Annotated in this window: 59 protein-coding genes (2 of these 59 running past the window's edge); 33 read left to right on the top strand and 26 right to left on the bottom strand. The window is 61.1% G+C overall.

The features are described from left to right. Positions 1-121, top strand: partial view of a vWA domain-containing protein gene (locus tag FKG95_RS20685; protein ID WP_142898295.1) — the 3' portion only. It extends 833 nt beyond the left edge of the window; the window shows 121 of its 954 coding nt (coding positions 834-954); its start codon lies off the left edge, out of view; it ends in the stop codon at positions 119-121. Here the strand turns inward: FKG95_RS20685 and FKG95_RS29750 are convergent. Together FKG95_RS29750 and FKG95_RS20680 are read right to left on the bottom strand one after the other, a co-directional pair. Beyond that, the gene (locus FKG95_RS29750; RefSeq protein ID WP_179954197.1) at positions 118-294 is read right to left on the bottom strand and encodes a hypothetical protein; all 177 of its coding nucleotides are present in this window, start codon (positions 292-294) and stop codon (positions 118-120) included. The two genes, FKG95_RS20685 and FKG95_RS29750, sit on opposite strands and share 4 nt — an antisense overlap. A gap of 108 nt (positions 295-402) precedes the next feature. Continuing rightward, on the bottom strand, positions 403-1041 hold the full coding sequence (locus FKG95_RS20680; RefSeq protein WP_142898294.1) for a LysE/ArgO family amino acid transporter: 639 nt from the start codon (positions 1039-1041) through the stop codon (positions 403-405). 93 nt (positions 1042-1134) lie between these two features. Between FKG95_RS20680 and FKG95_RS20675 the strand changes: the two genes are divergently transcribed. Then, positions 1135-2022, top strand: a complete 888-nt coding sequence (locus tag FKG95_RS20675; protein ID WP_142898293.1) for a LysR family transcriptional regulator ArgP — start codon at positions 1135-1137, stop codon at positions 2020-2022. Between the two features lie 59 nt (positions 2023-2081). Here the strand turns inward: FKG95_RS20675 and FKG95_RS20670 are convergent, their stop codons facing one another. Beyond that, positions 2082-2867, bottom strand: a complete 786-nt coding sequence (locus tag FKG95_RS20670; RefSeq protein ID WP_142898292.1) for a MerR family transcriptional regulator — start codon at positions 2865-2867, stop codon at positions 2082-2084. A 169-nt stretch (positions 2868-3036) separates the two neighbouring features. Between FKG95_RS20670 and FKG95_RS20665 the strand changes: the two genes are divergently transcribed. Both FKG95_RS20665 and FKG95_RS20660 read left to right on the top strand, forming a co-directional pair. After that, entirely contained in the window at positions 3037-4212 is a 1176-nt protein-coding gene (locus FKG95_RS20665) for a sensor histidine kinase (protein ID WP_142898291.1), read from the top strand. 198 nt (positions 4213-4410) lie between these two features. After that, on the top strand, positions 4411-5742 hold the full coding sequence (locus FKG95_RS20660) for an adenylate/guanylate cyclase domain-containing protein (RefSeq protein ID WP_142898290.1): 1332 nt from the start codon (positions 4411-4413) through the stop codon (positions 5740-5742). Between the two features lie 12 nt (positions 5743-5754). Here FKG95_RS20660 and FKG95_RS20655 read toward each other — a convergent pair whose 3' ends face one another. Beyond that, positions 5755-6741 (bottom strand): aldo/keto reductase, encoded by a 987-nt coding sequence (locus FKG95_RS20655; RefSeq protein WP_246116840.1) that lies wholly within the window; start codon positions 6739-6741, stop codon positions 5755-5757. 97 nt (positions 6742-6838) lie between these two features. On the opposite strand from FKG95_RS20655, the gene FKG95_RS20650 reads away from it, so the two are divergent. From FKG95_RS20650 to arsB, 3 genes are all read left to right on the top strand, one after another. Then, positions 6839-7744 (top strand): LysR family transcriptional regulator, encoded by a 906-nt coding sequence (locus FKG95_RS20650; protein ID WP_179954196.1) that lies wholly within the window; start codon positions 6839-6841, stop codon positions 7742-7744. 173 nt (positions 7745-7917) lie between these two features. Then, positions 7918-8256 (top strand): ArsR/SmtB family transcription factor, encoded by a 339-nt coding sequence (locus FKG95_RS20645; protein ID WP_142898289.1) that lies wholly within the window; start codon positions 7918-7920, stop codon positions 8254-8256. A gap of 43 nt (positions 8257-8299) precedes the next feature. Then, positions 8300-9397: an ACR3 family arsenite efflux transporter gene (arsB, locus tag FKG95_RS20640; protein ID WP_142898288.1), complete on the top strand. Its 1098-nt coding sequence runs from the start codon at positions 8300-8302 to the stop codon at positions 9395-9397. A 4-nt stretch (positions 9398-9401) separates the two neighbouring features. Here the strand turns inward: arsB and FKG95_RS20635 are convergent, their stop codons facing one another. Beyond that, positions 9402-9881 carry a GNAT family N-acetyltransferase gene (locus FKG95_RS20635; RefSeq protein ID WP_142898287.1) on the bottom strand — a complete coding sequence of 160 codons (480 nt, stop codon included), beginning with the start codon at positions 9879-9881 and terminating at the stop codon, positions 9402-9404. Between the two features lie 141 nt (positions 9882-10022). Here FKG95_RS20635 and FKG95_RS20630 point away from each other — a divergent pair, with 141 nt between their 5' ends. The 3 genes from FKG95_RS20630 (at position 10023) to FKG95_RS20620 (ending at position 11560) form a co-directional block, all read left to right on the top strand. Further along, complete coding sequence (locus FKG95_RS20630; protein WP_142898286.1) at positions 10023-10388, top strand: GFA family protein; 366 nt, start codon at positions 10023-10025, stop codon at positions 10386-10388. Beyond that, a complete protein-coding gene (locus tag FKG95_RS20625) occupies positions 10381-10668 on the top strand; it encodes a hypothetical protein (protein WP_142898285.1) in 288 nt (95 codons plus the stop codon). The genes FKG95_RS20630 and FKG95_RS20625 overlap by 8 nt, the downstream gene beginning before the upstream one ends. A gap of 580 nt (positions 10669-11248) precedes the next feature. Next, positions 11249-11560 carry a hypothetical protein gene (locus tag FKG95_RS20620; protein WP_142898284.1) on the top strand — a complete coding sequence of 104 codons (312 nt, stop codon included), beginning with the start codon at positions 11249-11251 and terminating at the stop codon, positions 11558-11560. A gap of 82 nt (positions 11561-11642) precedes the next feature. On the opposite strand, the gene mgtE is transcribed toward FKG95_RS20620, so the two are convergent. After that, positions 11643-13043, bottom strand: coding sequence for a magnesium transporter (gene mgtE / locus FKG95_RS20615; RefSeq protein WP_142898283.1), 1401 nt, complete (start codon positions 13041-13043; stop codon positions 11643-11645). A gap of 64 nt (positions 13044-13107) precedes the next feature. Continuing rightward, positions 13108-15393, bottom strand: a complete 2286-nt coding sequence (locus FKG95_RS20610) for an NADP-dependent malic enzyme (protein ID WP_142898282.1) — start codon at positions 15391-15393, stop codon at positions 13108-13110. A 379-nt stretch (positions 15394-15772) separates the two neighbouring features. On the opposite strand from FKG95_RS20610, the gene lipB reads away from it, so the two are divergent. Together lipB and pabB are read left to right on the top strand one after the other, a co-directional pair. Continuing rightward, on the top strand, positions 15773-16501 hold the full coding sequence (gene lipB / locus FKG95_RS20605) for a lipoyl(octanoyl) transferase LipB (protein WP_142898281.1): 729 nt from the start codon (positions 15773-15775) through the stop codon (positions 16499-16501). Next, positions 16464-18446 (top strand): aminodeoxychorismate synthase component I, encoded by a 1983-nt coding sequence (pabB, locus tag FKG95_RS20600; RefSeq protein WP_218940292.1) that lies wholly within the window; start codon positions 16464-16466, stop codon positions 18444-18446. The genes lipB and pabB overlap by 38 nt, the downstream gene beginning before the upstream one ends. A 39-nt stretch (positions 18447-18485) precedes the next feature. Here pabB and FKG95_RS20595 read toward each other — a convergent pair whose 3' ends face one another. Next, positions 18486-18860 (bottom strand): nuclear transport factor 2 family protein, encoded by a 375-nt coding sequence (locus FKG95_RS20595; RefSeq protein WP_142898280.1) that lies wholly within the window; start codon positions 18858-18860, stop codon positions 18486-18488. A gap of 120 nt (positions 18861-18980) precedes the next feature. Between FKG95_RS20595 and FKG95_RS20590 the strand changes: the two genes are divergently transcribed. After that, positions 18981-19871 (top strand): LysR family transcriptional regulator, encoded by an 891-nt coding sequence (locus tag FKG95_RS20590; protein ID WP_142898279.1) that lies wholly within the window; start codon positions 18981-18983, stop codon positions 19869-19871. A gap of 20 nt (positions 19872-19891) precedes the next feature. On the opposite strand, the gene gcvA is transcribed toward FKG95_RS20590, so the two are convergent. After that, entirely contained in the window at positions 19892-20824 is a 933-nt protein-coding gene (gene gcvA / locus FKG95_RS20585) for a transcriptional regulator GcvA (protein ID WP_142898278.1), read from the bottom strand. 105 nt (positions 20825-20929) lie between these two features. Between gcvA and FKG95_RS20580 the strand changes: the two genes are divergently transcribed. From FKG95_RS20580 to FKG95_RS20570, 3 genes are all read left to right on the top strand, one after another. Further along, entirely contained in the window at positions 20930-21634 is a 705-nt protein-coding gene (locus FKG95_RS20580) for an SDR family oxidoreductase (protein WP_142898277.1), read from the top strand. 141 nt (positions 21635-21775) lie between these two features. Then, a complete protein-coding gene (locus FKG95_RS20575; RefSeq protein WP_142898276.1) occupies positions 21776-22642 on the top strand; it encodes an ornithine carbamoyltransferase in 867 nt (288 codons plus the stop codon). Positions 22643-22695: 53 nt separating this feature from the next. After that, positions 22696-23271, top strand: a complete 576-nt coding sequence (locus tag FKG95_RS20570) for a glutathione S-transferase family protein (protein ID WP_218940291.1) — start codon at positions 22696-22698, stop codon at positions 23269-23271. Between the two features lie 7 nt (positions 23272-23278). Here the strand turns inward: FKG95_RS20570 and FKG95_RS20565 are convergent, their stop codons facing one another. The 4 genes from FKG95_RS20565 to FKG95_RS20550 all read right to left on the bottom strand — a co-directional run bounded on the left by FKG95_RS20565 (position 23279) and on the right by FKG95_RS20550 (position 26188). After that, positions 23279-23950 carry a PEP-CTERM sorting domain-containing protein gene (locus tag FKG95_RS20565; RefSeq protein WP_142898275.1) on the bottom strand — a complete coding sequence of 224 codons (672 nt, stop codon included), beginning with the start codon at positions 23948-23950 and terminating at the stop codon, positions 23279-23281. Positions 23951-24260: 310 nt separating this feature from the next. Next, the gene (locus FKG95_RS20560; protein ID WP_142898274.1) at positions 24261-24911 is read right to left on the bottom strand and encodes a cysteine hydrolase family protein; all 651 of its coding nucleotides are present in this window, start codon (positions 24909-24911) and stop codon (positions 24261-24263) included. A 32-nt stretch (positions 24912-24943) separates the two neighbouring features. Continuing rightward, a complete protein-coding gene (locus FKG95_RS20555; RefSeq protein ID WP_142898273.1) occupies positions 24944-25870 on the bottom strand; it encodes a DMT family transporter in 927 nt (308 codons plus the stop codon). Between the two features lie 30 nt (positions 25871-25900). After that, on the bottom strand, positions 25901-26188 hold the full coding sequence (locus tag FKG95_RS20550) for a putative quinol monooxygenase (RefSeq protein ID WP_142898272.1): 288 nt from the start codon (positions 26186-26188) through the stop codon (positions 25901-25903). A 317-nt stretch (positions 26189-26505) separates the two neighbouring features. On the opposite strand from FKG95_RS20550, the gene FKG95_RS30010 reads away from it, so the two are divergent. After that, positions 26506-27162 carry a PEP-CTERM sorting domain-containing protein gene (locus FKG95_RS30010; protein WP_218940290.1) on the top strand — a complete coding sequence of 219 codons (657 nt, stop codon included), beginning with the start codon at positions 26506-26508 and terminating at the stop codon, positions 27160-27162. A gap of 83 nt (positions 27163-27245) precedes the next feature. Here the strand turns inward: FKG95_RS30010 and FKG95_RS20540 are convergent, their stop codons facing one another. Then, on the bottom strand, positions 27246-27815 hold the full coding sequence (locus FKG95_RS20540; RefSeq protein ID WP_142898271.1) for a CGNR zinc finger domain-containing protein: 570 nt from the start codon (positions 27813-27815) through the stop codon (positions 27246-27248). Between the two features lie 144 nt (positions 27816-27959). Between FKG95_RS20540 and FKG95_RS20535 the strand changes: the two genes are divergently transcribed. Together FKG95_RS20535 and FKG95_RS20530 are read left to right on the top strand one after the other, a co-directional pair. Beyond that, the gene (locus FKG95_RS20535; protein WP_142898270.1) at positions 27960-28919 is read left to right on the top strand and encodes an alpha/beta fold hydrolase; all 960 of its coding nucleotides are present in this window, start codon (positions 27960-27962) and stop codon (positions 28917-28919) included. A gap of 90 nt (positions 28920-29009) precedes the next feature. After that, entirely contained in the window at positions 29010-29438 is a 429-nt protein-coding gene (locus FKG95_RS20530) for a CPCC family cysteine-rich protein (protein WP_142898269.1), read from the top strand. 91 nt (positions 29439-29529) lie between these two features. On the opposite strand, the gene FKG95_RS20525 is transcribed toward FKG95_RS20530, so the two are convergent. Together FKG95_RS20525 and FKG95_RS20520 are read right to left on the bottom strand one after the other, a co-directional pair. Continuing rightward, on the bottom strand, positions 29530-29985 hold the full coding sequence (locus FKG95_RS20525) for an AAC(3)-I family aminoglycoside N-acetyltransferase (protein ID WP_142898268.1): 456 nt from the start codon (positions 29983-29985) through the stop codon (positions 29530-29532). A 32-nt stretch (positions 29986-30017) separates the two neighbouring features. After that, on the bottom strand, positions 30018-31187 hold the full coding sequence (locus FKG95_RS20520; protein WP_142898267.1) for an ROK family protein: 1170 nt from the start codon (positions 31185-31187) through the stop codon (positions 30018-30020). A 281-nt stretch (positions 31188-31468) separates the two neighbouring features. Between FKG95_RS20520 and xylF the strand changes: the two genes are divergently transcribed. The 3 genes from xylF (at position 31469) to FKG95_RS20505 (ending at position 34676) form a co-directional block, all read left to right on the top strand. Then, complete coding sequence (gene xylF / locus FKG95_RS20515; protein WP_142898266.1) at positions 31469-32503, top strand: D-xylose ABC transporter substrate-binding protein; 1035 nt, start codon at positions 31469-31471, stop codon at positions 32501-32503. Positions 32504-32621: 118 nt separating this feature from the next. Then, complete coding sequence (locus FKG95_RS20510) at positions 32622-33887, top strand: sugar ABC transporter permease (RefSeq protein WP_142898265.1); 1266 nt, start codon at positions 32622-32624, stop codon at positions 33885-33887. A 3-nt stretch (positions 33888-33890) separates the two neighbouring features. After that, a complete protein-coding gene (locus tag FKG95_RS20505) occupies positions 33891-34676 on the top strand; it encodes an ATP-binding cassette domain-containing protein (protein WP_142898264.1) in 786 nt (261 codons plus the stop codon). A gap of 42 nt (positions 34677-34718) precedes the next feature. On the opposite strand, the gene FKG95_RS20500 is transcribed toward FKG95_RS20505, so the two are convergent. From FKG95_RS20500 to FKG95_RS20485, 4 genes are all read right to left on the bottom strand, one after another. Then, positions 34719-36005: an FAD-dependent oxidoreductase gene (locus FKG95_RS20500; RefSeq protein ID WP_179954195.1), complete on the bottom strand. Its 1287-nt coding sequence runs from the start codon at positions 36003-36005 to the stop codon at positions 34719-34721. Between the two features lie 244 nt (positions 36006-36249). Beyond that, positions 36250-36768, bottom strand: coding sequence for a hypothetical protein (locus FKG95_RS20495; protein WP_218940289.1), 519 nt, complete (start codon positions 36766-36768; stop codon positions 36250-36252). Positions 36769-36851: 83 nt separating this feature from the next. Beyond that, a complete protein-coding gene (locus FKG95_RS20490; protein WP_142898262.1) occupies positions 36852-37709 on the bottom strand; it encodes a metal-dependent phosphohydrolase in 858 nt (285 codons plus the stop codon). A gap of 273 nt (positions 37710-37982) precedes the next feature. After that, positions 37983-38384, bottom strand: a complete 402-nt coding sequence (locus tag FKG95_RS20485) for a DUF2177 family protein (protein WP_218940288.1) — start codon at positions 38382-38384, stop codon at positions 37983-37985. 285 nt (positions 38385-38669) lie between these two features. On the opposite strand from FKG95_RS20485, the gene FKG95_RS20480 reads away from it, so the two are divergent. Both FKG95_RS20480 and FKG95_RS20475 read left to right on the top strand, forming a co-directional pair. Further along, positions 38670-39227 carry a PRC-barrel domain-containing protein gene (locus FKG95_RS20480; RefSeq protein ID WP_179954194.1) on the top strand — a complete coding sequence of 186 codons (558 nt, stop codon included), beginning with the start codon at positions 38670-38672 and terminating at the stop codon, positions 39225-39227. Positions 39228-39400: 173 nt separating this feature from the next. Further along, positions 39401-39991: a LysE family translocator gene (locus FKG95_RS20475; RefSeq protein WP_142898259.1), complete on the top strand. Its 591-nt coding sequence runs from the start codon at positions 39401-39403 to the stop codon at positions 39989-39991. 178 nt (positions 39992-40169) lie between these two features. On the opposite strand, the gene FKG95_RS20470 is transcribed toward FKG95_RS20475, so the two are convergent. Then, the gene (locus FKG95_RS20470; RefSeq protein ID WP_142898258.1) at positions 40170-41681 is read right to left on the bottom strand and encodes an ABC-F family ATP-binding cassette domain-containing protein; all 1512 of its coding nucleotides are present in this window, start codon (positions 41679-41681) and stop codon (positions 40170-40172) included. A 545-nt stretch (positions 41682-42226) separates the two neighbouring features. Here FKG95_RS20470 and FKG95_RS20465 point away from each other — a divergent pair. From FKG95_RS20465 to FKG95_RS20455, 3 genes are all read left to right on the top strand, one after another. Further along, positions 42227-43183 carry an ABC transporter substrate-binding protein gene (locus FKG95_RS20465; protein ID WP_142898257.1) on the top strand — a complete coding sequence of 319 codons (957 nt, stop codon included), beginning with the start codon at positions 42227-42229 and terminating at the stop codon, positions 43181-43183. Between the two features lie 113 nt (positions 43184-43296). Beyond that, positions 43297-43905, top strand: a complete 609-nt coding sequence (locus FKG95_RS20460) for an HD domain-containing protein (protein ID WP_218940287.1) — start codon at positions 43297-43299, stop codon at positions 43903-43905. 237 nt (positions 43906-44142) lie between these two features. After that, a complete protein-coding gene (locus FKG95_RS20455) occupies positions 44143-44745 on the top strand; it encodes a LysE family translocator (protein ID WP_142898256.1) in 603 nt (200 codons plus the stop codon). Positions 44746-44785: 40 nt separating this feature from the next. Here FKG95_RS20455 and FKG95_RS20450 read toward each other — a convergent pair whose 3' ends face one another. Together FKG95_RS20450 and FKG95_RS20445 are read right to left on the bottom strand one after the other, a co-directional pair. Then, a complete protein-coding gene (locus FKG95_RS20450) occupies positions 44786-45691 on the bottom strand; it encodes an alpha/beta fold hydrolase (protein WP_142898255.1) in 906 nt (301 codons plus the stop codon). Next, positions 45678-46001, bottom strand: coding sequence for an ArsR/SmtB family transcription factor (locus tag FKG95_RS20445; protein ID WP_142898254.1), 324 nt, complete (start codon positions 45999-46001; stop codon positions 45678-45680). Before FKG95_RS20445 ends, FKG95_RS20450 begins: the two co-directional genes overlap by 14 nt. Before the next feature lie 400 nt (positions 46002-46401). Here FKG95_RS20445 and FKG95_RS20440 point away from each other — a divergent pair, with 400 nt between their 5' ends. The 3 genes from FKG95_RS20440 to FKG95_RS20430 all read left to right on the top strand — a co-directional run bounded on the left by FKG95_RS20440 (position 46402) and on the right by FKG95_RS20430 (position 49649). After that, positions 46402-46776, top strand: coding sequence for a hypothetical protein (locus FKG95_RS20440; protein ID WP_142898253.1), 375 nt, complete (start codon positions 46402-46404; stop codon positions 46774-46776). Between the two features lie 26 nt (positions 46777-46802). After that, complete coding sequence (locus FKG95_RS20435) at positions 46803-47753, top strand: TAXI family TRAP transporter solute-binding subunit (protein ID WP_142898252.1); 951 nt, start codon at positions 46803-46805, stop codon at positions 47751-47753. Between the two features lie 138 nt (positions 47754-47891). Then, positions 47892-49649 (top strand): TRAP transporter permease, encoded by a 1758-nt coding sequence (locus tag FKG95_RS20430; protein WP_218940286.1) that lies wholly within the window; start codon positions 47892-47894, stop codon positions 49647-49649. A gap of 75 nt (positions 49650-49724) precedes the next feature. On the opposite strand, the gene FKG95_RS20425 is transcribed toward FKG95_RS20430, so the two are convergent. Then, entirely contained in the window at positions 49725-50522 is a 798-nt protein-coding gene (locus FKG95_RS20425; protein WP_179954193.1) for a nuclear transport factor 2 family protein, read from the bottom strand. A 92-nt stretch (positions 50523-50614) separates the two neighbouring features. On the opposite strand from FKG95_RS20425, the gene FKG95_RS20420 reads away from it, so the two are divergent. Beyond that, positions 50615-51100 carry a winged helix-turn-helix transcriptional regulator gene (locus FKG95_RS20420; RefSeq protein WP_218940285.1) on the top strand — a complete coding sequence of 162 codons (486 nt, stop codon included), beginning with the start codon at positions 50615-50617 and terminating at the stop codon, positions 51098-51100. Between the two features lie 153 nt (positions 51101-51253). Here the strand turns inward: FKG95_RS20420 and tmpT are convergent, their stop codons facing one another. After that, a complete protein-coding gene (tmpT, locus tag FKG95_RS20415; RefSeq protein ID WP_142898249.1) occupies positions 51254-51889 on the bottom strand; it encodes a thiopurine S-methyltransferase in 636 nt (211 codons plus the stop codon). An 81-nt stretch (positions 51890-51970) separates the two neighbouring features. On the opposite strand from tmpT, the gene FKG95_RS20410 reads away from it, so the two are divergent. Next, positions 51971-52417, top strand: coding sequence for a helix-turn-helix domain-containing protein (locus FKG95_RS20410; protein WP_246116838.1), 447 nt, complete (start codon positions 51971-51973; stop codon positions 52415-52417). A gap of 54 nt (positions 52418-52471) precedes the next feature. Here FKG95_RS20410 and FKG95_RS20405 read toward each other — a convergent pair whose 3' ends face one another. Next, entirely contained in the window at positions 52472-53287 is an 816-nt protein-coding gene (locus tag FKG95_RS20405; protein WP_218940284.1) for a helix-turn-helix domain-containing protein, read from the bottom strand. Positions 53288-53622: 335 nt separating this feature from the next. On the opposite strand from FKG95_RS20405, the gene FKG95_RS20400 reads away from it, so the two are divergent. Beyond that, on the top strand, positions 53623-55131 hold the 5' portion of the coding sequence (locus FKG95_RS20400; protein WP_246116837.1) for a flavin-containing monooxygenase. 144 nt of this gene lie beyond the right edge of the window; only the first 1509 of its 1653 coding nucleotides appear in the window; the start codon lies at positions 53623-53625; its stop codon lies off the right edge, out of view.

The following is a 55131-nucleotide window of genomic DNA, read 5'->3' as shown; positions in this document are numbered from 1 at the left end:
CCGCCTGGCACGGGTCCACGCGGTCGGTTTCCTGTCCAATTACTCCAAAGGCCGTTTCGCCACGCTGATGCGCGAGGTCACCCGGCGCAACGATGGCACCTTCATCGCCTTGCCACGCTAGATCGGGACAAAAGGCACGAAGGGTACCCGTTCCCGCCTGGCCGCGAGCGCGAGCAGGTCAGGCAGCGCTGCTTTAAAATGCGCGGTCTGCTGATGCGCCTCCGCCTTGCCGTCCTTCGCTTCGATTATGATCGCGACGACGAATCCCTCGTTCAGTGCCCCGGCCGATATCATGGCCTTCTCCTGTCTCTCGTTCAGAAAGAGACAAAGGTAATCGAGATGGGGCGCAAGATGCTTCGGCCCGCATCGAAGTAAGCATGCCAATCACGGCGGCAAAGGCAGTCATGCCCACAGGAGACTGGCCGCGATCGTCCACATGACGACCCCCACTCCGGCTTCCAGAACCCGCCAGGCCGAAGGCCGGGCGAACAGCGGGCGCAGCAGGCGTGCGCCATAGCCCAGAGAAAAGAAGAAGACAAAGGAGGCGGTGACGGCGCCGAACCCGAAGATGGCCTGACTTTCACCGTAACCGGTCGAGATCGAACCCAGAAATACCACCGTATCCAGATAAACATGGGGGTTCAGCCAGGTCAGGGCGAGACAGGTGGCCAGGGCCTTGCCCACCGGCCCCGCCGTTTCCTGCGAGGGCATCAATGCGGCGTCACTGCGCAGCGCGACCGCGAAGCTGCGCAAACCGTAGAGGAAGAGAAAAGCGGCGCCGCCATAGCGCAACAGCGGTTCCACCCAGGGCAGCATCTTCGAGACCACCGCAAATCCGGCCACCCCGAGCGTAATCAGAAGCGCATCGGACAGCGCACAGGTGAGCGAGATCAGGAACACATGCTCGCGGCGCAGACCCTGGCGCAGAACAAAGGCATTCTGTGCTCCGATTGCGACAATGAGGCTAAGCCCCAACAGGAATCCCGGAACATAGGCCGTCGTCAGACCCGGCGGGGAATGTGAGAACAAAGCAGCGATCATCGGGAACCCTCACTTGAATGCGTGCCTTGACTACTGCGTTTTGTTAGCTTAGGCGAATTAAGTTTTCTTCACTCAAATTAGTAAAATTAATTCATGCTTGATTATCCCCTTCTGGCGGCCCTGGCCGCAGTCATCCGAACCGGCAGCTTTGAGCACGCCGCTCTGGAGTTGCATGTCACGCCATCGGCGGTCTCTCAGCGCATCAAGCAATTGGAGGACCGCCTGGGCACGGTCCTGATCATCCGCGCCCAACCCTGCACGCCCACCGCGGCAGGTGCGCGGCTCCTCCGTCATGTCGAGGACGTGGGTCTCCTGGAACACAAGCTTCGGGCCGACCTGGCCGGGATCGTGCCCGCGGACAAGGCACCGACGCTCCGGCTCGCGATCAACGCCGACAGCCTCGCCACCTGGTTCATCGAGGTGATCGCCGCCTGCGACGGCCTGCTGTTCGATCTGGTTCTGGACGATGAGGATTACAGCGCCGACTGGCTGCGCCGCGGCGAGGTGATCGCCGCCGTGACCGCGCAGCCCGGACCGGTGCAGGGTTGCAACTCCACAGCCCTGGGCAGCCAGCGCTATATTGCCACGGCCAGTCCGGCTTATATGGAGCGATGGTTCCCAGATGGCGTGACGGCGGATGCGATGGCGCTTGCCCCGGCCCTCACCTTTAACATGAAAGACGGGCTGCAATCACGCTGGGCACAGGCCGCGTTTGGCAAAAGACTCACCCTCCCCGCGCACAGCCTGCCCTCTCCGCAGGCCTTCCTGGCAGCTGCACTGGCCGGGATCGGCTGGGGTATGAACCCGAAAGCGCTCGTGGCCGATCACATCGCCAAGGGCCGGCTCGTCCCGCTGCTCCCCGACCGCCCCTGGGACGTCGCGCTTTACTGGCAATCCAGCCGCATCGTCGCCAGCGCCGTCGGCCAACTCAACCAGGCGGTTCTGAAGGCCTCGAAGCGCTGGCTGATCACGGGACCCTAAGAACAGCTATTGCTCCTCAACCCAGAAGCCTCTTTGTCGTGTGAACAAAACTCTCACCTTCAACCGCCGCGCTCCAAGCGCGCCGCATGCGCTTTCATCGCTGCGGGCAGCCAGCCGGAAAATCTGGGGCTCAGCTTTTCGTAGCGTGCGACAAAATCGGGATGAGACCAGTACATATCCGCCAGGCCGGCAAAGGCTTCGGCGTCGCATGCCCGTCCCCACATCTGCTCCACCCAATCCCGGTGCCGCTCCAGTTGGTCATGCAATCGATCGGCGTCCGGCGCACCACCCGCCTCATACGACGCAACCAGGTCGCTTTCAATCTCTCTCAGTTGCGCCATGGCACCGGCCATACCCTCCGGCAGCTTTTCGACCGACGCCTTTGATGCCGCGATGCCCGCCGCCATCTCAGCTCCGTATTCCGAGGTCAGCCAGGCCTCATACTCGGCCTGTCTGCTGGCCGAAAAAGGCTTGTAGAGTTCGTTGATTTCCATGTCCCTCTTTCCTTCAAGGTGATCGATCGTCGCAGTCAGTGTGTCGATGATCTGGGCGGTCCGGCGGTTCTGCTCCTGCAGGTGGTTTCGATGCCGCAGCAGCCGCTCAATGGCCGTCACCGGCTCATCCAGCAGCCGAGCCGCCTCCGCGAGCGGTAAACCCGCATCGCGGTAAAACAAAATCTCCTGCAGCCGGAGCCACTCGGCCCGGCGGTAAAACCTGTAGCCGTTGTCGGCGACATAAGCCGGCTTCAGCAGACCTATCTCGTCGTAGTGGTGCAGCGTGCGCACGGATACGCCGGAAAGCCTCGCCAGTTGTCCCACTGAATATTCTTCGATCTGAGTTTTCATGGAGCCTTCATCAGGCCTCACGTTGCGTGAGGGTCAAGCCTTTTATCGAAAGACCCGCAGGGTACAACCATGACCCTTTTATGAAGATTTAAATCCGTTAACCATCATTTCACGAATTCTCACGTAACTCGATACGACCGGGAGTGGTGAGACATCGGGAAAAAGGTTTATGACACATCAGTTGGACCGGCTTGTGCTGCAGGTCCCATCCCTGTCGGAGGATTGCCCCTGCGCCGAGGCCTATGACCGCTTTGCCGCGGACGAAGATCTGCTGACCCTTGCCGTCACCAGAGACGCTCTGCCCGTGGGCATCATCGACCGGAACGAACTGCTGTTTCAACTAGCCCAGAACTTCGGGCGCGCGCTCTACGGCCGCAAAGCGATCAGCCAACTGATGGATTCCGCGCCCCTCATTGTGGATGTGGGCATCAGCATCACCACCCTGAACCGGATCATCGTGCAGGAACGCCCCAGCGCTCTGCTCAAGGGTTTTATCATCACCGAGAACGACCGTTACCTGGGGGTCGGTACGGCGCTTTCGCTCTTGAACCTCACGGTCGAAGACATGACCCTGCGGGCCGAGGAACTGGCGGCGGCCCAGCAACGCGCGCAAACGGCAAACCTCGCCAAGTCGAACTTCCTGGCGTCCATGAGTCACGAGCTGCGCACCCCCCTGAACGCCATCATCGGCTTTTCGGAACTGATCGCACACCAGAGCGCCGGCCCGGACTGCAGCCCGGACGATACCCCGAGATTCCGCGAGTACGCCGAGGATATCCGCGCCAGCGGCGCACACCTCTTGGGCGTGATCAACGATGTCCTGGACGTCGCCAAGATAGAAGCCGGCCATGCGGAGCTGAACGAAACTCTGCTCGCGCCCCACCGGCTGATAGAGCGCTGCCTGCGCATGGTCGAACCGCGCGCCGCCAAGACGGGCATAGAGATCTCAGTCGACTGTGACGAAACACTGCCGGTCGTGCGCGGCGACGAGACCAAGATTCAGCAGGTCCTGCTGAACATTCTCTCCAACGCGGTGAAATTCACCTCACCCGGCGGACGGGTCGCGATCGAAGCCGAGACCAGCCCAACGGAAGGCATGACCATCGCAATCGCCGATACCGGGATCGGGATTTCCGACCGGGATCTCGAGCGCATTACGGAGCCCTTCGTGCAGGTCGACAGCGAACTGAACCGCAAGTTCGAGGGCACGGGACTGGGCCTGCACCTTGCCCGCAGCTTCATGACGCTTCATGGCGGCAGTCTGCAGATCGAAAGCCATGTCGGGATCGGCACGAGAGTCGAGATCCACTTCCCGGCCGCGCGTCTGCTGCTCCGCGCCGCGTAGGTGCCGTGCGCGGGTCTGTCACCCGGGTTTTCCAGATTCCAGGCAGATCTTTTCCCGGCACGCGCAGATCTTTTCCCCGCACGCATTGCAGAAACAACCTGCGCATACAACATCTTAAAAGCTTGGCATCCGGAGTATCTGGGCGCTGTCGCCGTCCCGCCAGTCAAGCAGCGCATAGCTTTGGATGAGTGAAGCTCTATGGATGACCGGGTAAGCAGGCTGGCCAGGGCCGAGGCGCAGGGGCTTCGCATCGCTATCGTCTGCCGCACCCTGGCGGTGCTTGCCCTCGCTGTCATGATCGTCATCTCCTATCAGTCGGCGGACCGTCTGCCCCGCTCCGCCGGCGCCATCGCTCTGGCAAGCTTCGTGCTGATCGGCATGATCTACTATCCCCTGATCGGATCGCGCTGGGACCGGCCCTGGGCTAAGTACCTCCTCTTCGCGCTGGACATTCTCTTGCTCTGCGCCTGCTTCGTGATCATCCCGATCAGCCCGAGCGACGATGTACCGCAAATTCTCGCATTTCGGGCCTACGGCATCTATTACCTGCTACCCTTTATCGGTCTGGCCTGCCTGTCACTCTCCTGGGGCCTCGTCGCCTGGACCGGCGCGATCACGGCGATCGGCTGGTGGTCGGCCTTCGGCTACGTGGTCTCAGGGATGGAGACCACACTCAGTTGGGCCGACCTGCCCACAAAGGCGACAGTTCAGGATTATGAAGAAGTCTTTCTCTCGACTAATTTCATCGGCACCGGGAACCGCTTGGAGGAAACCGGATTTGTCCTGATCCTCGCACTGATCCTCGCGGTGGCCGTCTACCGGGCCAGAAGTATTTTTTTCGCGCAGTTGCGCGCCGAGGACGAGCGCGAGGCGGAGCGGGAGGCACGTGAACGGGTCTCGCAAACACTGGGTCAATATGTACCTGAGACCATTGCCGCCCGCCTGGTCGAGGACTCCGCGTCCATGGAACCGCAGGTGCGCCGAGGTGCGGTCCTGGTCGCCGACATAGAGGCCTTTTCCAGCTTCGCCGCGGGCCGCGATCCGCACGACGTGATCGAAACCCTCAATGCCTTTCTGGCGGAATGCACCGATCAGATCAGCCGGCGGGATGGCGTGGTGATCAGCTATCTCGGTGACGGATTTCTGGTCACTTTCAACACACCCCTCGCCGTCGCCAATCCGGCAACAGCCGCCCTCCAGGCGGCGCAGGACCTCATCGCGCTCACTGACGGAAAAAGCTTCAAGGGCCACCGCATCAAACTTCGGATCGGCATTGCCTCCGGTGACATCGCCGCAGGGATCGTCGGCTCGGAGAAGCGGCAAGCATTCACGGTCTACGGTGAAACCGTCAACCGCGCCGCCCGGCTGGAGCAATTCAACAAGAAAACCGGCACGACGATCCTGATGGATTCCGCCACGAGGGAGCAGGCAACGGACTTTTGCGCGACCCGCTGCCTCGGCGATCACGAGCTGCGCGGCCTCTCGCAAGCGGTCGAGGTCTGGACACCGGCAGCGGCAGCGGCAAACTGAACCGGTGCTGCCTTATGCATTCACGCCCTTCATGCCCTCTTCCGTATAGCGCGCCCCGGCCACGGTCCGGCTGCCGACCGCCGCGCTGAGCGCTTCTCGCTCGGCCTTGGTCAGGTCCAGTTCGGCGGCGGCGATGTTCTCTTCCAGATACTTCAACCGCTTCGTGCCGGGGATCGGGACGATCCAGTCCTCCTGCGCCAGCAGCCAGGCCAGTGCAAGCTGCGCCGGGGTGCAGCCCTTCTCCGCCGCCATCTCCTTCACCACCGCGACGATGGCCTGGTTCGCATTCAGATTCTCTCCGGTAAAGCGCGGCAGCTTGCCCCGGAAATCATCGGCCTGAAACTCGGTGCCCGCATCGAAACTGCCGGTCAGAAAGCCCCGGCCCAGCGGCGAGTAAGGCACGAAGCCGACCCCAAGCTCGCGGCAGGTCGGCAGGATGTCCGCCTCCACATCCCGGGTCCAAAGCGAGTATTCGGTCTGGATGGCCGCGACAGGGTGGACGGCATGAGCCCGGCGCAGAGTCCCGGCGCTGACCTCGCAAAGCCCGATATGTCCGATCTTGCCTTCGCGGACCAGTTCCGCGAGGGCGCCCATCACCTCCTCGATCGGCCGGTCCTTCTCGATCCGATGGACATAGTAGAGATCGATCCGCTCCACACCGAGGCGCCGCAGCGAGCCCTCACAGGATTTCCTGGCGTAGTCCGGGCTGTTGTCGATGCTGCGGGCATAGGCCTTGCCTTCGCGCACAATGCCGAACTTGGTAGCGATCACCGCGCTGTCTTTGCGCTCCTTCAGAAAGCGCCCCAGCAGTTCTTCGTTGTGATGCTGACCGTACATATCGGCGGTGTCGTAAAAGCTGGTGCCCAGGTCCGCGGCGCGGTGCAACACCCGCAGGGATTCTTCGTCGTCGCGCGGACCATAGAATTCGCTCATGCCCATGCAGCCGAGCCCCAGGGCGGAGACTTCAAGCTCTGGCGTCAAATGTCGTGTCTTCATCATGCTCATCCTGCTGTCTGTTTCACTTGCAGGATGACTTTTCATTTTCAGACGTAAAAGCCACAATGTTGGAAGCCTGATTTTCAGAAACGGAAAACACATGACAACCCCAACCCAAGCTTTGCTGTGGGATGACGCGCGAGTTTTTCTCGCGGTCGCCCGAAAGGGAACCCTGACCGCGGCTGCCCGTCTCTCAGGTGGCGGCGTCGCCACGGTCTCCCGGCGCGTAGACCGGCTGGAGGCCGCGCTGGGGGTTCCGCTTTTCGTGCGCCACCAGACCGGCTACCGGCTGACCGACGAGGGCGAAGCCCTCCTGCCGAAGGCCGAAGCCCTGGAGCACGCCGCCCAGGCCTTCGAACATCAGGCAGCGCAGGAGTCCGGGGTTGCGGGTCCGGTGCGACTGGCCACCGCCGAGAACCTGGCCAACCCCATCATCATCCCCAGCCTTCCCGCCCTCTTGAACCGCCACCCGCAGCTTGAACTGGAAATCGCCACGGATGTCGCCTCGGTCAATCTGCACCGGCGCGACGCGGACCTCGCCCTGCGCATGGTCAAGCCGACGCGCGGTAACGTCTCGGTCCGCCGTCTTGCCACTCTGGGCTTCGGTCTCTACGGATCAAGCCGCTACCTCGAGACTCGAGAGCGCAGCGCGGACTCAGGTCCATTGGACAACGATAGCTTCATCGGCTGGTCGGAAGCACAGAGCCACCTGCCCGCCGCGCAATGGATCGCCCGCAGCCTGCGCAACCGCGCCCCGGCGCTGACCACGACAACCCTCTCCGCCCAGCTGCAGGCCGCGTCCGCCGGTCTCGGGCTCGCCATCCTCCCCCACTTTCTCGCCCGCGACGCCGGCCTCCAGCGGCTCCCGGTTGAGTTGGGCGTGGATCAGGCGATCTGGCTGGTGATCCACTCGGACCTCGCCCAGTCCCGGCGCGTGCGTGCGGTGGCCGATCATCTGGTGACGGTCATTCATAGCTTGCGGGCGCGGCTGTCGGGCGAAGACTGACACTCACGGACTTGCGGTGATTGCGCGCGACAGACGGAGGAAGACAACCGCCGTCGCGTCGAGGCGCGTCCACAAGCTGCTCTAAACAAGCAGAGCCTTCACCTTCCTGGCTCCTCTGTTCGTCAAACCCGACAGAACTGGACAACACTCGATACATCAATTATTCATGATATATGGATACAAAAGACGTACTCGCCGCCTTTGCCGCGCTCAGCCAGGAAACCCGCCTCGAAGTCTTCCGCCTGCTCGTCAAGGCAGGCGAGGAAGGCTTGCTGTCGGGCGAGATCGGCGAACGCCTTCAGGTGCGCCAGAACACCATGTCGGCCAATCTCTCCGTCCTGCTGAATGCGGGATTGCTGCGCAACCGGCGCGAAGGCAGGTCCGTGCGCTACTTCGCGGACTATGACGGCATGCGCGGGTTACTGGGCTATCTGATGGAGGACTGCTGCGGCGGCAAACCGGAACTCTGCCGCCCCGCAATCGATCAGATCGCCTGCGACGTGCGCCTATAGCCCCGCCCTTAAAGACGATGACATCTTACCGTAAAGCGATCTCATGAGCAGCCAGCCCGCCACGCCTCCCTCGCCGCAAACCGCCGACCTGACGTCCCCCGCCGGGATCGGGTTTTTCGAAAAATGGCTCTCGCTCTGGGTCGCTCTCTGCATTGCTGCGGGCATCGCGCTGGGCAACCTGGCACCGGGCCTCTTTGCTGTGCTCGCCGGGTTCGAATATGCCTCGGTCAATCTGGTCGTCGCGCTGCTGATCTGGGCCATGGTCTATCCCATGATGGTCAACGTGGACTTCGCCAGCCTCAGCCACATCGGCGAACGGCCGAAAGGCCTGATCATCACCCTGGTGGTCAACTGGCTGCTGAAACCCTTTTCCATGGCGGCGCTGGGCGTGCTGTTTTTCGAGATCCTCTTCGCCGATCTGATCGCGCCGGCGGATGCCCAGCAATATATCGCGGGCCTGATCCTCCTGGGCGCGGCGCCCTGCACGGCCATGGTCTTCGTCTGGTCCCAACTGACCCGGGGCGATGCGACCTATACCCTGGTGCAGGTCTCGGTGAACGACGTGATCATGATCTTCGCCTTCGCACCGATCGTGGCCCTGCTGCTGGGTGTGACGGAGATTTCGGTGCCCTGGGAAACGCTCCTGCTCTCGGTCGGTCTGTATGTACTTATTCCCCTGATCGCGGGTTACCTGACACGCCAATCACTTATGAAGCGGGCTCCGGCAAAAGACGGCGAAGCGGCGGTCGCAGGCTTCGTGGCGCGGATCAAACCCTTCTCGGTGATCGGCCTGTTGGCGACGGTGGTCCTGCTCTTCGGGTTTCAGGGCAACATCATCATCGAACAGCCCCTGCTGATCCTGTTGATCGCCACGCCCCTGCTCATCCAGTCATACGGCATCTTCATCATCGCCTACGGCGCGGCCTGGCTCTGGCGCGTGCCTTTCAAGGTGGCCGCTCCCTGCGCGCTCATCGGCACCTCGAACTTCTTCGAGCTTGCGGTCGCCGTCGCCATCAGCCTCTTCGGCCTGAACTCCGGCGCCGCTCTTACCACCGTCGTCGGCGTTCTGGTCGAGGTCCCGGTCATGCTGTCATTGGTCGCCTTCGCCAACCGGACCCGGGGAGCCTTTCCCCAGGAGTGACGTTTCAGGCCGGCGCGTAAACTTTGGAAACAGTCTCAGCGTCCGCTTTGTAATCCCTGAAACCGACACCCTGATAGTAGGCCTGCCCGCCGGTGTTTTCCTTGCGAATGGTGGCGTCGATAAAACCGACCCCGGCGCCTTTCGCGGCTGCGGCGGTCTGCGCAAAGAGTGCACGTCCGACACCTTGCTTGTGGGCATGCGGATCCACATAGGTCGCGATCAGCGCCCAACCCGGCGGCAAGGGTTCTTCGCCGGGCCAATCGGGATCGGCCCACTCCAGGGCCTGGAAACCCAGCAGTTGAGACCCCTTGACGGCTACGAAACATGAGATCCCACGTTTGGGCGAAACAAAGGTATCCATGATGCCTTGCGTATCGAAAGGCTGACGGTACGCCGTCGAGCCGCCAATCGAGATGATCTCGTTGAGCAGACGCGCCATGGCATTGGCGTCGCTTTGCGTTGCAGGTCGGATTTCCAGAGCCATAGGCCTCTCATTCTCAGTCACGCGGTGTGACAAATATTAGCCCCCTTACGTCGGGTCGGAAAAGGCATGGAAACCCTCGCATAGGCTGTATACACTCGCGTCTGTACCTCCCCTTCTTGATAATAGAACTCGAACCCCACCATGATCCGCGGATCCTGCCATTGCGGCGCTGTCACCTTCGAGCTTTCCGAGACGCCGAAGTGGCTGACGGAGTGCAACTGCTCGATCTGCCGGCGGATCGGCGCACTCTGGGCGCATGCTTCCATTGAGAAGGTCAAGGTGAACTATCCCGAAGACGGCACCGTCGATTACATCTGCGGCGACAGGACTCTCGTCACCAAAAGCTGCAGGACCTGCGGCTGCACGACCCACTGGGAGAACCTGAAAGACCCGCGAGACGGACATATGGCGGTCAACTGCCGCATGGCGGACCCGAAAGACATCGCCGATCTGCGCATCCGCCGCTTCGACGGCGCGGAGACCTGGGCGTTTGTGGAAGATGAGTAACGTCGAGATCTCAATACCGTATAGTCATCTGGTGATAACAATTCGTGCGCTAGAAAATAGTGATTTATTACAGCAGATTGGGAAACCACTTCTCGTTTTGGAGAACGCCAGCGAAGACAAAACCAAAAAGCAAAAACTCAAATTAAACCAGAAAGAACTCGACCTTATTGTGGATAGTCTAGGAGACTTACTTATTCATACAGGCATCGATGATCAAGGAGAAGTAAACGCAATTGGTCGCGACATTGAAAGTGTCATCGACTTATTTAACTCAGGTTAAATCCGGAACATGAACCAATTGGAACAGTCCACGATCAAGAGCTTCATTTTACCTTCAAAGCAGGCCCGATATCTGATGCTGTTTGGAACAGCGAAACGAAGAAACAAAGCGAGAAGCGCTTTAAATCACTTCAATCATCTTGATTCGCGATTTGTGGAACCGATAGATAGCTCCGTAGACATCGTCGCTCTACTTCGGTCTCACAACGCACCTGACATATGTCGTGTGATTTCTGCGGCCCCAGAACTGGACGGCAAAGACATACAGTTGAAAAAGGCCGTAGAGGCGATCGAGTTAAGCTTCCAGGGCACTATCGTCTGCTGCATTCCAGGGAAACTGGCGTACTACTATGGTGAAGCCGGGAGTGAGAGGCTTCTCTTAAGACGATAACTGTTACAGCGTTAATCCAGGCCGGATATCGAGGCCGAAAGGACCGAGATAAAAACGCGAACGCCAGCCAAATTCGCCGGACCGAGATTCCAACTCCGTTTCGAAGCAATGCCATAAATTTGAACCTTTTCGAACGAGCGACCGACGCATGTGAGAAGCAATCACGCACTCTCATCGAAAGGGTCCTGTCATGACCTTCACACGCACCTTCGCCGTTGTCTTTGCCGCCGCTGTCTTCTCCGCGCCGGTCATGGTTCATCCGGTCTTGGCAAATGGCCAGCTTCAGACCGGCACGCAAACCGGTCCTGGAGAAGCTCCCAAAAACATCCGCATCCAACCCGACAACCGCAACCAGGCTGATGCTGCCGGCGGGTGCCATGACAGTGTAACGCAGACCTCCTACAGCGGACCCTGCGTCGACAACATCAAAGCAGGCGGCTGCGAGAGTGATGGGGAGAATGCCAGCGTTCCCGGCAACTGCCCGAACAGCAGCGAGCCCTGATCCGCTCTAAATTTTTATGGCTAGATCAGATTCACAAGAACGATAGATCGCCGATTGCGATTCCATCTAAACTTGATCTGATCTAAAGCAAAAACGCCGCCGCCAGGCCCAGGAAGGCGAAGAAGCCGATCACGTCGGTCACGGTGGTCAGGAAGACGCTCGAGGCAATCGCCGGGTCGACGCCGACTTTCTCCAGGCCCAGGGGGATCAGAGTCCCGGACAGACCGGCGACCACCATGTTGATCACCATGGCGGCGGCAATCACGATGCCCAGCGACAGGGATTCGAACCAGAGCCAGGTGACGCCCCCCGCCAGGACCGCGAAAAGAACGCCGTTGATGGTTCCGATCAGCAGTTCCTTGCCGATGAAGCGCGTTGCATTGGCCTCGGTCAGATCCTTCATGGCCAGAGACCGCACAGCGACGGTCAGGGTCTGTGTGCCCGCGTTTCCACCCATGGAGGCCACGATTGGCATCAGAACCGCCAGGGCCACGATCTGCTCGATGGTGGCGTCGAAGAGGCTGATCACCAGGGACGCCAGGATCGCGGTCAGGAGGTTGACCACAAGCCAGGTGAAGCGGGCCTTGGTGGTATCGAGCACGGCACTGTAGAGATCGGGCTCGCTCACGCCGCCCATCTTCATGATGTCGTCGCCGGCTTCCTCGTCGATGATATGCACCACGTCATCGACGGTGATCACGCCCAGCAGGCGTCCCGCGTCATCCACCACCGGCGCCGAGACCAGACCGTACTGCCGGAAGAGATAGGCGACGTCCTCCTGGTCCATGGTCAGGGGAATGGTCTTGAGATCGGTTTCCATGAACTCTGTCAGGCGCACATGCCGCTTGGTCCGCATCACGCGGCTGAGCGGCAGGAATCCGATGGGATGGTGCTTCGGATTGACGATGTAGAGATCGTAAAAATCGTCCGGCAGATCCTTGGCCGCGCGCATGTAGTCGATGGTCTCGCCCACGGTCCAGGCCGAGGGAATGACCACGAACTCGCGCTGCATCAAACGCCCGGCGGAGTCTTCGGGGTAGGAAAGCCCTTCCTCCAGGATCATCCGGTGAGCCTGCGGCAACTGGCTCAGGATCCGGTGCTGGAATTCCTCGTCGAGGTCCTCGAAGACCTCGACCGCGTCGTCACTGTCGAGCTCCGTAACCGCACGGGCCAGTCCCGTCGGGCCCAGCCACTCGATCACCTCCTCACGCACGGAGACGTCGAGGTTGGGCAGGATCTCAGGATCGAAGGTCGAGCCCAGGATTTCGACCAGGAGCTTGCGCTCGTCCCGGTTCAGAGTCTCCAGCAGGTCGGCCGCGTCGGCCTCGTGCAGACCGGGAACCAGATCCTCGATTTCAGTGACACGTTCCTCCGCCAGCGCATCCTGCACCGCGAAGACGAGTTCCATCGAGAGACCGGGGCTTTCCTCGGTATCGCTCGACGGCGCGTCTGGGGCGCTGCGGGCAGGTTGCGGTTCGCTCATGCGGTCACCTTAGCGAGGAAAGCCTACAAAAGAATGTCTGATGTCTGATCGTAAGAATTTTTCCTTATAGCGCATGTCCCATCTCGTGATCCTGCGCATCGACCACCGCCACGGCGGACATGTTGACCACGCCGCGCGCGGTCACCGAAGGCGTCAGAATATGCGCGGGCGCGGCACAGCCGATCAGGATCGGCCCGACCGAGAGCCCTTCCCCCATGGACTTGACCATGTTGAAGGCGATATTCGCTGCATCCAGGGTCGGCATGATCATCAGGTTGGCGCGGCCCTGGAGGCGGGAGTTCGGAAAGACCCGCTCCCGGATCTCCGGCTTCAGCGCGGAATCCGCATGCATCTCACCCTCGACCTCCAGGTCCGGATAGTTCTCGTGCAGGATCGCAGCGGCCTCGCGCATTTTTTGCGCACTCGCGGAATCCTGCGCACCGAAATTGGAGTGCGACAACAGCGCGATCTTGGGCTCCATCCCAAAGCGCCGGACGTGCGATGCCGCATGCACGGTCATCTCCACGATCTCGGTTACATCTGGATTTTCGGTCACATAGGTATCGGCGATGAAAAAGGTGCCGTTGGGCAGGATCAGGAGGCTGAGCGCCGAGAAATCATGGACTTCAGGCCCTTTACCCAGAACATTTGTAATCTGGTTCAAATGCTTGTAATAGCGCCCATTCACGCCACAGATCATCGCATCGGCGTCGCCAAGGCGCACCGCGATGGAGGCGATCGCCGTGTTGTTGGTGCGGATCACGGTCTTGGCGACTTCGGGCGAAATCCCCTTGCGCTGCATGACCTCGTGATAGGTCTTCCAGTAGAGATTGTAGCGCGAGTCCTGCTCCGGATTGACGACCTCGAAGTCCTCGCCCGGCTTGATGCGCAGCCCCAGCCGCTTGAGCCGGGTCTCGATCACCTCCGGGCGTCCGACCAGGATCGGATGCGCGACCTTGTCATCGACAATCACCTGAGCCGCGCGCAGAATCCGCTCGTCTTCGCCCTCCGCATAGATCAGACGTTTGGGTTTCTGCCTGGCCCGTTCGAACACCGGCTTCATAACCAGACCCGAGCGGAAGACGAACTCCGCCAGCTTTTGGCAGTAGGTGCTGAAGTCCTCGATCGGGCGGGTGGCGACACCGCTCTCCATGGCCGCCTTGGCCACGGCCGGAGAGATCTCCAGCATCAGGCGCGGGTCGAAAGGCCGGGGGATAAGATACTCGGGCCCGAAACTGCGGTCGCCGTCACCGTAGGCATTGGCCACCACCTCCGACTGCTCGGCCATGGCCAGATCCGCAATGGCCTTTACGGACGCCAGCTTCATCTCCTCGTTGATGGTGGTCGCGCCGACATCCAGCGCGCCCCGGAAGATGAAGGGAAAGCAAAGCACGTTGTTGACCTGGTTCGGGTAGTCCGAACGGCCGGTCGCGATGATCGCATCGGGGCGCGCGGCCTTCGCCTCCTCCGGCATGATCTCGGGCACCGGGTTGGCCAGCGCCAGGATCAGCGGCTGGTCCGCCATGGTCTTGACCATCTCCGGCTTGAGGACGCCGGGCGCCGAGAGCCCCATGAAGACGTCGGCATCCTTGATGACTTCCGCCAGGGTGCGTGCGTCGGTCGCCTGCGCGTAGTTGGCCTTTAAGGGGTCCATCTGCTCGGTCCGGCCTTCGTAGACCACACCGGCGATATCGGTCACCCAGATGTTTTCGCGCTTGATCCCCAGAGAGACCAGCTGATTGAGACAAGCCAGCGCGGCCGCGCCCGCGCCGGAGGTTACCAGCTTGACCTTGTCGAGATCTTTCTTGACCAGCCGCAGACCATTGTAGATCGCCGCCGCCACGATGATCGCCGTGCCGTGCTGATCATCGTGGAAGACCGGAATGTTCATGCGCTCGCGTAAACGGCGTTCGATTTCAAAGCACTCCGGCGCCTTGATGTCTTCCAGGTTGATCCCGCCGAAGGTCGGCTCGAGCGCTGCGACGATGTCGACGAACTTGTCGACATCCAGTTCGTCCACCTCGATATCGAAGACGTCTATGCCGGCGAATTTCTTAAAGAGAACCGCCTTGCCTTCCATCACCGGCTTGGAGGCCAGCGGGCCGATGGCACCCAGACCCAGCACTGCCGTGCCGTTGGTCACCACACCCACCAGGTTTGCACGGGCCGTCACCTCGGCGGCCACGGCCGGATCCTCGGCGATCGCGTCGCAGGCCGCGGCCACGCCCGGCGAGTAGGCCAGCGCCAGGTCCCGCTGGTTGCCCAAAGGCTTGGTCGCGGTCACTTCCAGTTTGCCCGGTCTCGGATGGCGGTGATAGAACAGCGCGGCGTCGCGTAGGTTTTCGGCCAAGATGATGTCTCCCTCTCACTTTTTTTGTCACGCCGGAGCCTTCAGCACATACCGGCGGCAGACAGCTGCCCCAGGCCCCTCTGCGCTCGCGCTCACCCCGAAACCACCGACAATGAATCGGAGCATGGCCTCGAAATCAACTTTCACATTTCGGATAATGCCCCGTGACCCGGCCCGGGGACTAGACTAAAAAACCCCTCGGAACCAGCTTGCCGTCGAATTATGTCGTTTTGAGAGCATTGTCCGGCGGCAAACTGGAATTATCTGAGAGGCGTAAGAGTCGTTTGCCTTGTGGGAAACCCTGCTTCAACGACCATAGGAACCTCCCCGGGGGATCGCGCAATTGCGGGCCTGCCGGTCACAGAATGGAACGGATTTGATGGCGGCACCGGGTGCTCCTCTGTCGGAAAGCAAGCTACAGCCTGTCGAGTGGCGCATCGATGACACGCCGGTCGCCTATCCCGATGCCGTTGCCTTCATGGACCAGCGAGTCGCGCAGATCCGCGCCGGCACGGCAAGGGATGCCGTCTGGCTGCTGGAGCATCCCAGTCTCTACACCGCGGGCACTTCAGCGCAGGCAGCCGACCTGATTCAGCCCGACCGCTTTCCGGTCTATAAAAGCGGGCGCGGCGGTCAGTACACCTATCATGGTCCGGGACAGCGGGTCGGCTACGTCATGCTCGATCTCAGGAGCCGCAAGAACGACCTCAGATGCTACGTGCATGATCTGGAAGAATGGATCATCCGCACCCTGGCCAGCTTCAACGTGCAAGGCGAGCGCCGCGAAGGCCGGGTCGGGATCTGGGTGGACCGGGGTCACGGCCGCGAAGACAAGATTGCCGCCATCGGCGTGCGGGTCCGGCAGTGGGTGGCGTTCCACGGCATCGCCATCAACCTGGACCCGGACCTCTCTCACTTCGAGGGGATCGTGCCCTGCGGCATCGCCGAGCACGGCGTGACCTCGCTGGCGGATCTGGGCCTGCCCGTGACCATGGCCGATCTGGACGTCGCCTTGCGCGCGGCCTTCGAAGAGGTCTTCGGACGCGAGATTGCGCCGCAGGAAACGAGTTTTGACAGCAGCGCCACCGCAGCATCCGCCCCGGCATAATACCAAAGCCATGACACCGAACGGTCTCGACAGCTCCGAAGCCTTCGTGCTTCTCGACGACAACCTGGCGCCGGAGGGCCGGGCGTTGCTGTTCGAGAAACCGGTGGAAATTCTCCGCTGCGACCGGCCGCAGGACGCGCCAGCGACCCTGAAGCGAATGGCTGATCTCACCGCCGGCGGTTATCATCTCGCGGGTTACTTTGCGTACGAACTGGGCTACCTCTTCGAGCCGCGGCTGGCCGGCCTGATCGAAGACCGTCTCGAGAAAACCCGGGGCACGACACCTCTGATCTGGATGGCCGCGTTTCACGCCCCGCGTTCTCTCGATAGCGAGGCGCTGGCAAAAATCCTCGCGCCCGCCGGGCGTTACGAAACCTCCACGCCGGAACTCTCCCTCACCCGCGAGGACTACATTGTCAAGGTCGGCAAGGTCCGGGACTACATTGCGGCGGGAGACGTCTATCAGATCAACTTCACCTTCAAGTATAACTTTAGATTTTCCGGTGATCCTACTGCCTTTTATCGGAATTTACGGTGTAAGCAGCCGGTTTCCTATGGCGCGTTGATCCATGATCCGGCGCACGGCGGTTCTGATCCGGAAAGCCGGGGCTTTGACCTGCTTTCGCTCTCCCCCGAGCTCTTTTTCCGGCGCGAAGGCGACCGCGTCTGGACCCGCCCCATGAAGGGCACCGCCGCGCGCGGCCTGGACAGCGCAGGCGATGCAGAGCAGGCAGCCTGGCTGCGCAACGACGAGAAATCCCGCGCAGAGAATCTGATGATCGTCGATCTGCTGCGCAACGACATCGGCCGTGTCGCCGAGACCGGCAGCGTCGAGGTCACCGACCTCTTCACGGTCGAGACCTACCGCACGGTGCTGCAGATGACATCGGGCATCACCGCAAAGCTGCAGGATGGCGTGAGCTTCCGGGACATCATCCAAAAGATCTTTCCCTGCGGCTCCATCACCGGCGCGCCGAAAGTCCGGGCCATGGAGATCATCCATGAGCTGGAGCCGGAAGCGCGCGGCGTCTACACCGGCGCCATCGGCATGATCGGACCCGACGGCGACTGCCGCTTCAACGTGGCGATCCGCACGCTGATGATCGAGGCCGCCCCGATAGACACTGCGAACGACGGCGCGCAAGAGACTGTACGCAAAGCGGAAATGGGAATCGGCAGCGGGATCGTCTACGATTCCAACCCCGCTGACGAATACGACGAGTGCCTCCTGAAAGGACAGTTTCTGACCACCGCAATGGAAGACTTCGAACTGATCGAGACCATGATCTGGCGCCCGGAGTCAGGTTACCACTTGTTGGACTACCATTTGGAACGCCTGGAAGACTCGGCCCGATACTTCGGCTTCAGGCATGACGCCGAAGCGGTGGAACGCGCCCTTAAGGAAACCGCCCGACCGCTGACTGACGGACGCTACAGGGTGCGGCTGCTCTTGGACCGGCAGGGCGACATTTCGATCACCAGCACGGCGCTGGCGCCGCCCGACCGGGATGCGACTTTTCGCTTCGTCATCTCGGAGCACAGGATCGACAGCCGCGACCCCTTCTTCCGGCACAAGACCACGCGGCGGCAGCTCTACGACAGGGAGTATGCCCGCTGGCACGAAGCCACGGGATGCGATGAAGTGCTGTTCCTGAACGAGCGCGACGAGTTGGCCGAAGGCAGCCGAACCAACGTTTTCCTCGAACATGACGGCATGCTGGTCACCCCGCCCCTCTCCAGCGGTGCACTGCCCGGCACCCTGCGCCGGGCCCTGATCGAGGACGAACCCCGCGTCGCGACCGAGGCCGTTCTCACACTGAAGGATCTAAAAGGCGCAATGCGCGTTCTTTTCGGTAACTCGGTACGCGGGCTCCAGCAGGCGAAACAGCTCGATACGAGTACCGCCAATAAAACCTCGGACAACACAACTCTTAAGGCCGGTTGAGGCGGCGACAACACATCGCGCGACGGGTTGACCCTCGCCTCACCCCAGCGCCTCGAAATGATCCTCACGCAGCAGGGCGGAGCCATCCGGCTGCAGCGCCCAGAGCTCGCGGGTGACCACGCCCTGCGCCTTGTTCATCTGCCAGCGTGACGTCAGAAGCGCGGTTGTCTCGCTTTCGGCAGTTATCTCGGGCTCCAGGTATTCGACATCGCCGAAGCCGTCACCAATTACCTTGGCCCAAAGGCCTTCGATTTCCGAACGGCCCGTGAAGGTCCCGAAGGGCTTGGCGATCACGACGGCGGTCTCCTCGTAGCAGGCGGCGCAGGCGGCGGCGTCACCGGCATTGAACGCGGCTTTCCATTTTTCACTGGCGGCTTTAGCTGCAGCGACCACGGCATTGTTCTGGTTAGACATTTTTGGTTCCTCTAATAATGGCGATCTCCCTGCGAGAGAGGCTTGCCCAGAGATATAGAAGATTGGTTACCCAGTGATAATTCGTTGATTTTCGAAATATTTGTTTATAAAAATTAAACAATGAAACCGAACTTCAACGACATGATGGCTTTTGCGGAGGTGGTGGAGACCGGCTCCTTCACGGCGGCAGCGGAGCGGCTCGGCCGGGGCAAGTCCGCCCTCAGCCAAAGCATCACCCGGCTGGAAAGCGACCTGGGCGTCCGGCTGATCCAGCGCACCACGCGGCGCCTGTCCCTCACCGAAGCAGGACAGAGGTTTTACCGTCACTGCGAGACTATCCGCGAGATCCATACGCAGGCGCTGGAAGACGCCCGTTCACAAGCCGGTGCCCTTTCCGGCCGCCTCAGCATCACCGCGCCGCACGCACTGGCAGCGGCCTTCGTCCGACCGGCGTTCACGGCATTCATCAGGGAACATCCCACCCTGGAGGTGGTCTTTCACAGCGATGACGGACAACTCAATCTCGTTGACCACGGCATCGACCTGGCGATCCGGGTCGACATGCCACAGGATCAGTCGCTGAAGGTTTCGAAGCTGGGCGAATTCCGCGACCTGCTCTGCGCACACAAGGATCTCGTTGCCGAACATGGCGGCCTGCCGGGCGGTCTCGCGGATCTGAAGGACTGGCCCCACATCGGCAATCAGTGGCAAGGGGCAGAGCCTCTCTATCATCGCAGGGGCGAGACGGCGCTGCAGGTCACGCCTCAGGTGCGCTGTAACGCATTCCACGATGTTCTGGGCTTCGTCGGAGATGGACTGGGTGTCGCGTTGTTACCCGATATCGCAATCCGCGAGGAGCTGCGTTCAGGCGAGATCCGCGCGCTCTTTCCCCGAGACGAGATCGCCCCGGTCGCGATCTACGCCGCCCACGCCTTCGACAGTTTTCCGCCGAGACGGGTGACGGCCTTCATTTCCGCTCTCCGGCAGCGTCTGGCGCGGGAGTTGCAATGATCCCTGAAGCGCAACAGACCCTAGTTTAACTCCCGATCAGCCCGGCTCTGCGCGATCAGCCAGTCGCGCATGCGTTTGACGTGATCGGCGTTTCTCGGGCTCCGGGGCGCGACGATATAAAAGCCCATATCGCTTTTCATGGTTATCTCCAGCGGGCGGCAGAGCCGCCCTGCCGCCAGATCGTCCTCGACCAGAGGATCGCTGGCCAGCGCGACTCCCTGCCCGGCCAGCGCGGCATCGAGGGCAAGCGACGTCTGACTGAACTTGAGCGCCCGCGACATCGCCATGGGTTCAGCGACGCCGGTCTGCTCCAGGAAAAGCGGCCAGAGACCATGGGCGTCGTGCAGCAGGACCTGCCGGGCGAGATCTTCCGGCTTTGAGATCGGGTGTTTCCCCGCCTGAAGGGCCGGACTGCAAACCGGATAAACCTCGAAGGGAAAGAGCAGTTCGGCGGTCAGGCCGGGACCGAAAGGCGGGCGCCCCTGCCGCACGGCAATGTCCACGCCATCGCTTTGAAAATTGGCGAGCCCCTCGCCCGCGACCACCCGCACGTCAAGATCCGCATGGCTTTGCAGAAATGCGCCCAAACGCGGAACCAGCCACTTGCCGGCGAGTGAGGGCGTGACGCTGAGGGTCAGGACAGCCTGCTGCGGCCGGATCTCGTCTGTCGCGTCCTCGATCAGGCGGAACGCCCGCTGCACCGGCGCCAGGTACTTCCGCCCCTCCTCGGTCAGTGCCAGGCCGCGCGGCAGACGCTCGAAGAGTTTTGCATTCAAGGTCTGCTCCAGGCCGCGCACCTGCTGCGCCACCGCCCCCTGGGTCACGCCGATCTCCTCGGCGGCCAGCCGGAAGTTCAGATGGCGCCCGGCGGCTTCAAAGGCCTTGAGCCCATTCAGTGGTGGAAGACCAGACGCCACATTCGTCCTTTGAGACTGTAGATTTTCTACAGTCATACGCGCCGATTTCTCGCTAGTCAAATCCTGGCCAGGGAGTCACTTCTAGATATCAGTCTCAACGGAGCCCGAATCCTCGAGCGCCCCCCCAACAAGGAGCCCATCATGAGCAGCGAAAAAGTAGCCATCATCACCGCCGGCGGCAGCGGCATGGGCGCGGGCGCCGCACGCCGGCTGGCGCAGGACGGCTTCAAGGTCGCGGTCCTCTCCTCCTCCGGCAAGGGAGAAGCCCTGGCCGCGGAATTGAGCGGCATCGGCGTAACCGGATCGAACCAGTCGCCCGAAGACCTGAAACGCCTCGTGGATCTGACCCTGGAGAAATGGGGCCGCGTGGACGTTCTGGTCAACAGCGCCGGGCACGGTCCGCGCGCGCCGGTCCTGGAGCTGACCGACGAAGACTGGCATAGGGGCATGGATGTCTACTTTATGAATGCCGTGCGTCCGACCCGGCTGGTCACGCCTGTTATGCAGAAACAAAAGTCCGGCGCGATCATCAACATCTCGACCTTCGCCGCCTTCGAGCCCGATCCGGTCTTTCCGACTTCGGGCGTCTTCCGTGCAGGCCTGGCCGCCTTCACCAAGCTCTTCTCGGACAAGTACGCGGCGGACAACATCCGCATGAACAACGTCCTGCCCGGCTTTATTGACAGCCTGCCGGAGAAGGAGGAATTCCGCGCCCGCATTCCCATGGAGCGCTACGGCAAGACCGAAGAGATCGCCGCGACCATCTCCTTCCTGGCCTCCGAAGGCGGCGGCTACATCACCGGTCAGAACATTCGGGTCGACGGTGGCATCACCCGCGCGGTCTGAGGCGGGATCACCCTGCGAAGCAAAGGCTGCGCTTCCCGGGCGCGGCCTTTGCTGCCTGCGGCCCTCGACAATCGATGGCTTTTGCCAGCTCCGGACGCATGAGCTAAGACTCTCCGCCGTCCTTTTTGTCGAGATAGCTTCATGAACGTCCGCAGTCTTTTAACGTTGCAGTCGCTTACTGCCGCCGAAATCAACGCGATTGCAGACCGTGCCATCGAACTGGCCCGTGACTTTGAAGAGAGAAAACCGGTGCAAAGCCTGAAGGGCAAGCGCGTCGGCCTCATCGTCGAGGAATGCGGCTGGCGGAACACGACGGCCTTGGATCTGGGCATGCAGCTGCTCGGCGCGCACTGCACGCAGATCACGGCATCTCTCAGCGGCGCGGAGTCCCTGGAAGATCTTGCGCGTTACTTCGAGAACTGGTTCGACCTGATCGCCGTCCGCTGCCCAAGCCTGGAGCGGATGAGCGCACTCGCGGCGGCCACGCGCCTGCCTGTGCTCAATCTGCGGACACGGCAGAACCATCCCTGTGAAACCCTCGGTGACCTCTGCTACGTGAAACAAACGCGCGGCAGCCTGGAAGACCTGACCGTGGCCGCCGTCGCGCCGGCGGGCAACGTACTCCATTCCTGGGCCGAGGCCGCCGAGGTTCTCCCGCTCAAACTGATCCAGGTCTATCCGCAGTCTCACTGGATCGACCGTGCGGCCTACCCTGCGCCGGGGATCGAAACCACGGAAGACCTCTCACTGGCCCGAGAGGCCGATGTCCTGATCACGGACTGCTGGCCCGACGACACTTCGGGCCTAGCGCTGGACGACCTGCGGATCACGGCGGATTTCCTGGACGGGGCGAAGGAGTATTGTCTCTTCATCCCCTGCCCGCCCGTCACTCGGGGCGAGGAGGTTTCCGCCGACGCCATGGAGCATTCGAAATGCCGAAGCTACGACGCCAAGGCCTTTCTGATGCATGGCCAGAATGCCGTGATCGAGCGCGCGCTGCTGCCGTAACTCACAGAAAGCGTCAGATCTGCAAGGACTCGCCATGCCGCACATCAAGCTCGATGGAAACCGCTAGAGCGGACACGCCCCACTGTTACGAGGCCGTCGACATCCTGCAGCCCCGTTCCGAGCGCTCCGCCTTCTTCCGGGAGAACGCGCGTTACGACGAAGTGCCGCTGGTGATCTACCGGGGCAAGCCGCTGGTGCAGTCCAACGCGATCCTGCTGCACTTGGCCGAAAAGCTCCAACTCCTGCAAGGCGGCACAGACAAGGACGGTCCGGAACGCGCCCAGGTCGCCGAGTGGCTGATGTGGGAGCAGAGCCGCCTGGGCTTCTCCCTGCCCAACCTGCGCTTCGAGCGCAAATTCAGGACCGGCTGCGACCCGGCTGTTTTAGCCTGGCTGGAAGCACGTCTGCGTGGAGACCTGGATGTCCTGAACAATCATCTCGGCCAAAGTACCGGCGGCTTCATCGTCGGCAACAGCCTCTCCATCGCCGACTGTTCGCTCGCCGGATATCTCTACTGGCTGAGCGACGCCGGCCTGAAGATCGCGGACTGGCCGGCGGTGGAAGCCTGGCTTACGCGACTCAGTGAGCTGGAGCACTGGCAGCACCCCGACGACTTAATGCGCGCCTGACCGCATTTCAAAATCCGAAACGTCTGTTCATCTTCCTCCGACGCCGCCCCGCCAGAGCGAACCCGGCCAGACCCGTTGCAAGAATCGCCAGCGTGCCCGGCTCAGAAACCGAAACAGCGCTGGGCGCCGCCGCGAATCGCAGATTGTCGATAAACAAATAACCGCTGGCTGGTAATCCTTCACGCATAGAGAAGCGAATCTCGGTAAAAGGCGCCATACTGTCGAGCAGACCGAAGGAGCCGTCTCGTCCTCCCATCACGTCTGCAATGTCGAACTTCTGACCAGACCCAGAAATGGTAGCCTCGATCGGCAACCCAACATCCGAAAAATCCGCGATGAACCCGACCACCGGAACCGGGAAGGTCCAGACCAGCTCGGCCAGGTTAAAACGGCCGCCATGCACGTTGCCTCGATAGCGCGAGCCACTAACCCCATTGTCAAGCACCGGTATAAATCCAGAGTTTACACCGACGCGCGTTGAGACCACCCCGCTCTCGAAAGTGATTGAAGTCTCACCAAAATTGTTCGTGTCAAAGGTATCAAGGGTCACGGCCGCCCCGCCGATTGCGCTGTTAAAGGCGTCCAGATCGGTCACTGCGATGGGCGCCGCCTGTGCAACGCCTGCCGTCAGGCCGAAAGACAGGATGAGACCCGCCAGAAGTGATTTGCAATTTTTCATTTTTCGTTCCTCGCCGCCGCCTCCGCCGCCACCCTGATCGCGGATTACGCGACGGCGACCGGACAGCGGCCATGGTTAATTTGCCTCAAAGCCGGCGGGAAGCCCGATGCCTGCGCATCGCTGCTGCCCTGGGCCGAGACTGCCGGCGGCAATAAGGGCAGCTTTACCACCGAAGTTGAAGAGGGTAGACGCCTTTTGTCCAAAATCTGCGCAATTTTGTCCAAAATGTCGCTTTGCATGGTTAAGATTGAGCGCCAAAAAGCTGCAGAATCGTCAGGTTTTTCCCGCCCCCGACAGACAGGAAGAGGTCTCAGCAAGGCAGTTCCGCCAGCAGGGCCTCTGTCGTCACCTGACGGCAATAGCCCTTGATGGTCCGCAGGGAGTTCTCGTGGCGTTCTTGCGTAATCGAGGCGCAGGCGTCGGTGACCTGGGTCACAAGATAACCCAGATCGCAGGCGTCGCGGATCGCGCTTTCCACGCAGTGATCGGTCCTCAGGCCGCAGATCACCAGCTGCTTCACGCCGAGATTGCGCAGCACGTAGTCGATATTGGTCGAGATGAAGACCGAGGAGGAGGACTTCGGAAAGACCATCTCGTCGTCCTCCGGCGCGAGTTCATCAATCACCTTAGCGTCCCACGCCCCCTTCGGCACGTTGAAGCCGGAGATCTTGTAGTCCAGGCTGCGGTCCCGCCCGTCGCGGGTCAGGCTCTCGATCGTCGTATAGAGCACCTCGACGGAGGCCGCGCGGAAGGCCTTCAGCAGCCGTTGCATATTGGGGACGGCAACCTCTTCCAGCTGTGCAAAGTACGCCGCATAGTCGCGCGCGATCTCGGCGTCCGAACGCGCCTTGAATTCTCCGCCGTCGCGCCGGGCGCAGAGGTTCTGAACGTCGACGATCAGCAGCGCCGAGTCTTCCGGCACCAGCGGCCGTTCGCGGGTCAAATTGCTCTCAGCAGCCATATGGATTCAACCCCTTACAAACTGTCTTTTGCTTACTTCATTGGCCGCCAGCCGGCGGCCAGCAGAATGCCGCCCGTGGCCAGCACCAGCCCGGTCCAGGCGAAGGCACTCGGCCACTCCCCCAACAGAGGGATCGCCAGTAAAGCCGCCATGCCCGGCACCATGGCCATCATCGCGGCAGTCGATGACGTGCCGATGGAGCGGACCGCCGTGGTGAAACACAGGATCGCGATCACACTCGGACCCAGCCCCTGGTAGAGGCCCTGCAGCAGGATTTCGGACCAGGGCGCCGTCATGACGGCCCTGGGCAGGACGGTCAGGTAAAAGGGCGCGAACCACATGAGATTGAGGATCGGGATGCAGACCATGGTTTGCACGGGCGTGAGATGCCAGGCCTTGGTGGCGATCAGGAAAAACGCCACGAAGAGCGTCGCCGCCAGAAACATCAGATGGCCGATCCAGACATCGGACTCCACGCCGCCGGTGCCCCGGTCCCATCCGATCAGCACACAGCCGGCCAGGATCACCGCCATCCCGGCGACGCGCCAGCTGTCGGGCTTGTCCTTCAGCCAGATCCACCCCAGGACCGCGGCGAAGATCGGCAGCGTGCCGTTCATCATGATCCCCGCATGCGAGGCCGGGGCATACTGAAACCCGCCGAACGCAAGCAGCAGATACGGCGTCCCCTGCCCGCAGGCGACCAGGACAATCTGCCACCAGCGCAGACGGCGCGGCCAGTAGCGCCAGACGAAAGGCGCAACGGCAATGGCCGCGACGGCAAAGCGCAGAGCCATCATGTCGTAGATGGTCAAGGTCTGAACCACACCGAAGCGTGACACCACGACCCATCCGGACCAGATCAGCACGACGGCAAAGGCCGCCAGCCAGCCGTAAAGCGGCCGGACGGGACTGGAGACGGGATGAACCGCAGGCGCCGCCGCCCCGCCGCTCTCAGACATGAGAGCCGATTTCGAGTGCTCTGCCGGGCGTCACGCGATCTTGCTCATTTCATTGAGCTGAAACTCGGCGACCGCGCCCTCGGTCACGGCGCGGAAGGCTTCCAGGTGCGGCTGGTTCATATGGGCCTGCCAGAGCTCCCGGTTTTCCCAGATCTCGTAGAAGACAAAGAAGCCCGGGTTCCCGTTGTCCCGGTGCAGATCGTACTGCACACAGCCTTCCTCGGCACGGGTCGGCGCGACGAGCTTTTCCAGCTCGCCCTGAAGAAACTCTTCCTTGCCGGGCGCGGCGGTGATCTGGGCGAGAATAATCAGGGGCATGAGAGACCCTCCATGTGAAGAGCGGGTTGAAGATCGGCGGGGAGGCAAATATCGGAGGAAGGTCTCCGCGATGCAAGCGCTGCGATTCACCTGACCGGTAATGCGTTTTCAGACAAGCATTGTTCCAAATTGGACAAACTTGCCCGCAGATTGGACAAACCGCCGCCCGGCTCTTCCCTTTTCATTCGCAAACAGCCACTGATCCCTCTGACGCTTAGAGTGCCGCCGAATGCGGTAGCCATAAGAATCCCTGATCGAGATCTATTAACGACTGCTGTCCGGCATCAAGGCATCGGCGAAACTGCGAGGCACAAAAAGTGAAACTTTTCAAATCGGCATCAAAAACTGGCACCATAGCCCTCAAGAGCTTTCTCGGAACACTCCTGCTGGGCGGGCTGCTTACGGCTTTCGCCCCGGGCGCACAGGCAACACTGATCGGACAGACGGTCGGCTGCGTGGCCTCAAGTGACCTCGGGCCACTGACATGCTCGTCAGATAGTACGGTGGTTCAAACCACCGGCCCCGAGTTTGTCTTGAGCCAAGCGAGCATCGGATTTCCCGTCCCCCTCACCTGGGATATCGATATCGGGGAGTCCTCCGTTCGGATCGGCTATAGCTTCCAAGGCAATAGTGAATTCAACGACGTGCAGCTCGATGTCCTCTTATCCAATTTGTTCTGGCTCGGAAGTCCAGATAGCGTGATCAGCGGTTTCCTTCTCTCGGTGAGTGGCGTGACCGGATTCGATGAGGCAGACATATCTTTTTCTGACAATGTCATCGGATTTGATCTTGGGGGCGGCCCGGAATCCACCCGGTGGAACAGCGGCTCCTCCGTCACCATCACCCTCATCACGGAAGACCACGGTCCAAGCGTGTCAGTGCCCGAGCCTGCCACGCTGGCGCTTTTCGGTCTGGGGCTGGCCGGATTTGGACTGGCACGTCGGGGCATTGCGCAGCGCCGAAGGACCGCCTGACCTCCATCGCCCTTCGGCAGGATATCAAGCGGCGGCCCGTCTCGGCCGCCGTTTTTTCTGCGCGAAACGAAACCGCAAGACCTTCAAGCCTTTGAGCTGCGATAATGCGCCGCGGCTTTCGAACGATTGCCGCAGGTCTCCATGCTGCACCAGCGCCGCTTGTTGCCGCGCGAGACATCCTTAAAGATCAGCACGCAACTTTCATTGGCGCAGTTCTTCAGGGATCTGGGGTCAGCGGCCACCAGCAGCTCTGCCGCCCGTTGCGCCAGCAGGCCCAGCACAGCTTCGGGCGACAGGTGCTCCTGCGCCGGGGCCAGTGCATAGCCATCAGCGGCCGCGCTGAGGCGCATCTGCCGGGCCGACTGAGCCAGATGATCGTTTATCACTTTGATCGCCTCGCCCGGTGCCGCCTTTCCCGCCGCTTTACTCGTTAAAGCATCGCGAATGGCCTGCCTCAGCGCGCCGGCCGACGCCAGCCACTCCTTCGTCCAACGGCCAGCAGCCGTCACGCCCGCAGCCTCAAGCCAGGCGGAGAGCGCCTCCGGCGTCTCGATAAGATCGACCAGCTCATCACGCACCAGGATCCGCGTATTGACGAAGTCGATGGCGAGGTCGTTGCCGACGAACTGAAAGGGAAATTTCGGCTCAAACATTCTAACCTGTATAATTTAACTTGACTGGTTATACAAGACTCTCATATCTAACCGATAAAATGGATTTAAGGCGGTTATATTTGGTTTCGAAAATCTTCATGCCCGCCTCGAACCCGCCAACCCTTTGCTTCGGGAGATCGAAACATGAGCAATTCCATCCGAAACGGCCTGATCGCCGCCGCACTTGCGGTGAGCGCCCTGGCTACGACCGCCTTGCCGGCACATGCGGACAACTCTGCGGTTCGCTACGGTTACGAGAAGGTCAGCGGCCACAAGATTTTCTATCGCGAAGCCGGCGATCCGGCGAAACCGAGCATTGTTCTGCTGCACGGCTTTCCCAGTTCCTCGCATCAGTACCGCAACCTGATCCGCGATCTGGGCGACAGCTACCACCTGATCGCACCGGACTATCCGGGTTTCGGCTCCAGCGACTTCCCGCCCGCGAGCGAGTACGAATACAGCTTCGACAACATCGCCGAGACCATCGACGGCTTTCTGGAACAGCGCGGGATCTCCTCCTACGCGCTGATGATCCAGGACTACGGCGCGCCGGTCGGCCTGCGCATCGCGGTGAAGCATCCCGAGCGGGTTCAGGCGCTGATTGTCCAGAACGGCAACGCCTATGAGGAAGGCATTAACGAGGAGACCTGGGCGCCGATCATCTCCTACTGGGCAAACCGCACCCCTGAGCAGGGCGAAGCCATCGCGAAAAGTGTCTTCAGCCTCGAAGGCCTGAAGTGGCAGTACACCCACGGCACCCGCAATCCGGAGGCCATCCTGCCGGACAACTGGCTGCTCGATTACGCCAACTTCTCGCGCCCCGGCCAGCACGAGATGCAGTTGGGCCTCTTCTACGATTACCGGAACAACGTAAAGCTCTACCCGGAATGGCAGGCCTACCTGAAGACCCATCAGCCCCCTGCCCTGATCGTCTGGGCCAAGAACGACGCCTTCTTCCCGGTCCCCGGCGCCGAGGGCTACAAGCGTGACCTCAAGGATGTGGACTACAACATCCTGGACACAGGCCACTTCGCCCTGGAGGAAGACGGTGCCCTGATCGCCGACAAGATCCGTGCCTTCCTGACCAAGCGCGGCATCAAGTAAGACTGCGCATGCAACGCAAAACCGGCGCGCGGCAAAGTCACTCTACGCGCGCCGGTTGCAAATACGCTTTGCCCCTGTTAGCTTGCCGCCATGACAGAAAAGACAACTCCCGACGGCTGCCCTTGCTGTTTCTTACCGACGATATGGTATCGGGGCGGCCATGAGATTTGCGGTGTTTGCCGTTGGCATGACGACGGGCAGGACGACCCGGACGCAGATGCGGTTTGGGGAGGCCCAAACTACCAGTATTCACTTACTGCGGCCCGTGCGAATTTTCGCGACCACTATCATAAGTATGACTTAGGGACCGGACCTGACCATATTAAGGATCCGAGCCCGGAACGTCTCGCGCTGGTCGACTATGTCAAAGAGATTTTGTCCGGCAAGATGGAATTGGACCGGGCAAAACTCCTGGAGTTGGAGAAAGCCACCATAAAAATAAGCGATGCAGATCGCGCAGAGTTAGAGCAATTCCAACGCGAGCTCAAAGCACAGGTTGCGCGCGAGCGTAAAGCCTAGACTCTGAGCTGCCGTTCAACTCACCAACCGCCGTCCGCGCCACACTGTGAAGCCGAATACAGCGAGCCAAACCACGCAACAGGCGGTGGGTTTACAGAACCTCGATGTCGAAATGGAGGACGTCTTCGCGCGTTCCCAGCTTCGTGTAGAGGGCAATCGCGAGCAGATCGATCAGGTCGGCCTGCACGTAGATGACGTAGGCCCCGCGCGCGGCGGCAATGACCTTGAGATCTTCGATCAGCGCCGTGGCGATGCCCTTGCGCCGGTGATCCTCCGCGACCGCAAGATCGTAGATATAGATCTCGCTGCGCTCCTGCTCGAACTTCTTCAGGACATAAGCCGAGAGGCCGCCGGTCACCCGGCCGTCCTGAAAGGCCGCCAGTGCGATAAAGTCCGAGCCGCCAAGCAACTCCTCAAGATAGGTCTTGCCGGGCTGCGCCCCGCAATAGGTCTCTGGATCTTCGAAGGCTTCGCCGAACAGCGTGACCAGTTCGCGAAATAACGTGACATCACCTGCCCCCAGATGACGAATTGAATAGGAGCCCATGTGCGTCAGCCTCGATTGACGGGACCTACAATTTAGGTAGAGACCTGCAGCGCCGCAACGTCCTCGGTGTCCAGGCGGTTGAGCGCGGCCATGGCGAGGCCCTTGAAGACCAGTGTCGCCTCGTCTCCCAGGGTCTCGAAAACCAGTTCACCGCGCAGGTCTTCCACCAGGCTCTGCTCGAAGCCGTCGCGCAGGCCTTCCTCCAGCAGATCGATGGCTCGGGTACCGCTGCCGGTGAAGGCCACCGGCACCGGACCGATCAGAGCGAACAGCCGCCCGAGGCCGAAACCGATGGCACAGCCCGCCTCTCTGTAGGCCGCACGCGCCCGTTCATCGCCTGCGCGGGCCAGCTCTTCGATCCGCGCCATCTCCTCCGCCGGCGGCGGCGCGACCAGCTTGGCAGCATCCAGGCCCCTGGCCCGCCGCCAGATCGCGTAGTCCGCGGCATAGGCCTCGACGCAGCCCCGACGGCCGCAGCGGCAGAGCGCGCCTTCAGGCACGTGGTTCATATGACCGAACTCGACGGCGGAATCGCGCAGGCCGACGAAGGGCGCGCCGTCGATGAAAAGCCCCATGCCGACGCCATAACCGATGAGGACCGCCGCGAAGCGCTCGCGGTAGCGCGGCGGATCGATCCACTGCAGGGCCTCGGTCATGGCGGCGCAGTCGTTCATCACCGAAACCGGCACGCCGAAGCGCCGGGAGAACCGGCGTCCAAGGTCGATTTCGCGCGCGCGCAGCACCGGCGACCAGAGGATCTTCGCGCCCGCGCCGTCGGTGATACCCTGGACTGAAATTTCGATGCGCGACAGCGGGCCGGCCGGAAGCGGGCTCTCCTCGAGCAGGGTAAATACCGCATCGCCGATGGTGCGGATGAAATCGCCGCGCTGCAGCTCCAGCGCCGCGACATCGACCTGGCTTTCCGCACGTTCCTCGCCGGCGTAGTCGATCAGCTTCAGGCGGATGCGGTTGACCGCGATCATGACCGCGACCACGCTGCCGTGCAGCGGGTTGAGCGAAAGCTTGACCTGGGGCCGGCCCCGCCCTTTGGCCGCTTCGATCTGTGCGTCGGCCTGAACCAGAAGCCCCTCTTCCAGCATCGCGGAGGTAATGCCCGAAACCGCCGCCGGACTCAGGCCGGTCACCCGGCCCAGCGCCGTGCGCGACTGCGCCCCGCCCCTTCGCAGCGCGCGCAGGATCAACGCTCTGTTGTTTTCGCGGACAAGATCGATCGTGGCCTTACGGATCTTTTCGCTCCCATTTGTTCATGCCTTTTCAAGGGTCCTGCCCGGCACCTCTGCACCGGCTCCTGCAGAGGTTCGCGCAAAGCTTCCCGCACAGGTAACCCCTGGCACTTCAGCAATACGTTGACACAGCCCGCGTCCCGTGTCACTTTTTTTTCAAGGCGTGAAATAAATAGACAATAGCGCCGCTCGATGAAGCGCGGCGCGTCGATCGAAGCAATAAAAACGGGAGGGAATCGATGAAGAAATATACGCTCGGCCTGGCCGCTGTGGCCATGGCTGCAAGCATCTCCGGCACGGCGCTTGCTCAAGACATCACCGTCGGCGTGTCCTGGTCCAACTTCCAGGAAGAGCGTTGGAAGACCGATGAAGCCGCGATCAAGGCCGCTCTCGATGCCGCCGGTGCCAATTACATCTCGGCGGACGCCCAATCCTCATCCTCGAAGCAGCTGTCCGATGTGGAAAGCCTGATTGCGCGCGGCGCCACCGCCCTGATCATCCTGGCCCAGGACTCCAGCGCCATCGGCCCGGCGATCGATGCCGCGGACAACGAGGGCATTCCGGTGGTCGGCTACGACCGCCTGATCGACGATGCCCGTGCCTTCTATCTGACCTTCGACAACGTCGAGGTCGGGCGCATGCAGGCCCGCGCCGTCTTCGCGGCGCAGCCCAAGGGCAACTACGTCATGATCAAGGGCTCCCCGACCGATCCCAACGCCGACTTCCTGCGCGGCGGGCAACAGGAAATTCTTCAAGCCGCCGTTGATTCAGGAGACATCAAAATCGTCGGCGAGGCCTACACCGACGGCTGGCTTCCGGCCAACGCCCAGCGCAATATGGAACAGCTCTTGACCGCCAACGACAACAAGGTCGATGCGGTCGTGGCCTCCAATGACGGCACCGCCGGCGGCGTGGTCGCAGCGTTGACCGCCCAGGGCATGGAAGGTATTCCGGTCTCCGGACAGGACGGCGATCATGCCGCTTTGAACCGGGTGGCGCTCGGCACCCAGACTGTCTCGGTCTGGAAAGATGCCCGCGATCTTGGCCGGGTGGCCGGTGAAGTCGCCGTCGCCATGGCAAAGGGTGCAAAGATGGGCGACGTCGAGGGCTCGCAGACCTGGACCAGCCCCGGCGGCACGGAGCTGACCGCGAGATTCCTGGCGCCGGTTCCGGTGACCCGGGCAAACCTGAATGCCGTTGTCGATGCCGGCTGGATCAAGAAAGATGCGCTCTGCGCCGGTGTACCTAAAGGCGCGGTCGAGATCTGCGGCTGACGCCACCTCGGCAAGCCACGCGCGGGGCGGTTCCGGATCCAACGCAAAGAGTCCAGACCGCCCCCGCCAAAGAAAATCCGGTTTAGGCAGCTCACTGATTTCGCATTGGGAATCTAGCATGCGCGATACCCTGTCACGCTCCTTCCGCACACTCCAGATCGATACGCGCCTGGTCGGCATGATCGCCGCGCTGCTGATCGTCTGGATCGTGTTCGATCTGCTGACCGAAGGCCGCTTCCTGACGCCGCGGAACCTCTTCAATCTCTCGGTTCAGACCGCGTCGGTCGCGGTGATGGCGACCGGGATGGTTTTCATCATCGTCACCCGCCATATCGATCTCTCGGTCGGCGCACTGCTGGGCTTCATTGGCATGACCATCGGCTGGCTGCAGGCGCAGGTCCTGCCGGATCTACTGGGCATCGGCCACCCCGCCATCTGGATCATCACGGTTTTCGTCGGCGCGCTGATCGGCGCAGCCGTCGGAGCGGTTCAGGGCTACATCATCGGCTACCTCGCAGTCCCGGCTTTCATCGTGACCCTGGGCGGCCTGCTGGTCTGGCGCGGGGCCGCCTGGTGGGTGACCAGCGGACAAACGGTCGCCCCGCTTGATTCCACCTTCACCCTCTTGGGCGGTGGCGCGGAAGGCACCCTGGGCGCGACCTGGAGCTGGCTGCTCGCAGCGGTCTGCTCGCTCGCCGCCGTGGTCCTGCTGTTTCTTTCCCGCAAGCGCAAAAGCGATCACGGTTTCACCGTCAAACCTCTGGCAGCCGATGTCGTGCTGGCCGGGCTTTTCGTGGCGGTGATCTTCGGCTTCACAGCGGTCATGAACGCCTACGCAATTCCTTCGCGCGCCGCGGCACGCATGTTCGAGGCACGCGGCGAAACCATGCCGGAAGGTCTGGTCCTCTCTCACGGCATCGCTATTCCGGTCATCATCGTGCTGGTGGTCGCCACTGTTATGACCGTGATCGCCAAGCGCACCCGCTTCGGGCGCTACGTCTTCGCCACCGGCGGCAACCCCGATGCGGCAGAACTGGCCGGGGTTAACACCAAGCTGCTGACGGTGAAGGTCTTCGCCCTGATGGGCTTCCTGACGGCTATCGCCGCCGTCATCGCTTCGGCCCGCCTGCGCTCGGCGGCCAACGACCTGGGTACCCTGGATGAACTGCGGGTGATCGCCGCCGCCGTCATCGGCGGCACCGCCCTCTCCGGCGGGATCGGCACGATCTACGGCGCGATCCTGGGGGCGGTGGTCATGCAGTCGCTGCAGTCGGGCATGGCCATGGTCGGGGTCGACGCGCCGCTGCAATCCATCGTGGTCGGGGTGGTGCTGGTGCTTGCGGTCCTTGCCGACATTGTCTACCGCCGCAGAACGGGGGATTGAGCCATGGACACGCAAACACCTCTCGTCGAAATGCAGGACATCCACATCGCCTTCGGCGGTGTGAAGGCGGTCGACGGCGTCGATGTCGATCTCTACCCCGGTGAGGTCGTCGGCCTGCTCGGCCATAACGGCGCGGGCAAATCGACCCTGATCAAGACCCTCTCCGGTGCATACCGGCGCGACAGCGGCTCCATCCGCATCAACGGTCAGGAGGTCGCGATCGAAAACCCGCGCGATGCCCGGCGCCACAACATCGAAACCATCTATCAGACGCTCGCGCTGGCCGATAATCTCGACGCGGCCTCGAACATCTTCCTGGGGCGCGAGCTGGTTTCGGCCGGCGGTTTCCTGGACGACGATAGGATGGAAGCCGAAACCCGCAAGATCATGAACCGCCTGAACCCGAATTTTGAGAAGTTCTCGGCACCGGTCAAAGCCCTCTCCGGCGGCCAGCGCCAATCCGTCGCCATCGCCCGCGCCATCTACTTCGACGCCCGGGTCCTGATCATGGACGAACCCACCGCCGCGCTGGGTCCCCAGGAAACCGCGCAGGTCGCCGAGCTGATCAAACAGCTGAAGTCCGAGGGCATCGGCATCTTCCTGATCTCCCACGACATCCACGACGTCTTCGATCTGGCCGACCGGGTCAGTGTCATGAAAAACGGCCAGCTCGTGGGCTCCGCCCGGACGGAAGACGTCACCAAGGACGAGGTGCTGGGCATGATCATCCTGGGCAAATGCCCCCCGGGCGCCACGCCGGGACCGGGCGCGCTGGATGGGGATGGTTGAAGAGACCTCAGCTTCCGGTCACGCCCTGACAGCTGACCGAAATCAGTCCGGCCCCGTCCTCCGGGAGTCCAGACGATAGAAGCGTTCCATCCGCTTCAGGAGGGCTTGGTTGAAGTCGCAGATATTCGAGACGGCTTCGTGTGAGAAGGCAGAGCCCGAATACCAGGTGCTGTTCCTTCCCTGGACATTGGCCATTGTTTCGAGGAGTCCGTCCAGGATCGCTTGTGACTTATACTGCGGGAAATACTTCCAGCGCTTATGTGTGAGCTCCCGGCTGACCGTTCCGCCATGCCTGAGGACTTCCTGTTTTAGAAGCTCCGATAACTCCGCGTTTGTGTAGCGGCCCGGTATCTGGCCGGTGAAATAGACTTGTCCGCCCAGGTCTGGGGAGTAGCCATCGCGGCGCACGGCAACAAGCCGCCCCTTGTCTTTGGACGAACGGCATGCATCGCTGTAGCCTTGTGAATCCCACGCGTCGAACCAGTCATCGGCGACGATCACAGCGGAAAAATAGCCCTGATATTCCAGGGACTCGGCGATGAAGGCTTCCTGCTCCGTAGGCTCGAGAAAGCGATTGGCGATATCCGGGTCGATGCAGATGGCAATCGCATCGAATGCGAGCGTTTCCTCCGTTGTCCGGATGATCGCGCCTGCGGAGGATCGCTTGACGGAGGTAATCGTCACACCGGTCTTGACCTCCATCGTTTCGGCCAGATCGCACCAGAATTTCGACCAGCCCCGAACAGGGAGTTCGACCTGATTAAAAAGGCCGGTGAGAAGAAGGTCCAGGCTGCACCACCTAAGGGCCTGAATAGTCGGTGTCGTATCGACATATCCGTATCCCAGCGAGGTCAAAGCCCGGTGCATGAATTTTCGCATCTTGGGTAAGTTGTGCGCATTCAGCCAATCGCCAACCGGCATCGCAATCTGTCTGTTGGCGGCGCTCATTTTGGTCGTGCTGTCGATTGCACGAAGCAATGCACGCCGGCAATAGAGGTACTTCAGACACTGCAGGACGAAGGGCGCCCCCGGCCCGTCCTTCACATACTCGAAAAACTCAACAGCATCGAATTTCTGACGGCCGAGGGGCCGCAGATCGTGGCCCAGCTCGCGCATCCACCGCTTCACCAGTCTGTGTGCCCTGGTGGTGTAACAGGTTCCCAGTTCGACCACTATGTCCCCATAGTTGAGGCTCCGCGATTTTCCACCAACGACATCTTCGCGCTCCAGAACGGTCGGGGCGAAGCGACCTGATTCCTGCGCCAGCTTCGCCAGGCTCAGGCCTGCCGGACCGGCACCAATGACTCCAAGTCGACAGTGATCGTTCAAAACACTTCGTTCCTCTCCGTTCGAAACCCCTGTGCCAGAGCCCCCTGTACGCCCCCCAAAGCGCACGCCGTGCCTGTAAGAAAACGCGGCCTGGTTTCATGACCTGCCCGCTCGCAAAGACGCCTGAAAAGGCGCCCACTCCTTCGCGAGAATAGTCCGAAAGAAGCGGCTCTGAATATATCGCCGGCTATGTCCTTTTTATGGCCGTCTTCGCCCGGCCGGGGCGCTGTATGGTGACGGAGGATTACCGGTCTGCCGTGCCCGCCGAAAGCCTGGGCTGAGCGTTGAGGAAAAGAACCAGATCGCACGCCGTTGCGTTCTCCAACCGGCCCCACAAGAGGTTGGCTTCCGTATTATCGAGACTGCGGCCAATGCGCTGAGCGATGGCTTCGATACTGTCCTCGAGATCTTCTTCGTCGGTTCGAAGGTCATCGCGAAAGGAGTCCTCCGCGCGAACGGGAAAACTATCCGAAAACTCTTCATAAACGGCCCGGACAATCCAGGAGTCGATCACGCGGCAATCGAACGAGCGCGCAAAGCTGCAAATGCTCTCACCCCGCCTTCTCTCGGCCTCGCGCTTGTCGTTCCGCCAGCCGATCAGGGTCCCGACGATAAAAATCACCGGAAGGACAAACGCCAGCGGCCACCACTCAAGGCCCGGTACGGCGAGCAAGCCAAGGAAGAGCCCCATCACACCAAGCGAGGCCACCGGGCCCATTGTGTGATCTGGACGGGGCGGCATGTTGCGGGAGAAGCTGCGCATAGCTGAAGCCTACGTCCACAGACCACGAGACTCCAGCTTCAATCCCACCGCAGACCATCATCTAATACAGACAATAGCCGCCTCTATGCCTCCGACGCCACGGGTGCGAGACTGCGTTCGGCGTGCTCGGCGGCAAAGACGTGGGCATAGAGATTGGCGATCCACTGCTTCCCGGCCTGGGTCATGCGCAGATAGCCCAGGGCATCGCCAATGTAAGGCCGCACGGCTTTCCAATAAAAAGTCGGATAATCCTCCGCCAGGTCCGCCGGGGTTTTGTAGCCGAGTTTTTCCGCGATGCCGGTCTCGGCGAACTCGTGAAACAGGCAGTTGAGCTTGCGCATGTAGTGCGGGTCGGCGAGCTGGCCGATCAGATCGGCCGCCCTGACCAGCCCAGGTTCGTCGTCGGTGCTGTCATGATCGCCGTCTTCGGGCACGGGAAAGCGCGTCAGTTCGATCGCCCGGGTCAGGCGTTCGACATCGAGCCCGGGAATGCCGGAAAAGCGCTCACGGACAAAAATCTTGCCCCGGTCAACGTGATAGGGTGTCAGTGCGGCGTCCGAGGCCCCGCGCGGCAGGCGCTCGCGCTTCTGGTTCTCATTGGTGACGAAGAGCGGATCTTCATCGTTCAGGCAGATCCCCCTCACATAGCCGATGTCGTGGCACAGCAGCGCCGCCAGAAAATGGAACCAGTCGTCCGGCGTGATCCCGCCGCACCTGATTTTCTTGCCGCGCAGGATTTCCTGGCCCACCAGGGTGACCATCGCCGTGTGTTCGATATTGTGATAGAGCGCGTTGGTGTCGGCGATCCGCTCCAGGGCCGTGCGCGCAACGATGGTGAGCTGATCGAGACGCTCCAGATTGTCCCGACCGAAATTGGCTTCGAAGCCTTGCTCCAAGGTCCGGTTCAGGTTCTCGATGATGATCTCGGCGGAATTGAACATGCTTGATCCCTTACAGCTTCGAACACGCAGGCTCCCGGTCGAATTGGCACCGTTGAAAAGCCGCATCAGCACTTACGTACAGAGACTGTCTCTATCGCCTTTGCCAAAAGACTCGCCGGAGGGGACAGCCCCTTGGATTATCTGATCTTTGAGCAGCGCCTTATAAGATGTGGTCTTAGGGCATGATGGCAAGAGACGCGCGCCAGCCGGACGTCCTGAAGCCGCAAGCCTGCGCGAACAACGGGCAGATTCGCCAGTTGCTGGATTTATGCGCTAAGCGGACAACGCCCGCGCCGCCAGAAGTCCGACGACCGCGACCATGGCCGTCAGAAAGGTTCCCCAGGCCATGTCGACCAGACTCATGGTCAGCGGCCAGTCCTTGATGGTGGCCAGATTGGTGATGTCGTAGGTGCCGTAGGCCAACAGCCCCAGGACCGCACCGCGCAGGGCCGCGGTCTTCCAGGAGCCATCGGCAAGCGCCGGCGCGACGGCAAAAAAGACGATCCCGCCCACGTAGAAGACATAGAAGCCGCCGGCGGCCAGGAAATTGACGTTGTCGCGCAGCAGGCTGCCCATCTGCGACGCATAGAACTTGCGGGCGACCACACCGAGCCACAAGCCGTCCACGACCAGGAAGGTCGCGAGGGCCGCGAAGTAGGCCTTTAAGTAAATCAAATCTCTGCTCCTGGACTGCCGGATTGCTTCAAACGTACCTGCATATGACCGAGAGCACGAGGTCCAACAGCTTTGTGTGCGGAGAACGGACTTGCTCTCGAACAACATGAGATGGCCCGGGATCGGGGAAAGGCAAGCGCGGCTGCGCGGCCTCTTCAGCACCCGCTAAGCGAGTTTTTTTTCAGGGCGATGGAACGCTTTGAGCGCTTCGCCGTTATCCATTCAATCATTCGGTGCAGCTCTCTTGTACCGCGTTCAAGGCGATGAAACGAAAAGGAAATTATCATGCATAAACGTTTGTTGATGGCGGTATCGGGTGCGGCTCTCATGGCTTCCGGCGCCGTCTGGGCGGACCAGACCAAGACCGAGTCCAAAGACATGATGGACAAGACAACCGAGACTGCTGAGAGCGCAGTCGATGCAACGGCCGAGGCTGCGAAGGACGCGGCCGATGCGACCACTGAGGCCGCCGAGAATGTGGCGGACGAGACCTCCGATGCCCTGCGCTTCGAATCCTTCAAGGACAAACCCGAGGCCTTCAGCGGTGAGATCGCAGGCGGATACACTGCCGAAGAACTGATCGGCAAGAACCTTGTCGATGCAAAGGGCGAATCGGTCGGCGAAATCCATGATCTTCTGGTCGGCGCGAATAACAAAATCGAGCGCGCGCTCGTTGACGTCGGCGGCTTCATCGGGATCGGAGAGCACCGCGTCGCTCTGAACATCGAGGAACTCAAGCAGGGTGAAGATGATGTCTTCACCGCCGAGTTCACCAAGGAAGACCTCGAAGCCATGCCCGAGTACGAGCAGCAGGACAGCTTCTGGAATCAGATGACCCAGTAAGGTCTGGTTACCAGTCCTGCGAAGGGTGGCCGGTGCAATAAACCGGCCACCCTTTTTTATTGACCTGGTTTCCGGCGTAAACCCCTGCCCGCCGTGCCGCTCCCGAGGCAAAGCCTCGCGCAAGAGAGAGCCTCAGCCTCGACAAGCCAATTGATTTCCGGTACCAGCGACGCATGCTCACCTTTGCCGCCGCCGTCTTTTTCCTCCTGATCACGCCTGGACCCGGCGTCCTCTCGACGGCGGGGGTCGGCGCCGCCTTCGGACCTCGACCGGGAGCGCGCTATATTCTCGGGCTCTTCATCGGCACCAACCTGGTGGCCCTGGCGGTGATATCCGGCCTCGCGGCGATTGTGCTGGCCACTCCGCAGGTGCGGCTGATCCTGCTGATTGCTTCGGGCTGTTATCTGATCTTTCTCGCCGCCCGCATTGCCTTTTCGGGCAGCAAAGTCGCCTTTATCGAGGCCCGGAAAGCGCCGGGGGTTTGGGGCGGCATCACGCTGCAGGCCATCAATCCCAAGGCCTATGCGGTCAATACAACACTTTTCACCGGCTTCGCGTTCTGGCCGGAGAGTCTGGCCAGCGAAACCCTGATCAAGCTCCTGATGATCAATTCCATCTGGATTCCGATCCATTTTCTCTGGCTCGGCGCCGGCGTCTGGCTCCACCGCCTCGACCTGCCCGCGCGTGTCCAGTTTCGCATCAACCTGGCCATGGCGCTCTCGATGCTTGCCGTTGTCGCCCTGGCCGCACTGGCTCCAAAGTAAATTCTGTATGCGGTCCGGTTCTTCGGGGCCGGGACAAATGCAGCATGAACGCGCCTCCCGTCGCGCCTGCATCCCGCAAACGAGTCAGATGGAACCATGGAACAGCGGAGGTCGACTTCGCGGAGGAACAGATCATCTTTGCGTTTCAGTCGGATGACCGCTTTGAATTGCCTGTCCCTTAATCCAGCTCTTTCAAGAAGAAACCCTCCGGGCTATCGACTTCAACCAACCGTTGCTCTTCGATCTGCCAGAATCTTGTACCGACAGTCCGTACAAAGGTCCGGTCGTGGCTCACCAATAGGGCGGTCGCATCGTGTTCCAACATCTCATATTCAAGTGCTTCTTGGCCTTCGATGTCCAGATGGTTGGTCGGTTCGTCCAAAACATAGAAATTTGGCTTTGCCAACCGTAGAAGCAGCATCGCCAGACGACTGCGTTGCCCTCCCGACAGGATAGATATCGCACGGTCTTGAACATTGATGTCGACACCCGCGCCAGCCAGCAAGGCTCGAGCGCTGCGGTCTCCAACCTCAGAGCTGCCGGTGACCGCGTCCATGGGCGAAGAAAACCCATCAAGCTGCGAAAGAGTCTGATCCGAAACGCCGGGCACGACCGATGGTGCAACCCGGATGCCTGATTGACCTCCTCTCAGGGCGCTGATCACCCGGGTCAAAAACAGGGTTTTGCCGCTGCCATTTGACCCAAGCACAACAACTCGGTCGCCCCGATTGATCCAGAGCGGCCCGACGCGGAACAAGCTTTGTCCGTCTGGGATGGTGATTTCTGATTCCTCGATTGTGACAAGCGCCCTGGCGTGCGTCCCCGAGTTGGCCAGGCGGATTTTCCCTGCGGAGCGCTCGGTAAACGCCGGACGCGCGGACTCTTCGATCTTCTCCGCACGGACCTTCAACTGCCTGGTTTTGTTCAAGAGGAGGTCCGAACCTGAATTGAAGCCGATATTCTTGAGCTTCGCCGCTTGCCTCCGGAGCTGGTTAGCCTTGGCGATCTCGTTCTCAAATTGACGTGCGGCGGCAACATCCATTTCGTCTAACGCGTTGCGGGCCTCGCTATAAGCTGAGGTAAACGAGTGCGACTGCTCGGCCCGCAGAAAGAATGTCCTGTTTGTCACCGCGTCAAGAAACGAGCGGTCATGGCTGGCAACCAGAAAGGGCGTGCCGCGCGCAACAGTGTTAAGCCAGTGTTGCAGGATGCCAATGCGGTTGAGGTCCAAATGGTTGGTCGGCTCGTCCATCAGGAGTACATCGGGTTCGGTCACCCAAACCCGCGCGAGCAGCGCAATGCGTTGCCAACCGCCGGACAACGCGCCAAGCAGTCGCTGCCTTAGTTCAGGGGGAACCTGTAGATGGTCGAGTGCGACATCAACGCGCCAACTTTCATGCTCGACCTGATCATTGTCGAGCGCTGAAAGTACAGCGTCGTACATGGACACAGCCAGCAGCGCCTCGGGCACGTCCTGAGACACGCGCCCGACCCGCAGTCCGCGTGCGGTCGTGATTTCACCGTGGGTCGTATCGGCCTCTCCGGAGATTGCGCGAAGCAAAGTGGACTTGCCGCGGCCATTGGCGGCCACCAGGCCGATCCTGTCACCTTTGCCGATCGTCAGATTGAGATTTGAGAACAGGGGTGCTGAGAGGGTTACGCCAAGATTGCGCAGGTTGATTAAGGTCATCTGTCACGTCTTTCGATCCAAAATGCGCAGCCAAAGAGGCTGCCATCAGGGCAGATCGTCGTGACGTGAATGTCCTTCGATCAGCCCTACAAACGAATTTGCAGGGCTAAGACAGGGCCACGTGTTCGATATCGTTCAATGTACATCCGACCCTCCCTTGGTTCGGTTAGACACACGAAACTTAATGCGCGGGCGGAGACGGGTCAACTGAGCTGCATCTATTGTGCGCAGTGCGAGAAGCATTTCGGGCCCTCGACTCACGGATCTGCTCTGCGCTTCCATAATAATAGCCCAAATCAGCGTGTCCGCTTCGGACTCGAACCGGCGCTTGCATGGCGCTGGCCGGACCGGCGGGATCGCCGAGAAACCGGGTCTTCGGCTTCTGGACGACGACAGGGATTTCCTCCTTCAATAGAAATCAGTGTCTCGATGGTCTATGGTAACACAGTCAATTGATGTAGTATGCTGATGCAGGCAATTGGCGTTCGGGGCTCAGGTCCGGGGCTTTTCATTGACCGACACCCCCCTTCCTGGAGGAGTTCAACATGCATAAAAATAAAATACTAACGCTTTGCTGCGCCGCCGCGGTATCAGCCTACAGTTCCGCCGCGCTGGCTGCAGATGTCGTTATCGGTGTTCCTAACTGGCCGTCCGTTCAGGCGACGGCGCATGTTCTCAAGGTCGCCCTCGAGGATAAACTCGGTCTTGAGGTCGAGCTTCGCGATGGTTCCAATACGGCGGTGTTCAAGGCGATGGACGCGGGTTCGGTCCATGTGCATCCGGAGGCCTGGTTGCCCAATCTGAATCATCTCAAACGCCAATTCGTCGATGGCAAGAAATCGATCAAAATGAACCCCAGCGGCGCGATCGGCACCCAGGCCATGTGCGTCACCCAGGGTACCGCCGAGCGCACGGGAATCGCAGAACTCAAGGAACTTACAAATCCGGAGATGGCCAAGAATTTCGACACCGACGGTGACGGAAAGGGCGAGATCTGGATCGGCGCGAATGGCTGGGGCTCGACGCCCATCGAGCAGATACGCGCCCGCTCCTACGGCTACGACCAGACCATGACCCTCAAGGTCATGGAAGAGACCGCGGCCCTGAGCGAAGTCGATGCCGCCGTCAAAGCGGACAAGAACATCGTCTTCTTCTGCTACACACCTCATCATATGTTCGCCGCCCATGAGCTGGTGGTGCTCAAGGAACCGGCCTACGACGCGACGAAGTGGGTGATCGTTCCGCCCTCCCCCACACCGGGCTGGCTTGAGAAGTCGAGCGCGGCCGTCGCCTGGGACAACGCGACCCTGAACATCAGTTACGCCGTTTCCCTGGAGGCGGATCAGCCCAAGGCGGCGGAGGCCTTGTCCAAGGTATCGCTCGATACCGATACCCTGACGGCGATGACCTACGCCCTGGCCGTGGAGAAGCAGGATCCGGCTGAATTTGCAGCCAAGTGGATCGAGGAAAACCAGGCGGCCGTCGACAGCTGGTTTCAATAGCTCTTCCTCCGCTGGGCGGTGCGGGTGAAAACCGGGCAATAGGTCTGATCTGCGCCATGCCCGGTTGCGCCCGCATCCAGACATCTTTGCGTGATCAAAAGAACCTGTGAGCGATGGCCCGGATGAATGACGGCCTGCTGCCAGCCGAGATCCTTGACCGCCTGAAAGCCCGGCATGCCGAGCCCCAGCGGCACTATCACACCTGGGCGCACATAGAGGCGCTGCTGGCTTGGCTGGAAAAGACGGCCGGATGGATCCACGACCGCTCTGCCGTCGAACTCGCCATCCTCTACCACGACGCAATCTACGATCCGCGCGCCAGAGACAACGAGGCGCGGTCTGCCGCACTCCTGCTGTCGGAGCTCGATGGCCTTCTTCCTAAAGCCATGCTCGCAAGTGCGGAGACCCTCATTCTCGCGACAGCCGGTCACAGCATGCCCGGCACGGCGGATCACCTGCTCCGGTCCGACAGCGCCTTCTTTCTCGACATGGATCTGTCGATCCTCGGCACGGAACCCGCGACCTTCGAAAGCTACGAAGCGGCCATTCGGAGGGAATATGCCTTTGTTCCGCCTGAAGACTACCGAGCCGGGCGCAGCGCGATCCTTCGGGACTTTCTGGAGCGGGACCGGCTCTATTTCACCGATTACTTCCACAACCGTCTCGACCGGCAGGCCCGGTCAAACCTCGCCCGCAGCATCGCACGCCTGCAACAGGCCTGAGCAAAGCAGGTGGCTGAGAGCACCCGGCCTGCATACTACAATCCCGCATACTACAATCCCGCATATCACCCGCCCCTCATGGATCCGCGGTTGCCAGGACTTAACCGGAGGCCATAAACTTTTTTTGCGCCCGGCCTGACGCAACGGCAACACACCACGCGCGCCAATCGAAAAGAAGCACGCCCCCATGACGGCAAGAGGCACCAGCCTTTAAGTTTTGAAATCCGGGAGACAAAGATGGAACTCTCACACCTTATTGCATTCAACCTCGCGCTGTTCGCGGCAATCGCCAGCCCCGGCCCGGCTCTGCTGGTCGCGATCAAGACGACCCTCAGCGCCGGGCGGCAATCGGGCATCGCGGTCGGTCTCGGACTTGGTTTGGTCGCGTCGCTTTGGACCCTGGCGGCCCTGCTGGGTCTGGAAGCCGCCTTTCTGCTCTTTCCCTGGGCCTACACGCTGGTGAAGTTCCTTGGCGCAGGTTACCTGATCTACGTGGCCTACAGGATGTGGACCGGCGCCCGGAGACCGATCGGGAATGAGACCAAACCCGCGGCGCACGCGTTCCGTCAGGGCCTGCTGATCAACATCCTGAACCCAAAATCCGTCCTCTTCTCCGCCGCGGTGCTGGTGGTGATCTTCCCGGCAGGCCTGACCACGACGGAGAACCTCCTGATTGTCGCCAACCACTTCTTGATTGAAGCCGCCTTCTACACGGCGCTGGCCTTCGCCATGAGCCGTCCCGCGGTCAGCACAGGTTACATGCGGGCCAGGCTCTACATCGACCGCTTCGCGGCGGGCGTTCTCGGGCTTCTGGGGCTGCGGCTCCTGATGACCCGCTGACTCGCTTTCGGAGCATTCGCTCACAACTTAAACCCCGAACTCAAACCAGGAATTCCCTTAAAGCCCGCAAGGCCCGGTCCGGCTCTTCTTCCGGGATGAAATGGCCGCAGGGCATGGGCTCGAAACGGCTGTCGGGCGCCCAGGCTTTCCAGATACTTCGGATGTCGAAGTTTTTGCCCACGACGCCCTGGTCCCCCCACATCACCAGGGTCGGGCAGGCAATGGTCCGGCCCGCTGCCCGGTCGTCGCGGTCATGCCCGATGTCCTGCGAGAGGCCCGCACGGAAACACTCGCAGAGCGCGACGATGGCCTCCTCGCTGGTGCTGGCTGCGATGTAGGCTTTGAACGCCTCCGGATCATAGGGCGCCGTCTGACCCGGCAAACCGGTCAGAATTTGGCCCATAAATATTTCCGGATCGCCCCGGATCAGACTTTCCGGGATCGGAGCCGGCTGGGTCAGAAAGAAGAAGTAATAATAGTCCTGCGCGATCTGCGCCGTCGTGTGCGCGTAGAAATCCAGGGCCGGCACGATGTCCATGATGGCAAGGCGTTCGATCCGTTCGGGATGGTCAAGCGCCATGCGCCGCGCGACCCTCGCGCCCCGGTCGTGTCCCACCAGCCGGAAGTTGTCGAAGCCCAGAGCTTCCATCACCTCCAGCTGCTCCTTCGCGTAGGTTCGCTTGGCGTAGGCAAGATGTCCGGGCGAGAGACCCGGCTTGTGACTCTCCCCGCGCCCGCGCAGATCCGTGAGCACGACGCTGTAGTCTTCGGCAAGCCGCGGGGCGATCCCGTGCCAGCAGAGATGAGTCTGGGGATCGCCATGCAGCATCAGCAGCGGCGGCCCCTCCCCGCCGACCAGCGCAAGGATTTCACCTTCCGTGGTCTGGACCCGTTGGCGCTTGAAACCAGGGAGCAGACGTTTATCGAGATCTTCAAAGAGCGTCACCGAGCCACCTCCGATATTCCTTCAGCGCCTTTTCATTGCGCCGGTAGTAAGACCACTTGCCGATGCGCTGCACGCTCAGGAAGCCGGCGCGCTTGAGCAGCTCCAGGTGACGGCTCACCGTCGGCTGGCTCATGCCCAGCCTGGCCGTGATCAGGGTCACGCAGACGCCGATCCGGACCGGATCGCCCGTCGTCTGCTCACTGAAGTACGCCCCGGGCGTTTTAAGCCACTGCAGAATCTGCATGCGCACGGCGCTCGCCAGGGCCTTCGCCTGCTCTTCACGATGTTCCGGTAAGTTCAATGAATCCATAGATAGCTATTTAACGATATAACAGGAAATTGTCAACTTGTCGTCGGAAGGGCGGGAGCCATCGTCTTCCGATCGCGGCAAGGCCGCAGAGAAATGATTGTCTCGGGCCGAAAAGTTGCCGTCGGCTGCGCGGCGCTCTTTTCACGGCCGATCGACGTAGCCTGCGCGACCTTGGTCAAGGCGGCACTCGCATCGATTGAAGAGCCCTTTATGAGTCCGCAAAGCCTGATCTTCCCCGCCGGTCGCCTCTCCTGTAAAGCCGGTAATCTGCGCCTCCAAAGGGGCGTTGACGCAGGATCGGCAACATAATATGGAATGGTGGTTGAGAGTATTGGAACGAGTTTGCGGCAAAAAGCCTGCACGACCAAAAGACTCGACTCTATCTCGCTTTGGGGAGGTCATGGGGCAGCATTCATCAAGCACGACCGTCAGCGAACGCGCGGCGCGGCTGCGGGCCGAATTGGAGTGCCTTGGCCTGCCCTGGTCCAGCCAACAAAGTGACATGGATCGGCGCGCCGCGTTTGTCCGCACGCATGACGACCTGACCCGCCGTTCCCGGCTGATGGCCTATGCCAAGACGCACTGCGATCACCGGAGCTGGCTGGAACGCAGCGCGCGCGAACATACTGCGCTGAAGGACCATGCCCTCTCCGGCGACGTAAAGGCGGGCTGCGCGCTCCTGCGCGAGCACACAAACAAAAGCACGGCACAGGCGGACGCCGTCGTGTTTCAGCTCTCCGGGGCGAAGGCCCGAGACAACATGCAAGTAAGATAAACCGACATTCCAAGGGAGAAAAAATCGTGAAACTAACATGCCTTTTGGCGGGCACCGCGCTCGCCCTGACAGCCGGAATTGCCAGCGCCCAGGAGCGCGTGACCTATAAGTCGGCCAAGTCCACCTCCTCGTACTACCAGATGGGGGTACAGATCTCGGAGGCGATAAAGGACGGCACCGAGGGCGGCATCATCGTGACGGTTGAAGAGAGCCAGGGTTCGGTCCAGAACGTCATGGAAGTCCGCGCACGCGGCGCCGATTATGTCTTTACCACCCCCCCTGTGCTGGTCAGCCTCGCCCAGAAGGGCAAGGCGATGTTCAAGGACAAGAGCGACCCTGCCTTCGACAACATCCGGGCCCTCTTCCCCATCCCGTCACTGACGATGCATTTCGTCATGTCCGACAGCAGCGGGATCAACGATTTTGCGGGCATGGAGGGCAAGACGATCCTCCTGGGCAAGGGTTCCTTCGGTGCGAGAGAGGGCGCGAAATACCTCAAACTCTTTGGCCTGGAAGGGAAAGTCGAGTTGGCCGAAGTGGAGCTCTCCAACGCCGTGGCGGCCTTGAAAAACGGTCAGATCGATGGCTTTGTGACAGCCGGCTCCTACCCCGCGCCAAACGTGATCGAGGCCGCGGCGACCACCGGCGTGAAGGTCATGTCGCTCAACGACGAGCAGATCGCGCAGACCAAGCGGACCAAGCTGGTGATCCCGGCGGGCACCTATGCCGGACAGGACGCCGACATCACGACGACGGCCCTGCCGGTGGCCGCCTTCACAACCACGGCCATGAGCGATGACGTCGCCTATGAACTCACCAAGACCTTCTGGGAGCAGCGGGCCAAAATGGGTGAAGCCGCGCCCTGGTGGAATGGTGTGAACGAAGGCCTGATGAGCAGTATCACAGGCAAGATCCATCCCGGTGCGATCCGCTACTACAAGGAAATCGGTTACAGCCTGACCGACGCCCAGATGTAACCACGCCATTGTCAGACGATTGAATCTGACCTCCGGCAAACGAGAAAGCCAGGATCGTTCCTGGCTTTCTCTCTATCCACCTGCTCTCTCGGCGTCTTTGAACCGGCGCCACTCATCTGACGTGTAAATGGGGTTCCCGTGCGCAGTATCGCTCTCGTCGCGGCTTTCGGACTGGTTGCGTTTCACCTCGCCCTGATCTTCTCCGGGCTGGTACCCAATCTCGTCAGCCGCCCCCTGCATCTGGCGCTTGCCTTGCCCTGGATACTGCTGGCGGGCGCGCAGTCCCCCGTGATGCGGGTCAGCGGCATCGCCCTGACACTCTGCGGCATCGCGGCGTCGCTGTGGGTGGCCTGGTCGCATGATGTGCTCTCCGACCAATACGGCTTCCTGGAAGGGAACTTTCAGCTTCTTATCGCCGTAACCCTGCTGATCGTGGTGTTCGAAGCCGCCCGCCGCGCAATTGGCTGGCCCCTGCCTCTGGTGGCGTTCCTGACCCTGCTTTACGGCCTCTTCGGGCAACACATTCCGGGCGAGTTCGGCCATTCCGGTACACCGCTTGCCAGCTTCCTCGGCACCCTGACCATTGCCGAGGGCGGCATCTGGGGCAGCCTGACCGGTGTCTCCGTGAATGTGGTGGCGATTTTCGTGATCTTCGGCGCCGTCCTCAATGCCGGCGAGGCCGGTCAGGGCTTTATGAACGTCGCTTCCGCCGCAGCCGGACGCCTCAAGGGCGGCGCGGCCAAGGTCTCGGTCCTGTCCTCCGCCTTTTTCGGCTCCATCTCCGGATCGGCATCGGCCAACGTCGCCTCGACCGGCGCGATCACCCTGCCCGCGATGACCCGGTTGGGTTACCCCAAACGCCTGGCGGCCGCGGTCGAGGCCGTGGCGTCCTCGGGCGGGCAGATCATGCCGCCCCTGATGGGCGCCGGCGCCTTTGTCATGGTCGAGCTGACGGGCGTCTCCTACACCTCGATCATGGCGGCCGCGCTCCTGCCCGCGATTCTCTACTTTCTGGCGGTCTGGGTCGGCGTGAATGCCTACGCCGGGCGCGAAAAGCTCGCCGGCCTCAGTGCCGAGGACCAACCGCCGCTGCGGATTGTCCTGATCACCTCGGCTTTCTTCGCGGTGCCCTTCGCCCTGCTTCTCATCGGGATGTTCTGGATCGGCGTGACGCCGCAATACGCCGCGTCCCTGGCCATTCTCGCCAGCTTCCTGCTGCTCTTCTTCAACACCCGCGGCATCGGATCTTGGGCGGAAACCCGGGGCCGGATCGAGAACGCGCTGCTCAATGCCGCGCGGCAGGTTTCCATGATCGCGGCCATCATCATCTGCGCGTCCATCATCATCGGCGTGCTCTCGATCACCGGGCTCGGGGTCAAGATCACCTCCCTGATCCTTTCGGGCTCGGGCGGAATGCTCTGGCCCGCCCTTCTGCTGACCGCACTGGCCTGCCTCATCCTGGGCATGGAAGTCCCAACGACAGCGGCTTACGTCATCTGCGTCTCGGTCGCCGGGCCGGCCCTGATCCAGCTGGGGCTCGAACCGCTGCAGGCGCATCTCTTCGTCTTCTGGTTTGCGCTGCTCTCCACCATTACCCCGCCGGTCTGCGGGGCCGTGTTCATCGCCGCCGGCATGATCGGCGAAAACTGGCTGAAGGTCGCGCTGACCGCCATGACCCTCGGGTTCGGTCTTTACATCATCCCGCTCGCGATGATCGCAAATCCGGCACTGATCGAGCTTCAGACCACACCCTTGAGCGCGCTGCTCGCGGCAGTCCAGATCGGGCTCGGGCTGACCCTGATGTCCATTGCCCTGATCGGTGCGAGGCCGGCGGCCCTGCGTCTCGCGCTTTTCGCGGCCGGGGCAACCGTTATCTTTTTCCGCCTCTTTATCTGATTGCGCGAGAGGCGCGAGGCACGGGTTTGCGTCTGTTTAAAACCCTGATGGCAGTGCAACGTCGATCGAACCGGCCTAGGCCGGTTGTAGGTCAAGCGACCACTTGCCGGTATGAACATCGAAGGGCACCGACAGGTGTTCGTGCACAAGCTGCCAGCCGTCCTCTTTGAGGCGATAGCAGGAGGTGTGACGCACCCACATGTCGGTTGATCCGCCAGCCTTGAATGTTCCCTTGTACCGGTTGAGGCTGTGCGCAAAGGCGGTGTCGCCGTCGGCGGAGACAACCAGGTCCTTCAATTCGATCTTCACCGGGCCGTCAAACTTATCGAACCACTCCTTCATGCGTTGGCGCATATCGGATGCATCGGTGTGACAGAGAGGCTCGACGACATCGAACATGAGCGCCGTGTCCGACACGGCTGACATCGTTCCGTCGCCATCTTTATCGCGAATGGACTGATAACGGTCCGAAATGAGTTTTCGCACGGCTGCGGCCGGTTTGATGTCCTCGTTCTTCCAGCGTCCCTGCCCTGCAGGTGGATCGCCGAAGAAAACCTCAATGCTGAAGAGCAGGTCTTTGCGGAAGACCAACCGCTCTACGTTCTGGAGTATGTCTCCGGTGGCAGTCCAGAACTCGTAATGGACAAACGCAGTCTCGCCGTCCGTGAAAATCTGCCTGAGCCTATGATCCGTCACCTGGTGATGACCCGGCCAGCACCGTTCCATGAAAGAATCGCTGTCAATGGCGTCGTCGTAGGGACTGGTGAAGCGAAAATCAGGGTGTAACCGCTCCAGGAACCCGCTCGAATCGTTCTTCCTATACGCATCGAAAATGGCGCGGACGAGTGTCTCGATCATCAGCTGTTCAGTCACAGTGCACTCCATAAACCAGTGCGATTTTGCAAGTAGTTGGAATATGACTCAACTACTGCAATAATGCAACTGGTTTATGTTTGGAGGTAGGTTTGCCTGATCAACGTTCCGGATGCCCGATCAACTTGAGTGTCGAACTACTCGGCGATCGATGGAGTCTGGTCATTCTCAGAGATGTCATGTTTGGCGCTCGACGCACCTACGGCGCGCTCTTGAACCAATCAGATGAAGGCATCTCCACGAACCTGCTGGCGGATCGCTTGAAGAAGCTGGTCGCGGCGGGGATGCTCACCGCGACCGGCGACCCGGACCACAAACAGAAGAACGTCTATTCACTTACCGAAAAAGCAATCACGCTGGTGCCGGTCTTCGCGCATCTCGGTGCCTGGGGGCGACGCTGGCTTCCTGCTACGCCGCAATACTCCATTCGAGCTCAACTCCTTGAGGAAGGCGGGCCTGAAATGTGGGAGAGGTTTATGGACGATCTTCGTGTCGAGCATTTGGGAAAGACGTCGCGGCGGCTGGGACCAACGGTCGCAGAAGAGCTACAGGCAGCGTTCGACGCCATGGCCCGTTGACGAGTTAGTCAGCCTGACCGTCCCCTGCCCCCAAATGCCTGCGTCCCGGGATGTGGGCACAAACCACCGCCTCTACAAGCGTAAGTTCGCCAAACTTCTGCATAGTCCGCACTGTCGTTGTCAGCGGGACCGAGATCCTGCAGCAGTACCTCTTCACGGCCTCAGCAGCCAGGCGTTTTCCGTGCCCGAGCATCGTTCCGCCAAGGGGCCCGCGATTTCCACCGACGCCACCGGCTCACGACGGTAGATGCCTTCGTAAAGCCGGTCGATCGTCTCGGCGGGAACCGAGAAAGGCGGTCCTTCGGTTTGGCTCTGGTCGTAGTCGAAGGTGATGAGAAACTGCGGCGCGTTTCCGGAAAGCTTCGCAAGATGATGCGCGTAGGATGTCCGCATCCGCTCGGGCATCGCAACCAGCGCCGCCCGGTCGTAGATCGCATCGACCGGCCCCAGCAGCTCTTTGCTCAATTTGAAGAAATCACCGGCGAAGAGCTCAATCGGACCGGATCTGTAACGCCGCAGACCCCCGACCCTGGAGACCTCCGCCTCAAGTCCGTTCTCGGCGAAGAAGGCCTCGACGGCCGCCTGGCTGAGCTCGATACCAACAACGCGGCAGCCTTGGCCGGCGAGCCATCCGATGTCATTGCTTTTGCCGCAGAGCGGGATGAAGACGCGGTCGCCCTTTTGGAGTGACAGGAGATGAAAGTGGCTCGATAACAGTGCGTTACCCTCGGCCTCATGAAACGCGATTTTGTTGTCTTGCCATCTTTGGTGCCAGAAATTCGGATCCATTATTTTCCTCAAAGCTCTTGATTTCAGATGTTGTCTTCGGACAAGCTACTACTTCAAGTTCACTTGAGGTCAAGAGAGAAAATGATGGGATCCGAGCTGGATATCGGCGAGGTCGCGAGACGCTCCGGCTTGCCCGCCTCGACACTCCGCTACTATGAGGAAAAAGGCCTTATCCGCTCGAGCGGGCGCAAAGGCCTGCGACGCCTTTTCGATCCCGGCGTGCTGGACCAGCTCGCACTCATCACCCTCGGACGCCTGGCGCAGTTCAAGCTCGAAGAGCTGCCCGCGATGCTGCCAGGCGAGAGCGGTGCCGCGCTCGACAGAGCCAAGATCAACGAGAAAGCGCAGGAGCTGGACCGGCGGATCGACGAACTCACCGCACTGAGTAAACTCCTGCGCCACGTCGCTGAATGCCGCGCCGACAACCACTTTTCCTGCCCGCGCTTCAAAAAGCTGCTGCGCATCGCCTTCCGGCTCAGGGAAGACGACAAGAAACGGCATCCGGGCAAAGCCTCGAATACCGCTTAGGTTGAGAACTCACACTGTGGTCGTGAAGACCTTCAGGGCGTACGGCAACTCAAACTAAGCATCCAGCTGTACCGTCCCGCCCGGGCCCCACTTTCGAAAGGCCGCGGGCGTCACGCCGTAGCGGCGCGAGAACATGCGCGTCAGGTGCGGCTGATCGCTGAAGCCGCAAACCACGGCGATTTCCTTTGCCGGGCGCTGTGTCTCCGCCAGCAGGCGGCGGGCGCGCTCCAGGCGGCGTTCGGTCACATAGGCATAGGGCGGCTGGCCGATGCTGTCGGCGAAGTGACGGGAGAAGGTGGAGATACTCAGATTCAGCTCCACGGCGATCTCACCCAGTTCCAGATGGCGGTGCAGGTTCGCCTCGATGAACTCCAGCGCGCGGTTCCGCTGCGCGGCGGAAAGCTGGCCGCGCCCGGTATCGCTGGTGAGCCTGATGTCCGCGTAGTTGCGCAGCAGATGAATAACCAGCTGGCGTCCGACGGCCTCGATATAGAGATCGCTGCCGTGGGTCGGGCTGAGGGCCTCGGAGGCAATGGTGCCGACGGCGCCGGTCAGCACCGGGTCGTCCGTGCGCAGAACGTCGTTGAGCGAGACCTCTTCCACCCCGCGGCCGGTAAATTCGCGGGCGATCTTGGAGACGAAGTCCTGGGTCAGATAAACGTGCGTGACCTTTACGTCCTCGGTCCAGTGCCAGTGGGAAAGCTGCGATCGGGTCAGGAGCGAAACCGCGCCGGGGCGGCAGAGGGTTTCGGACCAGCGCCCGCTGAAACGCCGGCGCATGGGCGTGACACCGGTCTGATAGGATACCAGCAAATAGTCGCGCATGGCCGGGATCTCGACATCCTGTCCGTGATAGTCGTAGGCGCGCATGTAGAGGCCCCGCCAGCCGAGGCCGTCGCTTTGGGCAAGGACCTCACCGGGTACGTAGCGCGGCAGGTCTTTTGGCGCAATCAGACTGGACAGTCTCCCTCTCCTCCCTAACGGCAGGGCAACTCATCCCACCTATCAGACTAACGCCTGAGGCCAAAAATTAACAACTAAACACTGGGTAGGGGGTCATCTCTGCCCGGATCCTTCAAAGAAAATCCCGGATTCTTCAAAAAAACGCCTGGTTCCTTCAAGCCGCGGGCCGGTTTCCTTCAAGATCGAAGGCACAGGCCCTTCTATCCTGCTCCCAGAAAAAAAAATCGTAAGGGAGGAAATCAGTGACAAAGAAAAATGGCGGCGTGGTTGAAGAGGGCGCAGTTGAACAGGACGCGGTTGAGGAGAAAGAGCTCGACGCACTTGTGATAGGCGCCGGTGTGGCCGGACTCTACCAGCTTCACATGCTGCGCAAGATGGGCCTGAAGGTGCGCGCCTACGATACCGCGTCAGGGCCGGGCGGAACCTGGTTCTGGAATTGCTATCCGGGCGCCAAGTTCGATTCCGAGGCCTATATCTATCAGTATTTTTTCGACGAGGATCTCTATAAGAACTGGACCTGGAGCTGCCGCTTTCCCGGTCAGCCCGAGATCGAACGCTGGATGAACTACATCGCGGACTCGCTGGATCTGCGCCAGGATATCCAGTTCGAAACCACCATCGAGAGCGCCGTGTGGCAGGAAGAAACGGGCCGCTGGCGGGTGACGACCGACCAGGGCGAAGTTATCGACACGCAGTTTCTGATCACCTGCTGCGGGATGCTCTCGGCCCCGATGGAAAAGGTCTTCGAGGGACAGGAGAGCTTTCAGGGCCGGATCTTCCATACCTCGCGCTGGCCCCGCGATGGCGTGAGTTTCGAAGGCAAGCGGGTCGGTGTCGTGGGCATCGGCGCCACCGGCATTCAGGTCATCCAGACCATCGCCGACAAAGTCGATCACCTGACGGTCTTCGTGCGCACGCCGCAATATGTGCTGCCCATGAAGAACCCCGACTTCGCGGGAGACGGCGCGGCCTATAAAGCCCGCTTCGACGAGTTGAAGGAGACCCTGCCCAACACCTTCACCGGCTTCGAATATGACTTCGGCCCGAGCTGGAGCGAACTGACACCGGAGGAACGGCGCGCGCGGCTCGAGGAGATTCACGCCGACGGGTCGCTGAAACTCTGGCTCGCTTCTTTCGCCGAGATGTTTTTCGATGAAGCGGTCAGCGAAGAAGTTTCCGAATTCGTACGCGAAAAAATGCGCGCGCGGCTGCAGGACGAAACGCTCTGCGATCTTCTGATCCCGACCGACTACGGCTTCGGCACCCATCGGGTGCCGCTGGAGAGCGGCTACCTGGAGGTTTACCGCCGGTCCAATGTCAGCACCGTCAACTGCCGCGAAAATCCGATCGCCCGCGTGGTGCCCGAAGGCGTCGAACTTACCGACGGCACGATCTGCGAACTCGACGTCATCGTGCTGGCCACCGGCTTCGATGCGGGCACCGGGGCGCTGACGCGGATCGACATCCGGGGACGGAACGGGGACTCTCTGAAGGAAGAATGGGGCCGCGAGATCCGCACCACCATGGGCCTTCAGATACACGGTTTTCCCAATTTGTTCACCACGGCTGTTCCCCTCGCCCCTTCGGCGGCACTCTGCAACATGACCACCTGCCTCGCGCAGCAGGCCGAGTGGATCGCGGACTGCATCGGCTACCTGCGCAGCCAAGGCAAGACCGTGATCGAGCCCACCGCCGAAACCGAAGCGGCCTGGGTCGCCCATCACGATGAAACCGCGAACGCGACGCTCTTT

It is taken from the genome of Denitrobaculum tricleocarpae (assembly GCF_007004665.1).
Lineage (GTDB): Bacteria > Pseudomonadota > Alphaproteobacteria > Kiloniellales > Kiloniellaceae > Denitrobaculum > Denitrobaculum tricleocarpae.
The sequence above is the reverse complement of the archived record's forward strand: the minus strand, read 5'-3'. Positions and strand labels throughout refer to the sequence as shown.

Coding starts and splice junctions, on each gene's coding strand:
- FKG95_RS29750 (WP_179954197.1), bottom strand. CDS start 294: ATGATATCGGCCGGGGCACTGAACGAGGGATTCGTCGTCGCGATCATA.
- FKG95_RS20680 (WP_142898294.1), bottom strand. CDS start 1,041: ATGATCGCTGCTTTGTTCTCACATTCCCCGCCGGGTCTGACGACGGCC.
- FKG95_RS20675 (WP_142898293.1), top strand. CDS start 1,135: ATGCTTGATTATCCCCTTCTGGCGGCCCTGGCCGCAGTCATCCGAACC.
- FKG95_RS20670 (WP_142898292.1), bottom strand. CDS start 2,867: ATGAAAACTCAGATCGAAGAATATTCAGTGGGACAACTGGCGAGGCTT.
- FKG95_RS20665 (WP_142898291.1), top strand. CDS start 3,037: ATGACACATCAGTTGGACCGGCTTGTGCTGCAGGTCCCATCCCTGTCG.
- FKG95_RS20660 (WP_142898290.1), top strand. CDS start 4,411: ATGGATGACCGGGTAAGCAGGCTGGCCAGGGCCGAGGCGCAGGGGCTT.
- FKG95_RS20655 (WP_246116840.1), bottom strand. CDS start 6,741: ATGATGAAGACACGACATTTGACGCCAGAGCTTGAAGTCTCCGCCCTG.
- FKG95_RS20650 (WP_179954196.1), top strand. CDS start 6,839: ATGACAACCCCAACCCAAGCTTTGCTGTGGGATGACGCGCGAGTTTTT.
- FKG95_RS20645 (WP_142898289.1), top strand. CDS start 7,918: ATGGATACAAAAGACGTACTCGCCGCCTTTGCCGCGCTCAGCCAGGAA.
- arsB (WP_142898288.1), top strand. CDS start 8,300: ATGAGCAGCCAGCCCGCCACGCCTCCCTCGCCGCAAACCGCCGACCTG.
- FKG95_RS20635 (WP_142898287.1), bottom strand. CDS start 9,881: ATGGCTCTGGAAATCCGACCTGCAACGCAAAGCGACGCCAATGCCATG.
- FKG95_RS20630 (WP_142898286.1), top strand. CDS start 10,023: ATGATCCGCGGATCCTGCCATTGCGGCGCTGTCACCTTCGAGCTTTCC.
- FKG95_RS20625 (WP_142898285.1), top strand. CDS start 10,381: ATGAGTAACGTCGAGATCTCAATACCGTATAGTCATCTGGTGATAACA.
- FKG95_RS20620 (WP_142898284.1), top strand. CDS start 11,249: ATGACCTTCACACGCACCTTCGCCGTTGTCTTTGCCGCCGCTGTCTTC.
- mgtE (WP_142898283.1), bottom strand. CDS start 13,043: ATGAGCGAACCGCAACCTGCCCGCAGCGCCCCAGACGCGCCGTCGAGC.
- lipB (WP_142898281.1), top strand. CDS start 15,773: ATGGCGGCACCGGGTGCTCCTCTGTCGGAAAGCAAGCTACAGCCTGTC.
- FKG95_RS20595 (WP_142898280.1), bottom strand. CDS start 18,860: ATGTCTAACCAGAACAATGCCGTGGTCGCTGCAGCTAAAGCCGCCAGT.
- FKG95_RS20590 (WP_142898279.1), top strand. CDS start 18,981: ATGAAACCGAACTTCAACGACATGATGGCTTTTGCGGAGGTGGTGGAG.
- gcvA (WP_142898278.1), bottom strand. CDS start 20,824: ATGACTGTAGAAAATCTACAGTCTCAAAGGACGAATGTGGCGTCTGGT.
- FKG95_RS20580 (WP_142898277.1), top strand. CDS start 20,930: ATGAGCAGCGAAAAAGTAGCCATCATCACCGCCGGCGGCAGCGGCATG.
- FKG95_RS20575 (WP_142898276.1), top strand. CDS start 21,776: ATGAACGTCCGCAGTCTTTTAACGTTGCAGTCGCTTACTGCCGCCGAA.
- FKG95_RS20570 (WP_218940291.1), top strand. CDS start 22,696: ATGGAAACCGCTAGAGCGGACACGCCCCACTGTTACGAGGCCGTCGAC.
- FKG95_RS20565 (WP_142898275.1), bottom strand. CDS start 23,950: ATGAAAAATTGCAAATCACTTCTGGCGGGTCTCATCCTGTCTTTCGGC.
- FKG95_RS20560 (WP_142898274.1), bottom strand. CDS start 24,911: ATGGCTGCTGAGAGCAATTTGACCCGCGAACGGCCGCTGGTGCCGGAA.
- FKG95_RS20555 (WP_142898273.1), bottom strand. CDS start 25,870: ATGTCTGAGAGCGGCGGGGCGGCGGCGCCTGCGGTTCATCCCGTCTCC.
- FKG95_RS20550 (WP_142898272.1), bottom strand. CDS start 26,188: ATGCCCCTGATTATTCTCGCCCAGATCACCGCCGCGCCCGGCAAGGAA.
- FKG95_RS20540 (WP_142898271.1), bottom strand. CDS start 27,815: ATGTTTGAGCCGAAATTTCCCTTTCAGTTCGTCGGCAACGACCTCGCC.
- FKG95_RS20535 (WP_142898270.1), top strand. CDS start 27,960: ATGAGCAATTCCATCCGAAACGGCCTGATCGCCGCCGCACTTGCGGTG.
- FKG95_RS20530 (WP_142898269.1), top strand. CDS start 29,010: ATGACAGAAAAGACAACTCCCGACGGCTGCCCTTGCTGTTTCTTACCG.
- FKG95_RS20525 (WP_142898268.1), bottom strand. CDS start 29,985: ATGGGCTCCTATTCAATTCGTCATCTGGGGGCAGGTGATGTCACGTTA.
- xylF (WP_142898266.1), top strand. CDS start 31,469: ATGAAGAAATATACGCTCGGCCTGGCCGCTGTGGCCATGGCTGCAAGC.
- FKG95_RS20510 (WP_142898265.1), top strand. CDS start 32,622: ATGCGCGATACCCTGTCACGCTCCTTCCGCACACTCCAGATCGATACG.
- FKG95_RS20505 (WP_142898264.1), top strand. CDS start 33,891: ATGGACACGCAAACACCTCTCGTCGAAATGCAGGACATCCACATCGCC.
- FKG95_RS20495 (WP_218940289.1), bottom strand. CDS start 36,768: ATGCGCAGCTTCTCCCGCAACATGCCGCCCCGTCCAGATCACACAATG.
- FKG95_RS20490 (WP_142898262.1), bottom strand. CDS start 37,709: ATGTTCAATTCCGCCGAGATCATCATCGAGAACCTGAACCGGACCTTG.
- FKG95_RS20480 (WP_179954194.1), top strand. CDS start 38,670: ATGCATAAACGTTTGTTGATGGCGGTATCGGGTGCGGCTCTCATGGCT.
- FKG95_RS20475 (WP_142898259.1), top strand. CDS start 39,401: ATGCTCACCTTTGCCGCCGCCGTCTTTTTCCTCCTGATCACGCCTGGA.
- FKG95_RS20470 (WP_142898258.1), bottom strand. CDS start 41,681: ATGACCTTAATCAACCTGCGCAATCTTGGCGTAACCCTCTCAGCACCC.
- FKG95_RS20465 (WP_142898257.1), top strand. CDS start 42,227: ATGCATAAAAATAAAATACTAACGCTTTGCTGCGCCGCCGCGGTATCA.
- FKG95_RS20460 (WP_218940287.1), top strand. CDS start 43,297: ATGGCCCGGATGAATGACGGCCTGCTGCCAGCCGAGATCCTTGACCGC.
- FKG95_RS20455 (WP_142898256.1), top strand. CDS start 44,143: ATGGAACTCTCACACCTTATTGCATTCAACCTCGCGCTGTTCGCGGCA.
- FKG95_RS20445 (WP_142898254.1), bottom strand. CDS start 46,001: ATGGATTCATTGAACTTACCGGAACATCGTGAAGAGCAGGCGAAGGCC.
- FKG95_RS20440 (WP_142898253.1), top strand. CDS start 46,402: ATGGGGCAGCATTCATCAAGCACGACCGTCAGCGAACGCGCGGCGCGG.
- tmpT (WP_142898249.1), bottom strand. CDS start 51,889: ATGGATCCGAATTTCTGGCACCAAAGATGGCAAGACAACAAAATCGCG.
- FKG95_RS20410 (WP_246116838.1), top strand. CDS start 51,971: ATGATGGGATCCGAGCTGGATATCGGCGAGGTCGCGAGACGCTCCGGC.
- FKG95_RS20405 (WP_218940284.1), bottom strand. CDS start 53,287: ATGCGCGCCTACGACTATCACGGACAGGATGTCGAGATCCCGGCCATG.